Source organism: Gottfriedia luciferensis (assembly GCF_001712755.1).
In the GTDB taxonomy this organism is placed as follows: domain Bacteria; phylum Bacillota; class Bacilli; order Bacillales; family Bacillaceae_G; genus Gottfriedia; species Gottfriedia luciferensis_B.
In genome coordinates this window covers 57,672-115,342 of the sequence record NZ_MDKC01000002.1, presented here as the reverse complement: position 1 = coordinate 115,342, position 57,671 = coordinate 57,672, and the positions used below count along the sequence as shown (strand labels likewise).

Annotated in this window: 59 protein-coding genes and 3 pseudogenes (2 of these 62 cut by a window edge); 17 read left to right on the top strand and 45 right to left on the bottom strand. The window is 31.3% G+C overall.

What is annotated here, in order from left to right; all coding sequences use genetic code 11:
- Both acnA and BED47_RS03105 read right to left on the bottom strand, forming a co-directional pair.
- On the bottom strand, positions 1 to 2,558 hold the 5' portion of the coding sequence (gene acnA, locus BED47_RS03110) for an aconitate hydratase AcnA (protein ID WP_069032369.1). The gene continues 169 nt to the left of window position 1, outside the view; 2,558 of the gene's 2,727 nt are visible here — the first part of the coding sequence; its start codon is at positions 2,556 to 2,558; the stop codon falls past the left edge of the window.
- 492 nt (positions 2,559 to 3,050) lie between these two features.
- A complete protein-coding gene (locus BED47_RS03105) occupies positions 3,051 to 4,154 on the bottom strand; it encodes a spore germination protein (protein ID WP_069032368.1) in 1,104 nt (367 codons plus the stop codon).
- Positions 4,155 to 4,438: 284 nt separating this feature from the next.
- Here BED47_RS03105 and BED47_RS23085 point away from each other — a divergent pair.
- Positions 4,439 to 4,594, top strand: a pseudogene (locus tag BED47_RS23085) (restriction endonuclease); the annotation flags it as partial.
- Positions 4,595 to 4,985: 391 nt separating this feature from the next.
- Here the strand turns inward: BED47_RS23085 and BED47_RS03100 are convergent.
- The 3 genes from BED47_RS03100 to BED47_RS03095 form a co-directional block, all read right to left on the bottom strand.
- Positions 4,986 to 5,624, bottom strand: a complete 639-nt coding sequence (locus BED47_RS03100) for a class I SAM-dependent methyltransferase (protein ID WP_069032367.1) — start codon at positions 5,622 to 5,624, stop codon at positions 4,986 to 4,988.
- A 406-nt stretch (positions 5,625 to 6,030) separates the two neighbouring features.
- Positions 6,031 to 6,165 (bottom strand): hypothetical protein, encoded by a 135-nt coding sequence (locus BED47_RS24310; protein ID WP_286143684.1) that lies wholly within the window; start codon positions 6,163 to 6,165, stop codon positions 6,031 to 6,033.
- Positions 6,166 to 6,337: 172 nt separating this feature from the next.
- On the bottom strand, positions 6,338 to 7,441 hold the full coding sequence (locus BED47_RS03095; RefSeq protein ID WP_069032366.1) for a GerAB/ArcD/ProY family transporter: 1,104 nt from the start codon (positions 7,439 to 7,441) through the stop codon (positions 6,338 to 6,340).
- 600 nt (positions 7,442 to 8,041) lie between these two features.
- Between BED47_RS03095 and BED47_RS03090 the strand changes: the two genes are divergently transcribed.
- A complete protein-coding gene (locus tag BED47_RS03090; RefSeq protein ID WP_069032365.1) occupies positions 8,042 to 9,226 on the top strand; it encodes a Ger(x)C family spore germination protein in 1,185 nt (394 codons plus the stop codon).
- An 84-nt stretch (positions 9,227 to 9,310) separates the two neighbouring features.
- Here BED47_RS03090 and BED47_RS03085 read toward each other — a convergent pair whose 3' ends face one another.
- The 3 genes and pseudogenes from BED47_RS03085 to BED47_RS24305 form a co-directional block, all read right to left on the bottom strand.
- On the bottom strand, positions 9,311 to 10,165 hold the full coding sequence (locus BED47_RS03085; RefSeq protein WP_069032364.1) for an acyltransferase family protein: 855 nt from the start codon (positions 10,163 to 10,165) through the stop codon (positions 9,311 to 9,313).
- 276 nt (positions 10,166 to 10,441) lie between these two features.
- A pseudogene (locus tag BED47_RS24560) lies at positions 10,442 to 10,552 on the bottom strand (peptidoglycan-binding domain-containing protein); the annotation flags it as partial.
- Between the two features lie 108 nt (positions 10,553 to 10,660).
- Positions 10,661 to 11,050 (bottom strand): annotated as a pseudogene (locus BED47_RS24305) (M15 family metallopeptidase); the annotation flags it as partial.
- 446 nt (positions 11,051 to 11,496) lie between these two features.
- Here BED47_RS24305 and sspO point away from each other — a divergent pair.
- The 3 genes from sspO to BED47_RS23080 all read left to right on the top strand — a co-directional run bounded on the left by sspO (position 11,497) and on the right by BED47_RS23080 (position 12,639).
- The gene (gene sspO / locus BED47_RS03075) at positions 11,497 to 11,643 is read left to right on the top strand and encodes a small acid-soluble spore protein O (RefSeq protein WP_069032362.1); all 147 of its coding nucleotides are present in this window, start codon (positions 11,497 to 11,499) and stop codon (positions 11,641 to 11,643) included.
- A gap of 668 nt (positions 11,644 to 12,311) precedes the next feature.
- Positions 12,312 to 12,446, top strand: coding sequence for a small acid-soluble spore protein P (locus tag BED47_RS03065; protein WP_084006741.1), 135 nt, complete (start codon positions 12,312 to 12,314; stop codon positions 12,444 to 12,446).
- A 34-nt stretch (positions 12,447 to 12,480) separates the two neighbouring features.
- Complete coding sequence (locus BED47_RS23080) at positions 12,481 to 12,639, top strand: YfhD family protein (RefSeq protein ID WP_254664537.1); 159 nt, start codon at positions 12,481 to 12,483, stop codon at positions 12,637 to 12,639.
- A 49-nt stretch (positions 12,640 to 12,688) separates the two neighbouring features.
- Here BED47_RS23080 and BED47_RS03060 read toward each other — a convergent pair whose 3' ends face one another.
- Complete coding sequence (locus tag BED47_RS03060) at positions 12,689 to 13,393, bottom strand: DsbA family protein (RefSeq protein ID WP_069032359.1); 705 nt, start codon at positions 13,391 to 13,393, stop codon at positions 12,689 to 12,691.
- Between the two features lie 438 nt (positions 13,394 to 13,831).
- Between BED47_RS03060 and BED47_RS03055 the strand changes: the two genes are divergently transcribed.
- Positions 13,832 to 14,215 (top strand): hypothetical protein, encoded by a 384-nt coding sequence (locus BED47_RS03055; protein ID WP_139116332.1) that lies wholly within the window; start codon positions 13,832 to 13,834, stop codon positions 14,213 to 14,215.
- A gap of 215 nt (positions 14,216 to 14,430) precedes the next feature.
- Here BED47_RS03055 and BED47_RS23580 read toward each other — a convergent pair whose 3' ends face one another.
- Both BED47_RS23580 and BED47_RS03050 read right to left on the bottom strand, forming a co-directional pair.
- Positions 14,431 to 14,580: a hypothetical protein gene (locus BED47_RS23580; protein ID WP_091021567.1), complete on the bottom strand. Its 150-nt coding sequence runs from the start codon at positions 14,578 to 14,580 to the stop codon at positions 14,431 to 14,433.
- Positions 14,581 to 15,575: 995 nt separating this feature from the next.
- Entirely contained in the window at positions 15,576 to 16,046 is a 471-nt protein-coding gene (locus BED47_RS03050) for a hypothetical protein (protein ID WP_069032357.1), read from the bottom strand.
- 186 nt (positions 16,047 to 16,232) lie between these two features.
- Between BED47_RS03050 and BED47_RS03045 the strand changes: the two genes are divergently transcribed.
- Positions 16,233 to 16,664: a DUF2621 family protein gene (locus BED47_RS03045; RefSeq protein WP_069032356.1), complete on the top strand. Its 432-nt coding sequence runs from the start codon at positions 16,233 to 16,235 to the stop codon at positions 16,662 to 16,664.
- 29 nt (positions 16,665 to 16,693) lie between these two features.
- Here BED47_RS03045 and BED47_RS03040 read toward each other — a convergent pair whose 3' ends face one another.
- Entirely contained in the window at positions 16,694 to 17,173 is a 480-nt protein-coding gene (locus tag BED47_RS03040) for a CcdC family protein (protein WP_069032626.1), read from the bottom strand.
- Between the two features lie 208 nt (positions 17,174 to 17,381).
- Positions 17,382 to 18,089: a cytochrome c biogenesis CcdA family protein gene (locus tag BED47_RS03035; protein ID WP_069032355.1), complete on the bottom strand. Its 708-nt coding sequence runs from the start codon at positions 18,087 to 18,089 to the stop codon at positions 17,382 to 17,384.
- Positions 18,090 to 18,712: 623 nt separating this feature from the next.
- Between BED47_RS03035 and BED47_RS03030 the strand changes: the two genes are divergently transcribed.
- Both BED47_RS03030 and BED47_RS03025 read left to right on the top strand, forming a co-directional pair.
- Entirely contained in the window at positions 18,713 to 19,453 is a 741-nt protein-coding gene (locus BED47_RS03030) for an AzlC family ABC transporter permease (protein ID WP_069032354.1), read from the top strand.
- Complete coding sequence (locus tag BED47_RS03025) at positions 19,450 to 19,755, top strand: AzlD domain-containing protein (protein ID WP_069032353.1); 306 nt, start codon at positions 19,450 to 19,452, stop codon at positions 19,753 to 19,755. Before BED47_RS03030 ends, BED47_RS03025 begins: the two co-directional genes overlap by 4 nt.
- An 83-nt stretch (positions 19,756 to 19,838) precedes the next feature.
- Here BED47_RS03025 and BED47_RS03020 read toward each other — a convergent pair whose 3' ends face one another.
- From BED47_RS03020 to BED47_RS03010, 3 genes are all read right to left on the bottom strand, one after another.
- The gene (locus BED47_RS03020; protein ID WP_069032352.1) at positions 19,839 to 21,728 is read right to left on the bottom strand and encodes a S53 family peptidase; all 1,890 of its coding nucleotides are present in this window, start codon (positions 21,726 to 21,728) and stop codon (positions 19,839 to 19,841) included.
- 700 nt (positions 21,729 to 22,428) lie between these two features.
- On the bottom strand, positions 22,429 to 24,213 hold the full coding sequence (locus tag BED47_RS03015) for an ABC transporter ATP-binding protein (RefSeq protein WP_069032351.1): 1,785 nt from the start codon (positions 24,211 to 24,213) through the stop codon (positions 22,429 to 22,431).
- A 1-nt stretch (position 24,214) separates the two neighbouring features.
- Positions 24,215 to 25,966, bottom strand: a complete 1,752-nt coding sequence (locus BED47_RS03010; protein WP_069032350.1) for an ABC transporter transmembrane domain-containing protein — start codon at positions 25,964 to 25,966, stop codon at positions 24,215 to 24,217.
- A gap of 351 nt (positions 25,967 to 26,317) precedes the next feature.
- On the opposite strand from BED47_RS03010, the gene BED47_RS03005 reads away from it, so the two are divergent.
- A complete protein-coding gene (locus BED47_RS03005; protein ID WP_069032349.1) occupies positions 26,318 to 26,515 on the top strand; it encodes a hypothetical protein in 198 nt (65 codons plus the stop codon).
- A gap of 432 nt (positions 26,516 to 26,947) precedes the next feature.
- Here the strand turns inward: BED47_RS03005 and BED47_RS03000 are convergent, their stop codons facing one another.
- The 6 genes from BED47_RS03000 to BED47_RS02975 form a co-directional block, all read right to left on the bottom strand.
- Positions 26,948 to 29,239 (bottom strand): FIMAH domain-containing protein, encoded by a 2,292-nt coding sequence (locus BED47_RS03000; protein WP_069032348.1) that lies wholly within the window; start codon positions 29,237 to 29,239, stop codon positions 26,948 to 26,950.
- 917 nt (positions 29,240 to 30,156) lie between these two features.
- A complete protein-coding gene (locus BED47_RS02995; RefSeq protein WP_056476721.1) occupies positions 30,157 to 30,369 on the bottom strand; it encodes a YneF family protein in 213 nt (70 codons plus the stop codon).
- 85 nt (positions 30,370 to 30,454) lie between these two features.
- Positions 30,455 to 30,892, bottom strand: coding sequence for a sporulation inhibitor of replication protein SirA (gene sirA, locus BED47_RS02990; protein WP_069032347.1), 438 nt, complete (start codon positions 30,890 to 30,892; stop codon positions 30,455 to 30,457).
- Between the two features lie 192 nt (positions 30,893 to 31,084).
- Positions 31,085 to 33,088, bottom strand: a complete 2,004-nt coding sequence (gene tkt / locus BED47_RS02985; protein WP_069032346.1) for a transketolase — start codon at positions 33,086 to 33,088, stop codon at positions 31,085 to 31,087.
- Positions 33,089 to 33,274: 186 nt separating this feature from the next.
- Positions 33,275 to 33,514 carry a DUF896 domain-containing protein gene (locus BED47_RS02980; protein ID WP_069032345.1) on the bottom strand — a complete coding sequence of 80 codons (240 nt, stop codon included), beginning with the start codon at positions 33,512 to 33,514 and terminating at the stop codon, positions 33,275 to 33,277.
- 227 nt (positions 33,515 to 33,741) lie between these two features.
- Complete coding sequence (locus tag BED47_RS02975) at positions 33,742 to 34,398, bottom strand: YneB family resolvase-like protein (protein WP_069032344.1); 657 nt, start codon at positions 34,396 to 34,398, stop codon at positions 33,742 to 33,744.
- 140 nt (positions 34,399 to 34,538) lie between these two features.
- Here BED47_RS02975 and lexA point away from each other — a divergent pair, with 140 nt between their 5' ends.
- Together lexA and BED47_RS02965 are read left to right on the top strand one after the other, a co-directional pair.
- The gene (gene lexA, locus BED47_RS02970) at positions 34,539 to 35,186 is read left to right on the top strand and encodes a transcriptional repressor LexA (RefSeq protein ID WP_069032343.1); all 648 of its coding nucleotides are present in this window, start codon (positions 34,539 to 34,541) and stop codon (positions 35,184 to 35,186) included.
- Between the two features lie 104 nt (positions 35,187 to 35,290).
- On the top strand, positions 35,291 to 35,917 hold the full coding sequence (locus tag BED47_RS02965) for a GyrI-like domain-containing protein (protein WP_069032342.1): 627 nt from the start codon (positions 35,291 to 35,293) through the stop codon (positions 35,915 to 35,917).
- 69 nt (positions 35,918 to 35,986) lie between these two features.
- On the opposite strand, the gene BED47_RS02960 is transcribed toward BED47_RS02965, so the two are convergent.
- The 3 genes from BED47_RS02960 to BED47_RS02950 all read right to left on the bottom strand — a co-directional run bounded on the left by BED47_RS02960 (position 35,987) and on the right by BED47_RS02950 (position 37,980).
- The gene (locus BED47_RS02960; RefSeq protein WP_069032341.1) at positions 35,987 to 36,427 is read right to left on the bottom strand and encodes a hypothetical protein; all 441 of its coding nucleotides are present in this window, start codon (positions 36,425 to 36,427) and stop codon (positions 35,987 to 35,989) included.
- Positions 36,428 to 36,789: 362 nt separating this feature from the next.
- A complete protein-coding gene (locus BED47_RS02955; RefSeq protein ID WP_254664536.1) occupies positions 36,790 to 37,206 on the bottom strand; it encodes a GNAT family N-acetyltransferase in 417 nt (138 codons plus the stop codon).
- Between the two features lie 132 nt (positions 37,207 to 37,338).
- The gene (locus BED47_RS02950; protein ID WP_069032340.1) at positions 37,339 to 37,980 is read right to left on the bottom strand and encodes a glucosaminidase domain-containing protein; all 642 of its coding nucleotides are present in this window, start codon (positions 37,978 to 37,980) and stop codon (positions 37,339 to 37,341) included.
- Between the two features lie 198 nt (positions 37,981 to 38,178).
- On the opposite strand from BED47_RS02950, the gene BED47_RS02945 reads away from it, so the two are divergent.
- The gene (locus BED47_RS02945) at positions 38,179 to 38,514 is read left to right on the top strand and encodes a L,D-transpeptidase (RefSeq protein ID WP_069032339.1); all 336 of its coding nucleotides are present in this window, start codon (positions 38,179 to 38,181) and stop codon (positions 38,512 to 38,514) included.
- 645 nt (positions 38,515 to 39,159) lie between these two features.
- Here BED47_RS02945 and BED47_RS02940 read toward each other — a convergent pair.
- Positions 39,160 to 40,389, bottom strand: coding sequence for a sensor histidine kinase (locus tag BED47_RS02940; protein WP_175403439.1), 1,230 nt, complete (start codon positions 40,387 to 40,389; stop codon positions 39,160 to 39,162).
- Between the two features lie 152 nt (positions 40,390 to 40,541).
- Complete coding sequence (locus BED47_RS02935; protein ID WP_069032337.1) at positions 40,542 to 41,186, bottom strand: response regulator transcription factor; 645 nt, start codon at positions 41,184 to 41,186, stop codon at positions 40,542 to 40,544.
- A 173-nt stretch (positions 41,187 to 41,359) separates the two neighbouring features.
- Between BED47_RS02935 and BED47_RS02930 the strand changes: the two genes are divergently transcribed.
- Positions 41,360 to 42,229 (top strand): metallophosphoesterase, encoded by an 870-nt coding sequence (locus BED47_RS02930; RefSeq protein WP_069032336.1) that lies wholly within the window; start codon positions 41,360 to 41,362, stop codon positions 42,227 to 42,229.
- 109 nt (positions 42,230 to 42,338) lie between these two features.
- On the opposite strand, the gene BED47_RS02925 is transcribed toward BED47_RS02930, so the two are convergent.
- Positions 42,339 to 42,650: a hypothetical protein gene (locus tag BED47_RS02925; protein ID WP_069032335.1), complete on the bottom strand. Its 312-nt coding sequence runs from the start codon at positions 42,648 to 42,650 to the stop codon at positions 42,339 to 42,341.
- A 153-nt stretch (positions 42,651 to 42,803) separates the two neighbouring features.
- Here BED47_RS02925 and BED47_RS02920 point away from each other — a divergent pair, with 153 nt between their 5' ends.
- Positions 42,804 to 43,295, top strand: coding sequence for an FUSC family protein (locus tag BED47_RS02920; protein WP_069032334.1), 492 nt, complete (start codon positions 42,804 to 42,806; stop codon positions 43,293 to 43,295).
- Between the two features lie 108 nt (positions 43,296 to 43,403).
- Here BED47_RS02920 and BED47_RS02915 read toward each other — a convergent pair whose 3' ends face one another.
- The 4 genes from BED47_RS02915 to BED47_RS02900 form a co-directional block, all read right to left on the bottom strand.
- On the bottom strand, positions 43,404 to 43,787 hold the full coding sequence (locus tag BED47_RS02915; RefSeq protein ID WP_069032333.1) for a glyoxalase superfamily protein: 384 nt from the start codon (positions 43,785 to 43,787) through the stop codon (positions 43,404 to 43,406).
- A 51-nt stretch (positions 43,788 to 43,838) separates the two neighbouring features.
- On the bottom strand, positions 43,839 to 44,369 hold the full coding sequence (locus tag BED47_RS02910) for a nucleotidyltransferase domain-containing protein (protein ID WP_254664545.1): 531 nt from the start codon (positions 44,367 to 44,369) through the stop codon (positions 43,839 to 43,841).
- Between the two features lie 92 nt (positions 44,370 to 44,461).
- Positions 44,462 to 44,743 carry a PspC domain-containing protein gene (locus tag BED47_RS02905; protein ID WP_069032331.1) on the bottom strand — a complete coding sequence of 94 codons (282 nt, stop codon included), beginning with the start codon at positions 44,741 to 44,743 and terminating at the stop codon, positions 44,462 to 44,464.
- Between the two features lie 27 nt (positions 44,744 to 44,770).
- Positions 44,771 to 44,950 (bottom strand): hypothetical protein, encoded by a 180-nt coding sequence (locus BED47_RS02900; RefSeq protein WP_069032330.1) that lies wholly within the window; start codon positions 44,948 to 44,950, stop codon positions 44,771 to 44,773.
- 285 nt (positions 44,951 to 45,235) lie between these two features.
- Here BED47_RS02900 and BED47_RS02895 point away from each other — a divergent pair, with 285 nt between their 5' ends.
- Positions 45,236 to 46,003, top strand: a complete 768-nt coding sequence (locus BED47_RS02895) for a divergent polysaccharide deacetylase family protein (RefSeq protein ID WP_069032329.1) — start codon at positions 45,236 to 45,238, stop codon at positions 46,001 to 46,003.
- Between the two features lie 29 nt (positions 46,004 to 46,032).
- On the opposite strand, the gene BED47_RS02890 is transcribed toward BED47_RS02895, so the two are convergent.
- The 7 genes from BED47_RS02890 to BED47_RS02860 all read right to left on the bottom strand — a co-directional run bounded on the left by BED47_RS02890 (position 46,033) and on the right by BED47_RS02860 (position 50,541).
- Positions 46,033 to 46,584, bottom strand: a complete 552-nt coding sequence (locus BED47_RS02890) for an AAA family ATPase (protein WP_069032328.1) — start codon at positions 46,582 to 46,584, stop codon at positions 46,033 to 46,035.
- Between the two features lie 680 nt (positions 46,585 to 47,264).
- Positions 47,265 to 47,636, bottom strand: coding sequence for an iron chaperone (locus tag BED47_RS02885; RefSeq protein ID WP_069032327.1), 372 nt, complete (start codon positions 47,634 to 47,636; stop codon positions 47,265 to 47,267).
- 138 nt (positions 47,637 to 47,774) lie between these two features.
- A complete protein-coding gene (locus BED47_RS02880; RefSeq protein WP_254664535.1) occupies positions 47,775 to 48,050 on the bottom strand; it encodes a DUF4190 domain-containing protein in 276 nt (91 codons plus the stop codon).
- A gap of 168 nt (positions 48,051 to 48,218) precedes the next feature.
- Positions 48,219 to 48,455 carry a hypothetical protein gene (locus tag BED47_RS02875; protein WP_069032325.1) on the bottom strand — a complete coding sequence of 79 codons (237 nt, stop codon included), beginning with the start codon at positions 48,453 to 48,455 and terminating at the stop codon, positions 48,219 to 48,221.
- 52 nt (positions 48,456 to 48,507) lie between these two features.
- A complete protein-coding gene (locus tag BED47_RS02870; protein WP_069032324.1) occupies positions 48,508 to 48,921 on the bottom strand; it encodes a hypothetical protein in 414 nt (137 codons plus the stop codon).
- Positions 48,922 to 49,008: 87 nt separating this feature from the next.
- Positions 49,009 to 49,695: a diphthine--ammonia ligase gene (locus BED47_RS02865; protein WP_069032323.1), complete on the bottom strand. Its 687-nt coding sequence runs from the start codon at positions 49,693 to 49,695 to the stop codon at positions 49,009 to 49,011.
- A gap of 318 nt (positions 49,696 to 50,013) precedes the next feature.
- The gene (locus BED47_RS02860) at positions 50,014 to 50,541 is read right to left on the bottom strand and encodes a dihydrofolate reductase family protein (RefSeq protein WP_069032322.1); all 528 of its coding nucleotides are present in this window, start codon (positions 50,539 to 50,541) and stop codon (positions 50,014 to 50,016) included.
- A gap of 271 nt (positions 50,542 to 50,812) precedes the next feature.
- Between BED47_RS02860 and BED47_RS02855 the strand changes: the two genes are divergently transcribed.
- Positions 50,813 to 51,709: a DMT family transporter gene (locus BED47_RS02855; protein ID WP_069032321.1), complete on the top strand. Its 897-nt coding sequence runs from the start codon at positions 50,813 to 50,815 to the stop codon at positions 51,707 to 51,709.
- Between the two features lie 49 nt (positions 51,710 to 51,758).
- Here the strand turns inward: BED47_RS02855 and BED47_RS02850 are convergent, their stop codons facing one another.
- The 6 genes from BED47_RS02850 to BED47_RS02825 form a co-directional block, all read right to left on the bottom strand.
- Positions 51,759 to 52,478, bottom strand: coding sequence for a metallophosphoesterase family protein (locus BED47_RS02850; protein WP_069032320.1), 720 nt, complete (start codon positions 52,476 to 52,478; stop codon positions 51,759 to 51,761).
- Between the two features lie 266 nt (positions 52,479 to 52,744).
- Entirely contained in the window at positions 52,745 to 53,920 is a 1,176-nt protein-coding gene (locus BED47_RS02845) for a M48 family metallopeptidase (RefSeq protein ID WP_069032319.1), read from the bottom strand.
- A gap of 313 nt (positions 53,921 to 54,233) precedes the next feature.
- Positions 54,234 to 54,536, bottom strand: coding sequence for a hypothetical protein (locus BED47_RS02840; RefSeq protein WP_069032318.1), 303 nt, complete (start codon positions 54,534 to 54,536; stop codon positions 54,234 to 54,236).
- Positions 54,537 to 54,715: 179 nt separating this feature from the next.
- Positions 54,716 to 55,408 (bottom strand): DUF975 family protein, encoded by a 693-nt coding sequence (locus BED47_RS02835; protein ID WP_069032317.1) that lies wholly within the window; start codon positions 55,406 to 55,408, stop codon positions 54,716 to 54,718.
- Positions 55,409 to 55,668: 260 nt separating this feature from the next.
- On the bottom strand, positions 55,669 to 56,508 hold the full coding sequence (locus BED47_RS02830) for an alkaline phosphatase family protein (RefSeq protein WP_084006739.1): 840 nt from the start codon (positions 56,506 to 56,508) through the stop codon (positions 55,669 to 55,671).
- Positions 56,509 to 56,740: 232 nt separating this feature from the next.
- Positions 56,741 to 57,671, bottom strand: the 3' portion of a protein-coding gene (locus BED47_RS02825) for an alkaline phosphatase (protein ID WP_069032315.1). The gene runs 326 nt beyond the window's last position; only the last 931 of its 1,257 coding nucleotides appear in the window; its start codon lies off the right edge, out of view; it ends in the stop codon at positions 56,741 to 56,743.

Sequence of the window (57,671 nt, the reverse complement as noted above, 5' to 3'; positions counted from 1 at the left end):
TTAACATTCTCATCTACATTAACAGCAAATACTTCTTTACCGTTTAATCCAAATGTTTCAGCATTTTCGCCATCTTTAAATTGAAGTGGTAAAACACCCATTAATACTAAGTTACTTCTGTGGATACGCTCGAAGCTTTCAGCAAGAACTGTTTTGATTCCTAAAAGGTTTGTTCCTTTAGCAGCCCAGTCACGAGAACTTCCCATACCGTAGTCATTTCCAGCTAAGATCATTAATCCAGTACCATCTTCTTTATAACGCATTGCTGCATCATAAATTGACATAACTTCGCCAGTTGGCCAGTAAGTAGTGTATCCACCTTCTGTACCTGGAGCGATTTGGTTACGGATACGGATATTAGCGAATGTACCACGCATCATTACATCGTGGTTACCACGACGAGAACCGTATGAGTTAAAGTCTACAGGTTTAACACCTTTACTTTGTAGGTAAAGTCCTGCAGGAGTTGTTTTACCAATAGAACCAGCTGGTGAAATGTGGTCAGTTGTTACTGAATCACCGAATTTACCAACGATTTTTAAACCAGCTAATGGTTTAACTACACCTGGCTCTTTTGATAATCCTTCAAAGAATGGAGGATTTGCGATATAAGTTGATTCGCTATCCCATTTGTATAAAGAATCATCAGTTGTTTGAATTTCGTTCCAACGTTTGTTATCTTCAAATACTCTTTCATATTCTTTTTTGAATAATTCAGGAGTAACTGTAGATGCAACTACTTCTTGAACTTCTGCAGATGTTGGCCAGATATCTTTTAAGAACACATCGTTTCCATCTTTATCTTGACCGATTGGCTCAACTGAGAAGTCGATATTTACATTACCTGCTAACGCGTAAGCAACTACTAATGGTGGTGATGCTAAGTAGTTACCTTTAACTTGAGGATGAATACGTCCTTCGAAGTTACGGTTACCAGAAAGTACAGATGTTACTAACATATCATTGTCAGCAATAGCTGCTTCCATTTCAGGAGCTAATGGACCTGAGTTACCGATACATGTAGTACATCCATAACCAACAATGTTAAAGCCTAATTGATTTAAGAAAGGAATTAATCCAGCTTCTTGTAAATATCCACTAACAACTTTAGATCCAGGAGCTAATGAAGTTTTTACATAAGCAGGTACTGTTAATCCTTTTTCAACAGCTTTTTTAGCTACTAAACCAGCACCTAACATAACGTATGGGTTTGAAGTATTTGTACAACTTGTGATTGCTGCGATTGCTACTGCACCTGTTTTAAATGTTGTTTCAGTACCATTTTCAAATTTAACGTTTACTTCTTTATTTAATGCTTCGTCAGTTAAACCGAATCCTGCATTACCCATTGGAGCAGAAACTGCTGCTTGGAATGCTTTTTTCATTTCAGATAATGGGATTAAATCTTGTGGACGTTTTGGACCAGAAAGATTTGATTCAATTTCTGAAAGATTGATTTCTACTAAATCAGTAAATGTAGGATCTTCTAAGTCAGCTGTATAGAATAAATCATTTGCTTTGCAGTAAGCTTCAACTAATTGAATTTGCTCTTCAGAACGACCTGTTAAACGTAAGTAGTTAAGTGCCTCAGCATCAACTGGGAAGAATCCACATGTTGCACCGTATTCAGGAGCCATGTTTGCAATTGTAGCACGGTCTGCTAAAGGCATACTTTGTAAACCTGGTCCAAAGAACTCAACAAATTTATTTACTACACCTTTTTTACGTAAAACTTCAGTAACTTTTAACGCAACATCAGTTGCAGTAGTTCCACTTGGTAAAGCACCGATTAATTTAACACCGATAACTTCTGGAACTGGGAAATATGATGGTTGACCAAGCATACCTGCTTCAGCTTCAATACCACCTACACCCCAACCTAATACACCAATACCATTAATCATAGTAGTATGTGAGTCAGTACCCACTAATGTATCAGGGAATGCAACAACTTCACCATCTTCATTTGCAATTGCATGTACTACATTTGCTAAGTATTCTAAGTTAACTTGGTGTACGATACCAGTTGCTGGTGGAACTGCACGATAGTTATTAAATGCTTTTTGAGCCCAGCTTAAGAATTGGTAACGCTCTTCGTTACGAGAAAATTCTAAATCCATATTGAAATCTAATGCATCCACTGAACCAGCTTTATCAACCATTACAGAGTGGTCAATTACTAGATCTACTGGAATTTCTGGATTAATTACTTCAGGGTCTCCACCCATATCAGCCATAGCTTTACGTAATGAAGCTAAGTCAACTACAGCTGGAACACCTGTGAAGTCTTGTAAAATAACACGAGAAGGTTTAAACGGAACATCTACATCTTGTAGCTCGTTTGTTCCCCATTTTGCTAAATTTTCAACATGATCTTTTGTAATTACTCTTCCATCTACTTGACGAAGAACTGATTCTAGTAACACTTTAATCGAATAAGGTAATTTACCGATTTTAGCTACTCCAGCTTCCTCAATTGCTTTTAAGCGATAATAATGATAAGTTTTATCGTTCGCAGTAAATGTCGAACGAGATTGGAAAACGTCATTTTTCCCCATGTGTTCTTCCCCCTATTAAGCAAAAAATGTCTGAATATATTTTATATCCAAACTTTTCAATACCTTACAATAATATATTATTACAATGTATATCATAAGTAAATAACAAGTAACTTATCATTTGTAATAAGTATTACTTATGACCCTTTAAATCAAAATTTAATTCGTTTGAGTTATTTTTAGTTAGTGAGCATTTTGTGAGCATAATGTATGCATTGAGTGTGTGAGGCACAAAAAACTGTGAACATTTATAAAGACTCCTAAATCTTACTAGGAGTCTTTATTTTTATATAATTATTATATCAATATTACTGCATTTAATCCGAAAACTCTTCTTCCACCTCTTCCCATCTCTCAGTGATGTTGTACCCGATACCACTGTAATAAATACAATCAGATTCAGTATATCTAAACTCACCAGTATTTCTGTAACTGTTTTGAACAGAACCACCATTTACATTACACAGTTAGACTAAAAGAAACCATACTTTGTTATGATATTGCTTTACTCTTCCTCTTTTTCAATTTTAAGACAAGCAGAAGTAGCGGCGGTTGTATACCAAATAAAAAAAACGCAACATTGCCCATTGTATCCCCAAGTTTAAATAGGTCATTCGTATTTTTCAGGGTCATGGAAATGATATAAATAACCGAAAGTAAGCCAAACATAAATGGATGAATGTTTTTTTTAAAGAGTTGGGCAAGCCCCAAAGAAGCAGCATAATGACTCACGTTAAAGCAAGTAAACATTTGCATAATCCACATTACAAGCAACAAAGACTCAAACCGTTCAAATAGCAAACCAGGCATATCAAAACCTCGCATGAGATCAATCGTTGGCCAAGTTTTGGTTACCACACCATCGACGGATAGTGCACCGATGACCATTACGATAGTTATCACGTAAAAGATCAGTGGGATGGAAATTCCAACTAAAACAGCTTTTACTGCTTGGTTTGGCTCTTTCATAAACGCCATTATAATCAACAGGCTTTCAAAACCTATATATGAGAGAGCCGTTGTTTTTATTCCTTTTAGTACGGGCATGATCCCCAACCCCAGTACCGGGCGCAAATTATCCACTTCAAATATTTTAAAACTCATAAAAGCAATCACCAAAAAAACGACGACCGTAATGGGGAGAATAATTTCAAACAGACGTGCCATCGGATTTATGCCGCCCATAATTAAATAGAGACCTATCCACATAAATGGCATCGCGATGGCCCAATATGGGGTACCTTCCAACAAAAATAAACTTGTTACCTCAACTAATGCACGGATATGAAATCCACCCATCATTACAAAATAACATACAAGGATTAGACTTAGTAACTTCCCCATCCATTTCCCTACAATTTCTTGGCTGTATTGATAAAAGGTTTTTCCTGGAAACCGTTGTCCTAATTTGACCATAATAACTCCTGCCACCATCGCAATCAGCCCGCCTAAAATTACAGTTAACCATGTATCTGGTGTATTCACTTTCTCTGTAGCTACCCGTGGCAAGGTCAGAATTCCCGTTCCAAGTATATAATTGCTAATGATAATAACTGCTTGAATTGTTGTAATACGGTCTTTGGGGCTAGTAATCATCGCAGGTCACTTCCTTATTCACAATTCAGGATAAATACTTTCTGATGGCTTATAACTTCTCATTTTTCCAATTTCTTCTTATAAACGGTACAATTTTACATTTCCAAAAAAGAATAAAAATTATGCACGTTGTATTCATGTGAAGTTTACATAATAGCAAGGCTATGAGTATTACTTATTTTATTTACCTTCTTTTTTTGTATAAAAACTTGTATAAAATTAAGAGATTTTAATGCTATGATCAAGAAGCACTTACTATTCAGTTGTAAAATAAGCACTGGAAAGGTAATGTGGGTAGACCTGCTATCCAAAAACTAGAAGGAGCCATGAGTGCTGATCGTGTGAAACGAGGATATTATATTACTTCTTCAGGATTTACTAAGGATGCATTAGAGTATGCTTTTAAAACTAATATCACTCTACATTTAAATAAAATATAAAATAAGAGGTTACACAATTATTCTTCCTCTTTGAACTATATACTTTAATACCAATGAAATTATTAAAATTGCAAAAAAATGAGGCTTGTTCTAGAAGAATTAAAAGGTGGTTTTGCAAAAGAACACAAATCAAATTACCATTAAATAATTAATGTCGCTCACTTCGGTGGGCTATTTTTATTTTAGATATAATAAAGTTTTTTCATTTAAATAATAAAATTTCTACCTCAACTTGTAGATGAATAATTTTAATAGACAATCTATTTATTCTAAATTAAGATTAAGATTTTAGATTAAAATGATTAATGCAAAGGTAAACTCACCACGTATTACACAAAAAGCTCAGACTTTATGGTCTGAGCTTTTCTTATTTATATTTCCTGATAGCGTCCTATAATAATATATCATCAGTATTCACTTTTTTTATAATAATCTTTCTGTACATCCCATCAAACATTATTGGAATATCTACTTTAACAATTAAATGATCTTTATTCTTCTCATACAATTTTTCAAAGTTAACTCCGATGTCAGTACCTAATAATTTTATTAAAGGTCTAATTGCTTTTTTAAATGGCGAAAGTCCTTTGTTTTTTGGTGCAAATTTATCAAAGATGATAATTTCTCCACTTGGTTTCAATACTCTCAACATCTCTTTAAGACACTTATCTGCATCTGGAACAACTGATAATACAAGACTGCCTATAACAACATCGAAATAGGAATCACTCAAACTCATGTCTTGAGCGTCCATTTTTAAAAATTTTATTGATGAGTCTTTAAATTTTTCTTTAGCTTTGTTAAGCATATCATCTGAATAGTCTATAGATGTTATATCTAAATGTTTGTGATTAATCAGTTCCAAATCTGCACCAGTTCCTACTCCAACAAATAGTATCTTTTGATTTTTCAAGAAATTTGTATTACTGAAAACCTCTTTCCTTGCGTGGAGGAATCGCCCAGTGTTAAAAAAATTATCATATAAACGAGACCAAATTTTGTATATCAACTTATTCCACCGATTGTTCATATTACCTCCCATTTATTATTCAATATGCATTCATTATAACAACCAATTAAAGGGACAGAACCTTCTTTAATTCCTAAATATTTTAACATAAATTTCCAATTTTTCCCTTAAAATTTATAATAACTTTGAGTTCTTAGGTATTTAATTAATAATTTTTTTCCAAGCATTGTATTTTACTGATTTTCTTATTTATCATAATGCAGTTCAACTTACATAATTTTCCAAATTATAAGGCATATAACAAGAACTATTGATATTATTTTAATATTACATTTTGTTTTTAATTTTTTTCCAATATCACCTATTTTTTAGAGAAACTTAACTTGTGAGTTTCTCTCTTCTTCCTGTTTATTTCTTGCATCAACTAAAAGTTCACAGTACATGTAAATTTTAATTTCTTTTGGATCTAGATTAGAAATCGATTCATCAATTTGAAATAAAGGTTTTCAGTCATTGCTTTTAATTGTTTTAATGCAGTACAAATCGAAGTACAAAAGGTATTTCCAAATTGATTACTACTAGTTTCACTATAATTACTCATAAGTTTTTCCCTTCTAAAAATAAGACCTTGTTAAATTCAAATATTGATTTTTTAGCAAAAGAAAAAGACCACAAAAATGTGGTCTTAGCTATTTTTCTTTAAACTATTGCAGCATTTAGTCTTAAACTGTGTCTAACATTTGGCGTGCAATTCAAAATACTGGGATTTTCTTTTATAAGGCTGGGTATTTTAGTTTCCTTTTTATTAGCACTATTATTAATAAACAAATTGGGATAATAATTTGTAGAGGTATTTGTAGTAAGAAGGGGACAACATCCCTTGCTTCATTACGTAATGCAACAAAATTCGTAGTCATCCACATTGAACAAACCAACATTATAACGGATGTAGGATAAACTAATTGCTTGCTTTCCTTAATGCCGAATAAATCTGCTGCTCCTGACACCGCACAATGGAAATAGATCGTAATCTTCACGAAATAATTACATACTGAAATCACTATAATAAAGGTATCAACTCTTTGAACAAAATCAGCAATATTAATATAACTAACTGCTGAAAGAAGTGGATAGATGATCCTTTCTATTTCAGAAACACCCAATATGGAAGTATTTAACATTGAAAATAAAGTCAATATAAGCCCAGAAAATAGTAATGATGTTATTCCTACTTGTACTACTTTCTTTTGTTTATTTAAAAATGGCAAAATCATAGTAAATGTAAATATCTCACCAAAAGGATTTGCAATTAATATCGGAGTTGCCTTTAACACTGGTTTCCATCCACTTTCTAATACAGGTCTTAAATTATTAATTTTGATTAAATCAGAAATAATTTCTAATCCAATAATTATAAACATAAGAAACATTATAAATAAAAAAATAAATTCATTCGAACGTGCAAATGTTTCAATTCCTTTATGACATGCATATATGACTATAATCATCATTAATATTCCAATTGAAATACGTGATGAAGCATTGTAAAGAGTAATAACCATTAATTCCTCAAAATTACGCAAAACTCGTGCACCTATATAAATAAAATATAATATATAGATTAGAGCTAACAGTTTTCCAATATATTTCCCTAAAATATATTGTATATATTTTGTAAATGGTACATCAGGAAAAAAAGAATATAACTTTATATATACAGAAAATAATAGACACCCCGCAGTAAGTCCTAATAATAAACTCATCCATGCATCTTGCTTGGCTAAAGAATATATTTCAACTGGTGGGGATGTACCGTTAATAAACATAAAAATCATACATAATAATTGAAAACCACTTACATTTAATTTACGATTCATTATTGCACCATCATTTAATCCTAACTTCCTCTATTTTCTTTTTTATATCATGTTTATTTTTACCATTTAGAATCTAAATTATGATTTATATAACAAAAACTGTATCGGATCAGAAACATTAATGTACAAAGAAAAAAACGCAATGTACCTTATTAAGATACGGAGCGTTATTTTCTATAAAATAGGCATATTTGCGATTCTTACTCTATTCTCAATAACGCTCCATGTACTTCTAATTCCTCAAATTTTCATGATTACCAAAAATGAATTTTCTACATCAGTAGGCTTACTTGTATTTTAATTTTTCTTTTACTATTAATTAATCTTAAGCAGTTTTAACGACAGCAACCTCATATACTTTTTTCAGTCTGCCTAATTAGTTGTTAATTTGTTAACATCTTAGAACCAATTATAGACATTGCAATTGATGCTAAAGGCGATCAACTTGTTAATACTTGTGAGAATAGCCTTAGGATTTTATTGAGGCATTTATATGTAGATAATATCTATTTTGGAAAATGGTACATTAAATTACAAAAAAATAGAAAAATATATTATGAATCAAATAAAACGCTTAAAATCAATATATTGGAGAATAAAATGTTAAAAAAGAAATTTATCGTTTCATTTCTTAGCGTAAGTATACTTTTAAGTAGTTGCTCTAACTATAAAGAATTAAATCAAATATCGATTGTGAATGCAATGGGGATCGATTACTTACCAAAAGAAAAAAAATATCAAGTGATCATTCAAATTATTAATCCTAGTGCAATTGCAACACAAACAGGTTCTCAAGGTATTCCAGTTATTGCATTAGAAGAAAAAGGTAGAACCATATCAGAAGCAGCACGAAATGTGTCAAAGAAAGGATCTCGAACAAATATTTATTCTCATGTAGCACTTGTCATAATAGGAGAAACATTAGCAAAAGAAAAATCATTAAATTTTATTTTCGATGTTTTTGAAAGAGATTCTAAAATTCGTGTAAATATTCCAGTTATTATTGCAAGAGATAAAAACGTAAATAAAGTGATGAATAACATAGCATCACTTGATAAACTATCGGCTAAATCAATTGTAGGAAAAATTAAAAATACATCATCTCTATTAGGTGAAAACCAAGAAACCTTAATGCGTGAGGCAGTTTCTGCAATTTCTAGTAGTGGAAGAGAACCAGTAATAAATGGTGCAAGTTTAGAAAATGAAAGTAAAACATCACAGACACTTGAAAATATGGAAAAAGTCAAATCAAGTTATGATAAGATAAATGGCACTGGTATTTTTAGAGAAGGGAAATTAGTTGGTTGGTTAGATGGGCCACAGGCAAAATCAATACAAATTATTGATAATCTGATCAAGGAAACGAATATACAAATACCATGCAATAAAAAAGAATATGATTCGATGGAGATTACTCGGTTAAAATCAAAGACTGAAATTAAAATGAAGGGTAATATTCCAATAATAAATATAAAAGTTAACTCGATTGGTCATATTGACGAAGTACTTTGTAATGACAATTTTGATAAGGCAATAACGCTCGATAAATATGAAAAATTAGCTGAAAATGTTATAAAACGAACAATCGAAATAGGAATATCTGAAGTAAAAAAACTCGGTGGAGATGCATTTGGATTTGGAGAAAAATTACATATGTCTAATCCTAAAATTTATAAAAAATATGAAGGAAATTGGAATGATACATTTAAAAAGTCAAAAGTGTCAGTGGATGTCGACGTTCAAATTAATAATGTGGGAATGAGAAAGAAACCTTACCCTTATTAGTAGACAAGTTATAAAAGAATCAAAATTAGTAAACGCACTCAACCAATATTGAGTGCTTCAGCAATTATAAGATATATAACTGACTTACGAATAACAACCCTGTATCCCAAAAGGACACAGGGCTTTTTTATTTAAATGATTATGAAAGGTAAAAAACTTTGTTGGAAACTTCATTTTAGACAATAATTTTGCAATCGATAGTGTTGCTATGCTTCCGGAAATGCCAGCTGTATAGAATACAAAAAGGTTATCATAAATCCTGTAGTTCATATCTGCATTGTTGAAATACGTAGCAATTCCGAATATAAGGAGAGATAAAATTGATATAATACCAAATGGTTTTAGTTTATTTAATAATTGATAATACTTAAATTTATTTCCAAAATGCATGAATAAAAGAGCGACCAAAGCGATATCTAATCCCCACGGTAAAAATACAAAACGACTTATCGCATAGCCAACATATCCTAAAATTAAGTAAATACCGATTTGTATGTAAAGGCTAAAACTGCCAATGATTTTTTGAGTATAACAATAAAGTAATTGAGCGCAAAATAAACAAACTAAAAACCATATAGGTGTATTGTATCCTAACCAGCCATTAACCCCATTGCCATAAAAAATGCCAACAAGAGGTTTATACCAAATAAATTCATATTTTAAAGGGTTTACTGCGTTTAAAATTAACCAGTAAAAATAAGATAGAATCCCTGCCGTAAAGTACGGTACTAGTAGAGCATAAAATTTGTTGATCCATAATAGCCGCATATCATTTAAATACCTCTGGCTACTAAAAAGATAACCTGATACAAAAAAAAACAACGGCATTCTAAAGTCTCTTAAAATGTCATTTAACCAGATTGGAATAGCCGTATGTCCCATTACTACCAAAAATATAGTTACCCCCCTTGCGATATCTATTTCGATAAATCGTTTCATCCATATCCCCCTGAAATGCTTCAAGCACCAATAATAAGTTTTTTGTCCATTTATCATCATATTGGAGGATGTAAAATTTTACAATCATATATTATATTAAGCTCTATCCGTTAAAAACCCATTTACTGCCAAGGATTTGATTTGTCAAATATTAAAACAAACCCTGTATAATACTGATACAGGGTTTGAATGTAGTTTTATTTTTACATTTTGAAATTTCGAATGGTAAATTAATTTTAGTTTAAACTAAAAATAGTCATGAGATTTTATTTTTTCTTAGTCAAATAATTTTGCCCAAGTTTTTGGGCCTACTTTTCCATCTACGGTCAGGCCATTTTTCTTTTGAAAATTTCTTACTGCACGATCCGTAATTGGACCGAAAATACCGTCTGCGGTTATTCCTAATTCTTTTTGAACTAATTTAACACTATTTCCTTTTGAACCTGATTTTAATATCGTTCCTGGATATGCAGGTGGTTTAGCTTCCAATACTTTATCAGTACCATATCCTTTGTATTCAAATTGTAAATGTGGCTCATCTACAAAACTACTCCAGTCCCCACCCCATGTGAAGCCAATGGATTTTGCATATTTAATTGCCGATTTAAATGGTTCAGTATCGTAAGAGTTCCACCCTTCTTTACCATTTACAATTGGAACAAAATCTAATGCTTGACCTACAAGATGATATGACTTTCTAGTTTGGGACTTACCATTATCAACTAGTTCTTCTTGACGTTCTTTTGTTCGTGTCGTTTCGTAAATTAAAACATCGATATTGTTTTTTATACAATAATTGTACCATTTTAAAGCTGCTTGCTTTGTATTAGGAGCTAGCTTATTTATATTTGATAAATTTCTTTCGTGATAAGTTGGATTTGTCATTTAATGATTTCTCCTTTTAAATAAATTTAAAAAGCCAATCTACTTAGGAAGACTTATCCCGGTAAATAACATCGCTTGCTTTCATACTTTGAATACTTCTAACTAACCATTTAATTGTTCACATAAGTCAATATATTCACAAAATTGAAATTTCGTTTGAATAAATAGTCCACAAGTTTCCGTTTTTTTCCCAGAAAAGTCTTAATTCCTGTTAATTTTTTGAAACCTAGTTAAATTCCAGTCAATTCCATCAACTACAAACATAAAAAACACCTATTGTAAGATGCAGACATTAAACAATTTAAAAATGACTATCACATTATTTACCAATGATTTTTTAGTGTACTTAAAAAAATATAGGAAAGAATATCGATTATAAAAGGCAGTTTTCAAACCAATTCATTAAAAGTGTTGGCGAAAATGCCCTTATATAAGGAGGTATAATCATGTCTAGACGTAAAAATAATTCTGGTAGCGGAATGTCAGCTTCAATCGAGCAAGGGAAAGCAGCTGGGTTTAATGAAGAAACAGCGCAAGAGCCACTTTCAGCTGATTATAAGTTAAACAATAAAAAGACAAAAAAAAGACAATAAAAAAATAGCAAGCAATTTATAGGAATTGCTTGCTATTTTTTATATTTTTTGATCATTACTCAAAATCGTCTTTCCGCTTTCTTAAAACACCTTTGTTCAGCGTCGATTGAGGCATTAAATAAATAATATCTCCTGTTCTTTTCGTATCTCTATTAACATTACTTTTTCTTCGATTATAGTATAGGAAAAAATTAATCACATTTTTTTGTCTCTTATTATATTGAACTTTCTTGAACAAGAGATAGAGTACGATCACACCCGAATATATAAGACAAACTGTTAGTATTTGCATAATCAGTATCAGTCTCCTCTTTCATTTTGACTATTACTAGTATTGGTCAAATTACTTGTTTCATACATCAAAAGAGTCAGACAAACTAAAAAAATTAACTTTTACTCTATTAATTTCTTAGATTTATTTGTTGTTTGTCGTTTTTTATTATGAAAAATAATTTTCTCAACATTCATTTTTTATAATTTATATAAGATGAATTAGATCATAAGAAATACCTCCCTTTCATTAATTTATTTATATATATGGAAAATGGTTATCGAAAATTATTAGAAAAAAATGATTAAAACGCTTTCAATTATAAATTAGTAAATATTTCATTTTGGCATATTTTTTTGATTACAACTAAAGCTATTTGTAAAGGAAGGTGACAAGAATGACAAACAAATCGTCAAAAAGAAATAGCCCGATTGACCATGAAAGTGGACAACCAAAACCATTAAGTGGTTCTCATAAAGTGAAGAACCAAAATCATACAAGACAGAAAAAACATAGTCACCACGATATGTAAGTTAAATTAATTAGTTATAATGGAGGGGTTTAATTTGAAGAACAAGAAAAGTACTTACAATTCAAATTTTAATAAGAATGTAAAGCCTGATGGACTTGATGTCGAGTATTCAGCGGAACTAGCAGATCATGATGATGTAGAGGCACAAGAACGTTCAGCTCAAGCGGATGCACGAGTAAAGAAAAAAATGTAATTTGCTATACAAAAAAGGTATGCGAATACGTTTCGCATACCTTTTTTAATTATTTATTTATTTCAGCGTCAATAGCTGCTTTGATTGATTCTAAGCTAGGGTTGTCCACTGCTTTACCATTTACAAATATTGTAGGTGTTCCGTTAACACCATAATGGTTAGCAATTGCAACATCGTTAGCAACTTGTTTCATTGCATCTTTTTTGTATAAATCTTTTTTAAATTGTTTTTCGTCTAAATTCGGAATAACAGATTTTGCAATACTTGCTAATTTATCAGGTGTAGCCCAAGTAGTAGTTTCATCTTCTTGTTTTAAATAGATTTGCTCTTGAAACTTCCAAAATGAATCTTTATGAGTTTTATAAACTACTTCTGAAGCAAGTGCAGCTAAATTAGAATCCTTCGAAATAAACGGATAGTTAATAAATGAAAAATTGATTAAGCCATTATCGATATAATCGGCTTTAAGTTGTGGAAAAACTACTTTATTCCATTGAGCACAAATTGGACATTTATAATCACCAAATTCAACTACTTCGACTTTTGCATCTTTATTGCTAAATGTTGGTTGATCCTTTGTGTCAAATCCATCAACTTTCACTTGATTTACTCCAGCAATTGTTGGATATACTTCTTCAGTCTTTTTATCTTGCATTTTAGAAACTAAAAATAATGCTCCAACTAAAACAACTATTCCAACAAATACAGAAATAGCAAACGTTTGATTACTATTAGATTTTTTCTTTTTACTCATTAGTGCTATATTCCCCCTACGATTATGTACTGTATATTATTGTAACATAAACTAAAGTAAGCTAACTATTCATAACCCTCGTAATTGAAAATTATTCTTAATATATAGATCATCTAAAAACTTAAAATTCTTATTTGATTCATAAGTAGCAACTTAAAAATAATTATTTTTTAGTCACACAACATCCATCCACCATAAGAATTATTTCAAAGCTTTTTTCCTTAATGATATGTTAAAAATTTCTAGTCATGTGAAAGCTTGTTCACCTGTATAATGGAAAATGATTTGGAAAATTGGAGGAAAATTATGTTTAAAATCATGCTATCAAGCTTTCAGCCGAGTAAGTACAATGAAGTGCTTCATTCGAAAAAACGAAGTATCATCGGTTACTATTTACTCGCCAGTTTCGTGTTAAGTGCGGGGCTATTTGAACTCTTGATGAATTTCGATATAGCATCGGATACGACATCGTTATGGACGGTATTAGAAAATGGATTCGGAGACAATGCTGAGCTGTTTCTACTGATTGTCATCCCACTTATTGTACTAATCATTCCAGTGATGATGCCAGTCTTGTTTTCACTTGTGTATAAGTATGCTGCACGAAAAAAGGACATTCATTTAACGTACCGCCAGTGGTACAAATTATTTTTCGTTGGTGCGATCTCATTTACGTTCGTTTCATTTATCGTCGAAATCATTGCCTTTTTGTTTGTGAACTTTTCTTTGACATGGATTGAACGCGTTATGACCCTTCTGTATCTTACTTTTATGTACAAAGCGGGAAAAGCAGCGACAAATAAAAAAGAAACAGCCCATTAAAAGAAAAATTCCTGTTGGAGTTTACTGGAGTACCCAACACAACTAGTCTATTGAACTTCAATTGAAATTTTTGTGAGGAAATGGCTATCTGAGGACGAGTTTCTTGTCACCGAATCTAAAATTTATAGAATTAATAAACTATATCATAATTGAAAAAAGTACTTCGAAAAAGAAAAACATAGGAAGATTTTAGTCTTCCTATGCTTTCATCCAAATTATTTATCTGTTTGTTTTTGCTTATTTTTCAAATACTCCGCACGCATTTTTTCAAGTTGCTGCTTTTTATCAAATTTGGCAGGCGTCTGTTTTTCATGAAACTTTGACACAGCCATCTGACCTTTTGTATCTAATTGATATTTTCCCACTTTATTCACCTACTTTTCTGTCTTTAAAGAGAATCTATTCAACAAAATATAATATACATTATTTTACTGTAGAAAACCTTATTATAATGCTTAACCTTGCAGATATCACTAAAAACATTAAAAACTTATAAAATAATTCATCATTAAATGGTATTCATTTCATTTCAATATTTAGTTTAAAATACCTACCACTCTGCAAAAAACTTATTAATTCCATTTAATTATAGTGTTAGTGGTATCAATGAGTCATATACTTAAATATTTTGTGATTGAAGTAATCTATAGGTACACCATCTTTCTCAAGTTCTAGTTCATATGGTACGTACCAGTCATTATTATTTGAGTCATCATTAGTTCTATTGCAACTACCGAACAAATCTCCTTCTTCAACCTAATGGAACAATCCTACTTTGGGCATTTTACTTATCACCCTTTCTAAGACATTAAGAATGAAATTGAACTTAGCAATGCTTTAGTTGAATATCACTTTTCCAAAAATAATCCCAATAATAAAAATAGATGTAATTCCAGAAAACATTGTTAACAAGATTTTTATTCGTTGCGTTCTAAATTTGAAACGACTATATAATTTAATAATTAGAATAATGAATGGTACCTGTAAAATTCCAAAATATATCCGATCAAAAGTAAATGGAGTGCTGTGATACTTTTCAATATAAAAATTTATGCTCATAATGCAACTAATCAATTTGAACTGAAAAATAACAAAATTTAATATATTTCATTTTGTATTTTCCTTTATTATCTATATTATTTTTAAATAAAAGATTAATTTTATAAATCCGTTACAATTTTCATTTCCTCTTGCATAATGCCTATTCTTGTACAATTTTATCAAATCTGAATACCTTGGTATATTATTTTTCACACATTTCTTTTCCAACCAACCTGGAATCAGATTTCACTAAATAAAGACTTCAATTTTCTAAAAAAAAAAGCCAAGTCTACAATTAAATAAACTTGGCTTTCATTTATTAGTTATTTTTATTGACTAAAATAATCAATTCTTCATCAAATATAATGTCAGTGTTTAAAATTAACAGTTCTCTTATAAAAGCTTTTGGATTTTCGAGGGTTAAAATAATTGGTTGTACTGACTCGTTAATATGAATTAATAAAGTTATTATTTCTTTATTTTTTCCATAAACTTCGACTAGTTGCTTTATTTCTGTAATATCATTGACCTTAAGTTTAACTGTTAAAATGCCTTTATGAATAATAATTTCATCCTGGATTAAAACAATATCGCTTCTTATTAGGCGGAAAGCTGTAATACTTAAAACAATTACGACTACAGCGATTTGCAGATAGGTTTTTAAATCATTTCCGTTTCCTACAAGCATTGATATTAACTTGTACAGAATGACCAGGAATATTGAACTGGCTGCCATATAAAATAAAATACTTAGAAAAGTAAAGTGAGAAGAGAATTTAGTTTGTTTCACATTCTTTCGCCTCCTCTACGACTTTTTTCTTTATTTTTTCTACTATATGATTCAAATACTTAAAATGAAACTAGTACTTAAAAATAAATGGTCATTTTTTGACAAAAAACATATGTACTTGCTTGATACTTGTCATATTTTCTTACTATAATAGTGGTATGTTTACCTAATACAAGGAGGATACATATGTTTTCGTTCTTTTCTCAAATTATGATTGTCTTATGGACAATTTTCTTGTTAGGAATGATGTCAATCGGCGGATACTTTATGTTCAGAAAGTTTTTGAAAAGATTACCTAAAGAGGATGGGAAATCGATTTTAGATTGGCAGGAAGAATATTTACAAAAAACAAGACATTTGTGGTCAACTGAACAGAAAGAATTGCTTGAAGAATTAGTAAAACCTGTTCCATCATTATTTAGAGATATAGCTCGAGATAAAATAGCTGGAAAAATTGGTGAATTGGCGTTATTAAATAACGCTTCGCAAATTACACAAGGCTTAATTATTGAAGGATATATTAAAGCAACCCCTAAGCGAGATCATGCATTTTTAGTTAAAACACTAAAGAAAAAAGAAATCGATTTTGCCGATTTTAAGCATTTACTTGCAAAATAAAACGTGTACCCGAAAAGGTACACGTTTTTTCATGTGATAATTGTATTTGAAGGAAGCTGTCTTCTCATTTTTTGATATGATTTGTACATTGCTAAGCGCCAAGGCACAATCATTGAAAATGCTAATAAGAAGAACATACCACTTAATTGGCCTACATCGATCGATGAACTTAAATATAACTTCATCACAATTCGAACGACTAATAAACCAAGTAAGATAAAAACAAACGCTTTTGATCTTTTTAAATAAATTTCATTTTCTACAATTTCAAATTTAGATGTTTTAATTAAAAATAACGAAAAAAATACTCCCAAACAAACAGCTTCTAATACTTCAGATCCCGTCAATCTAAACTCTGGTACTAAGTACATTAAAGCTCCACTACTCATAAAAAATGGAGGTAAAATTATTTTTTTAAGGTTTGTCGGCTTTTTAGCAGCCTTTAGTCTAACGACAATTACACCTAAAGCCATACAAGTTGCTAATACTGTGCTAAAAATTATACTCATATCTTTACTCATTTTTTTCACTACCTTTTTTCTCAATCTTAAAGAATAACAATTTCTTATATGCATTTAAAAACTGATAACGACAGTTTTTGTGAATACAAAGCTCACTTTTTATCATATAAACTGATTATATAATACTGCTTCTACCACATCGATGCAAATCCAATAACTTCAAATCCTGCAATTTTTTACATTGGAAAAATAATGTTTAAAACCCAGTAAATCCGCCAAAAAATCTTGTAAAATAAATTGTAATTTTAGTCAACCAATCAAAATATAACATGATTCCCATAATGATCATGATATATCCTCCAAAAACGACGATTTTATGTGAATACTTTTTAATCCAACTTAGTGATCCTAAATAAAACGACAATACAAAAAATGGAATAGAAAATCCAAGTGTATATGCTAACATATAAAATAGACTTGAACCTGGGTTACTTACAGCAAGTGCAAATACTGAAGTTAAAATTGGTCCAGTACAAGGGGTCCACCCTGCTGCAAATGCTAATCCAATTAAAGTAGAACCTAAAAATCCTGAAGGACGTTTTGAAAATTGAAACCTACGATCATTCATTAAAAACTTCGGTTGAAAAATACCCGTTACGACTAAGCCTAAAAATACGATTAAAATCGCACCAACTTGACGAATAAAATCTTGGTAACGCATAAAAAAGGAACCAACTATGGAAGTGCTAAAACCTAAAACAACAAAAATAATTGTAAAACCAAGTAAAAAGAACAAAGTATGTAATAAAATTTTACTTTTATGTATTCTTTTTTCATTTTGTAAATCACTTAAAGATACCCCTGTAATATACGATAAAAACGCTGGATAAATCGGTAGACAACATGGAGAAATAAAGGAGAGAAATCCCGCTCCAAATGCAATACCAATATTTAAATCCCCCATTAACTTACATCCCTTCCCATCTTCATTCTAGATAATATTATAACAGAATTGCTTTTTATTTAGTATTAAAAGTAGTTAATAGACCGCATCATACACATATTTTAAGAATCTCTAATCACTCATTCATTACCAAAAAAATGAAGAAAAGTGATTAAATTGGAATATTTTCACTAAAATTTCGGCACACTTCTTAATAAACTAATTTATTATTAAGGTGGAAACATGTTTAAAAAAATATGGCCAAGTTTTTTATTATTATTAATCCTTATCATATACTATTGGAAAATATTACCTATAATTTATAAATTTCATGAATAAGACAAAAATTATTTATGGCATTTCCAAAAACCCCACTTTTATCTTCAAATGCTTTTTAATTTCAATACTGATCCCAAATAGTAGATAAATTAAATTTTTAGTATTATGAAAATTCTCTTAATTATATAGTATAATCATATGATAATCTTTTATGTCCAATCGTTTTCCAAACTCTAAACAAGTATGAATTCGAAAATATAAAGTGTCTAAAAACATTTTAGATAACTGCCATTTTAATTTTAGATCACATGATTGTTCTAATCTTACTAAAGGTTACTTTAATTGAAGGGAGTTTATAACTTAATATGTCTACTGTTTTGCAACAATCAAAAACTACACACACTAAAGCGAATCGTAGTAAGGAAATGAAGGAAGGATTTTTAGCGTCTGTCCCTTTAATTATTGGCTATTTGCCTGTTGCTTTTACATTTGGATTAATTGCAAAGCAAGCTGACATTGATGTGCTAAATACTCTCTCATTTAGTGCGCTAGTTTATGCAGGTGCTAGTCAGTTTATGGGTTTATCAATGTATTTGGCTGGAGTGAGTTTTTTACAAATCTATATCGCTACATTTATTTTAAATTTTAGAAACTTCGTTATGAGTCTATCATTTAATCATCAATTTAAAACTCTTCCATTTTGGCATAGAGTCTACTTATCAATAACGCTTACTGATGAAAATTTTGCTGTAACTACTTTAGGTAAAAAAAGCAGTTCAGCAAGTTATTCGTCTATTTATTTGATTACATTACATACAATTGCTTATTGTACTTGGATAAGCGGTACTATTTTAGGAGTAGTTTTTTCCAAACTTATTCCAAAGATAATTAGCGAAAGCATGGGAATATCTTTATACGCTATGTTTATCGGGTTATTAACACCAGCCATTCGTACAAATTGGCGAGCATGTTTAATCGTAGTAGTGAGTATGCTATTAAATTTCATCCTTTCATCTTTTTTAAGTCAAGGCTGGTCATTAATTTTGTCTTCCATTTTTGCTAGTTTACTTGCAATTGGATTAATGAAAGGAGATCACAAAGAATGATTGTCTTTTTACTTGTTTTTGGTATGTGCCTAGTGACAATGATTCCCCGAATAATTCCTGTATTTATTGTTGATCGGATTCAATTTCCAAATTGGGTATCCTCTTGGTTAAAAGGTGTTCCATATGCTGCACTGGGTGCATTAATTTTCCCAGGGATATTAAGTGTTCAAAAAGGAAATATGAGTGTTGGACTGATTGGTGGATTAGTTGCCATTATCCTAGCATTACTTAGATTACATATTATTTTCGTTGTTTTTGGAGCAATCGGAACGGTTTTAGTGATGAAGCTTTATTTTATTTAGTAATTTTTCTATATTCATAGGCAAGTTTCATCAATCAAGTATAAAAAAAGTCGCATAAAGATGCGACTTTTTCTAATTGAACTTTATTTTTCTGTAGTACTGAAATTATCAGCTAATTTTGCTACATCAGGTATTCCAAGTCCTGTAGCTTGGTTATAAAGCGTACCTGGTGTACCAGAATAGAATAGATTATCGTTTTGAGCGCCTGCTTTATTTAATGGTGTGAAAGGCGAAGAACTTTGTTGTGCAAAACGGTAAATTTGTGGATTCCAGAAACCTACTTGAGTATGATCTGCACTATTAATTAATGCGGATAAACCATTCAATTGAGGTGAAACGAAGCTAGTTCCACCAAATATAGCATATCCTGAATTTGTACCTGGTTTACCTGGTTCACTTAAATAAACATAATATCCAGTGTATGGATCTGCAGCCATTGATAAATCCGGAAGGTTACGGCCTGTACCTTGTCCTGAAATAACAGTTGGTTGTTTGTATGTTACATTTGATAAATCTGGTGAAATAGTAAACTCATCTACTGCAGAAAACTGGTTAACTCCGCTAACACCTTTTTGATAATCTGGCGTATCAAAATGAGTACTAAAACCTCCACCACCACCATTAATTAAGTTAGTATCTGGTAGTTTTCTAGCTTTGTAATATTCATTTAAATAATCCCAACCCCAAGCACGTTCTTCCCCTACTTTGACATCGACGCCTGTTGAATTAGAGTGGAATTGGAAAGGTAATGTCGTTCCACCCGCTACTGTAATGTACGGACTTGCTGCTGGGAAATCAGCTGTGAGTTTAAATACTTTATCTGAACCTCTAGTTTCATCATAAGCACCTGCATCACCAGCTGCAGCAAACATTGAAATTCCTTGTGCTGCTGCCTGCATGAATAATTGATTAAATGTATCTTCATACTCTGGTGCTTCCATTTGCTGCTGTACGTATGAATCAATACTTAATTCGCTTGATCCCCAACTTACTGAAATTTGTTTAGCTACATTATTATTAATTGCATTTGAAAATGCATCTACAAATCCAGTATCCGAGTTCGGACCTACATATACATTAATATTTGCATCAGGAGCAATTGCACCCGCTTGCTGAACATCTAAAGTAGTTTCTTCATAGCCATCCCACCCAGAACCGCCATCTACCTCATTTACTTTAATACGATTAGGCTTTGTTTTTATTCCAACATTATCCCAGAATTTATATGCATCATCTGTATTAAATTCTGCTAAAGTAACAATACCGATTGTTTGACCAGCACCAGTTGCTCCCTTTTTATAAAGTGGATTAACATTGTAATGGCTTTGTAAATCTTGCGGTGTTAAACTAAGAGGACCAGTTGGTACGTCCTGCTTATCAATTATTGCTGGTTGTTTAACAGCTCTTGATTCTAAATTCGAATAATTATTTAAACCTATAATACATAAAATATTATCTGAAATTACTTTTGGTAAAGTTGGGTTCTTTTTTGTAGCATGAATGCTTTTCCCTTTAAAACTAGCATATTTTAAATCGACACTTAAGGCTTTATTTAATTGAGCAACTGTTCCTGTTGCTGTAATCGTTAAATTATTTGCATGAACATCAGTTTTAATACCATATGATTGCAGGTAAGACGTAACAGAATGGATATAAGCTGGATTTGGTGCATATTTAGCTTTGAATTCATCTACACTTAAATATTTTCGATAATGAGGAGAGTATGGTGTAACTGTTTCCTTAATATATTTTTCTAAATCATCTTTGTTTTGAAGTTTCAAAACAAAATCGATTGATAAAGTAGTTGTAGGATCCATGTCTCCAAAATAATTTGTTCCATCCAGTACAGCAGCCCCTGTACCTTGGGCTACTTCCTTATTTACTTGAGCGGCTACTTTAAATGTTGGTGCATTAACTAATAATAAAGAACTTGCCGCTGCTACTGTCATTAATGGTTTTTTCCAGTTTTTCAAAGCATATTCCTCCTTGTTGAGTACGAAAACTCCTAAATAAAAATATTAGTATGGTAGAATAATAAATTTAATACACTTTTATTTTTATTTTTAATTTCAAATATATTAAATTTATTCTCTGATATCGATTATAATTCTCGAAATAGTCTAACAAAAGAAATAATATTCGATATAAAACACTAAAAATCTCCACTTTTCGAACAATTACAACAAATTCCTTATATTTTTTAGTAATATTTTCCTTATTTAAATAATGCATAAATAACCTTAATTAAAAAAAATTAATTAAGGTTTTACGTAAAATTATTTAATCTAACAAAAAATTAACTATTATAAAATAATAAACATTTAGTATTTTAAGCAGATTCTAGTAAAAATCGGTGCTTTCACACTAACATATTTTATTTCGCTCTACCTTTCTAATCTTCAAGACACCCTATATTTGAACTATTATTAAGTTCTTTTTCCTATCCGTTTTGGTACTATTCTACTATTTGTAAATTTATTAGTTCTATGATCAACTAAAAAACTTATGTATTGTATTATTTACTAGGATAATTTATCACTTTAAACTGTTAACTACTGATTTGATTAATTTATCTCCACTTTATGAAAATATTAATAATGCATTAATTTTTATTAATATCCCTCTGAATATGGTTCTATAAAAAAAGCAGCTAGAAAATCTAGCTACTTTTCATTACTCGGCCAATAATAAAGACCCTTTATTTTGTAATAGATACATATTATAGTACAATCCTTGTTTGGCAAGAAGCTGTTGATGGTTGCCTTCTTCTACGATTTTCCCTTTGTGCAATACATATATGCAATCAACATCCTGAATTGTTGATAGTCGATGTGCAATGATAACAGTAGTTCTACCTTTTCTCATCTCAGTTAAAGCTTCTTGAATTGCTTCTTCTGTTTCACTATCAATATTTGCTGTTGCTTCATCTAAAATAAGAATAGTAGGTTTAGCTGCAATCGTTCTTGCAAATGTGATTAATTGGCGCTGTCCACTTGATAAAGTTGAACCTCTTTCAACAACTGCCTCATCATACCCATTTGGTAATTTTTCAATAAATTCATTCGCTCTAACTAATTCGGATGCTTCTTTAATTTCTCTTTCAGTTATTTTGCTATTATACATAGAGATATTTCCTTTTATATCTCCAACAAATAAGTATGGATCTTGTAAAACTAAACCAATATTAGAACGTAATTCACTTTCTTCAAATGTTGAAAGTTTTTGATTATCAATCTGAATTTCCCCGTCTTTCACATCGTAAAAACGTAATAGTAAATTCATGATTGTTGACTTACCACTTCCTGTATGACCAACAAAAGCAACTGATTGACCAGGTTTAACGGAGAATGAAATATCATGTATTACATTGTGTACTCCGTCATATGCGAATGATACATTTTTAAAATCAATACTTCCTTCTTTTACTTTTGGTAAATCAGTTCCAACTTTAGTAGGAGCTTTTTGTTCTTCATCCATTAAGTCAAATACTCTAGATGATGATACGACAGCTTGCTGTAATAAAGATAATTTCATCATCATTTGCGTAATCGGTTCAAAAAATCTTTCTAAGTAACTTACAAATGCATAAACTGTACCAATCTCAACTGGATTACTAAAGGAAGTAATGCCAAAGAAGCTAAGAACAAACATGATTCCAATTGTATAAATTAAATCTGTTGCCGGTCTTAAAAACAGAGAATCTAATCGTATTGTTTTTACACCTGCATTATAGTGAGACCTATTTACTCCCTCAAACTCATTTTGTAATCTTTTTTGTTGGTTAAATGCTTGTATGATTGACATACCTTGTAAGTGTTCGTTTAATTTAGCATTTAAATTACTTAACTGCCCTCTAGTTTCCATAAAAAATGGAAAACTCTTTTTACGATAGGTTAGTATAATAAAATAAACAATTACCACTAACCCAACACAAATCGTTGCTAATTTAACGTCTAATGAGTACATCGCAATAATAATTCCCACTAAAAAGACAATTTGCTGGATAAAAGTTGCCAGTACACTAACGTAAAAATCTTTTATAGCTTCTGTATCATTTGTAATTCTTGATACAATACTTCCAATCGGCGTTTTATCAAAAAATGAAAAAGCTAATGAATGTACATGCTCATAAACTTTCATTCTTATATCTTGAACAACTTTAAAAGCAATTTGTTGAAACATTAAAAGCTGTAAATATGATAATACAATTTTGCCGATTGTAATTGAAACATATATAGAAAATAACGTTATGATTGTATCTTTTGGAAAATACCTTTTCATTAAATGATCATCTAGAAATCTTTTAACTAAAATTGGACCATACATTTCACATGCTGTTGCAAGGAATAAGAAAATAAATGCAAAAGTCAGTAAAACTTTATATTTTTTTAGAAATGAAAGAAGACGAATTAAATCTTTTTTCTGCCTTTTTGCATCGATTTCAATCTCTTGATTCATTTTATCTCCCCCCTTGCTCTACTAGTTCTTCTAGTTGCTGTCTTTCAAACATTTCTTTGTACCAACCATCAATTTGAACTAAATCTTCATGTTTACCTCTTTGAATAATTTTTCCTTCGTCTAAAACGATGATTAAATCACTATGCATGACAGCACTCATACGATGAGAAGTAATAAATGTTGTTTTCCCACTTCTTTCATCCTTTAAAGAGCGTAATATTTTTTCCTCTGTTTTTGCATCTACCGCGGATAAACAGTCGTCTAATATTAAAATATTAGGGTTTTTAATTAAAGATCTAGCGATTGAAATTCTTTGTTTCTGGCCACCAGATAATGATACCCCTCTTTCTCCTACAATCGTGTCGTAGCCTAATGGGAACTCTAAAATATCTGCATGAATATTAGCAATCTCGGCAGCTTTGTGTACTGTTTCGATTGAAGAATCAATTTGACTAAACGCAATATTTTCCTTAACCGATGAAGAAAATAAGAAATGTTCTTGAGGTACATAACCAATATGTGATCTAAGAGCTAATAAAGTTGTCTCTTTAATATCTAAATCACCAACCGAAATACTCCCGTTTACTACTTCATATTCTCTCAATAAAAGTTTTAAAAGCGTTGTTTTTCCTTGACCAGTCTTACCAACTATTCCAATTGTTTGACCTTCTTGCACATTAAAATAGATATCCTTTAATTCAAAATTTGACTCTTCATTAAACTTAAATGAATCAATTGAATAAGCTATTTCAGCCATTGGAAGTTTTTCTAATGCATTTTTTGTATTTTTAATTTCAGGTTCAACACTTAATAAAGAACGGATTCGATCATAAGAAGCACGCCCTCTTTCAACAATATTGAATAACCATCCAATTGCAAGCATTGGCCAAATTAATATGCCTAAATAAGTAACAAATGTAATTAATTGTCCAACAGTAATATCATCTGCTATAACTAATCTAGAACCATAAACAACCGCAATAATATAGCAAATCGAAACAACTAACATAATTGTTGGATCAAAAAGTGCATCAATCCTAGCAACTCTCATATTGTATTTCACTACTAAATCTGCTTGATTTTTAAAAGCAGCTACATCTTCTTTTGTTTGCCCTAAACTTCTAATAACCTTTAAACCACTCATACTTTCTTGAACTTTATTATTTAATTCTGAAAATGATTCTTGCGCTAAATGAAAACGTTGATGCAATAATTTACCATAATATTGAGTCAAAATGGCCATAACTGGTAATGGTAATAGACTAATAAGCGTTAACTTCCAACTTATTGACACTGCCATCATTATTAGTACCGATCCACCTAAAATAATCGAATCAACAAAAGTTAAGATCCCAGCACCAGCTGTCTCGCGTACTGCTTGAACATCATTTGTTGCGTGAGCCATTAAATCTCCTATTCTATTTTTTTGATAAAAAGACGGAGACATTTTTGTAAAATGATTATATAAATCATCTCTAAGCTGTCTGGCTAACTTTAAAGAAGAACCAAAAATTAATCTCCTCCACCAATATCGAAATGCATAAAGAAGTAACCCATTAATAAATATTAAACCTACCCAAAAAAGTAAGTTTTTACTATTAAGTGAGTTTTTTACCATTTCATCAATTACATAACCAATAACCTTCGGAGGTAGTAGCTCTAAAATTGCAACGATTACTAAAAGAGATATTCCCCATACATAGCTTCTTTTTTCTTGTTTAAAAAACCAAAACAAATCTTTAAAAACTGACATTCCTTCACCCCCGCAATGCTATCAAACTTAATTTTACAATATTTAGAAAACTCAAAACACAGTGTACATTATAACATAAAAATTAAATAATTTTTAATAATCTGCTTATTTAAAATGGTTGTTAATTTTCGGTAAAACTAAAGATATTTATCGTTATAAAAATTAAATACATAGACAAAAAACCGAATTTACTTAGCATAAAAACCACTCACGAATATGGTAAAATTTAAGTACGGAGGTGAATTATGGAAAATATTCGAGAATAGAGGAATCAGAATGGAGGACAGTGTTATAGATAATAAAATGTAAGTTTGATAGAATTATAATATTAGTTTGAAAAGGAGTGGAAAAATGCCTAATAATTCAGTATCAACTAATACAAATTTAGCGGAGAATGTAAATCGACAAGGTAGAGTTAAGTCTCCATTCTTACAGGAAACGACTACAAGAACAACCCCACGTACATCTCCATCTCTTTTCACAAGTAAATTATTTAAAAGAAGTGACGAAGCCTTAAACCGTTTAAAAGAAAATCGTATCAACGAATAAAACTCTACTTTTTACTTTAACCTTTCATAGTTTGACCATACAAATAATATATTTGAATAAAGCTCTGTATGGGAGATGATGGAATGAGAGACAAAAAGCAAAAAAGCCCCTTTTTAACGAACAAGCCCTCAGGTACTTTACCAAAACGTACTAAAGATAATAGTTTATTACTAAACTTGAATAAAAAATAAAAGATGAAATAGATAAATTTTAAAAAAATAATTAGTTAAGTGTTGAATTCCTCTCAACTGGTACTTTATTAGGGCACCGATATTTAACCAGAGACCTTTTAATTTTGTTTTTTACAAATTTAATTTATACCAAAAAACCACTTTAAATTGGTTCGTTTCCCAATAGAAAGTGGTTTAGTTTGCTGCTACCCTTACTAGTTTATCCCCGTCACAGGTAATCTATCCTGAACAGTCAATCTACCTATTTCCAAACCTCAATCATTCCGTCAGCGTACGCTTTTAAACTATTGTACGCTTTTGCAGAAACCTTTTTCGAAGCATTTTCATTATCTAAAAATCCTTTAAAATCATTAATATGTTTGACAACTTTATCCGCAGAACCTTTCTTTTCAAATTGCTCTACAGACCTCAAATGTGCCTTCAACGCTTGCGCTGAACCTGCTTTGAAAGCTCCTACATTGTCGAAGCTGTCGATTAGAGAACTTACACCAGCTGCATTCAGATCGCTTAGCAAAAGATTGCTATCAGTAGCGCTTTGGTTTGTGTCTGTTTCTGAAGTTGCCGTAAAGTTAATGTTTGCTGGAGCTGTCATACCTTTAGGAATTTTCACATACACAGGTACATCAACACTTTTCCCCGGTTCCACTGCAACAATATTATTATCAAGTTGAACCGTCCAATCTTCACCTGCTGAAGCGTTAACTCGAATAAGATCCTTTGCTTCGCCGGTATTTGTAACATTAAAATGGTAAACTGCCACTTTCCCCGCAATGGCCGGTTGTATTGTGCCTGCACTTACATTAACGCCGCGTTTATAGGTACCTGATCCTTCCGTGTTACGAACTGCAACCTGATAATGAAGTACGCCGTCATTACCTTTGTATTTGCCTAAAATATAGAACTGAAGATGATTGTAAGGATCGATGTACTCACTAACTACATCATCTTTGCCAATAGACCCATCGAATTTTCCGTTAACCAAACTAGCTCCATTCCCTGCATGGAATAAAGAATCCAAGGTTTGCCTTGGGTCACCTTTTGTAACCGAAACTGTTGTACCGTCGGGCTTTGTAAAGTCCTTCAATGCGATATCTTCAGGATGTGAATCAATTGGCCAGATAAACGGTGCAGTCTCCGCATTTTTCGTTTTAGAAATCAATACACCTGAATCGGCAGCAAAGGAATCCGCTCCAACTCGATCTACAACTTCAAGGGTGTAGTTATTGTACTTAGCGTTATTTACGTTACCGATCATATCGTTACGCCAGTCTCCGCTTAGGTAATTACTTGGAGTTAAATCAGTCATACTGATGTTAATCCCATGGAGTCCGTTTCTGCCGAATTTACTGCCGATTGGTACTTCGCGCGCGATAATATCCGCAAACGCCGGACCAGACACTTTTAATTCATCACGATTAAGTTGCAGGACTTCATCATTAGATAAAAACCCTTGTTTCATCTTATTTCGAAGCGTATGTGGTGCCGGTAAGGAAGAACCTAGGGTAGCTGGAATCATCCAGCGAGTGTGCGTTCCACCTGGACCATTAAAAGACCCACGACTCATCGTTTCCCAATACCCTGCATAGGTTCGAGGATCTAAAGCTGCATTATTATAGTTATCCCCTAGTCCTTTAAGGTGACCAAATTCGTGAGCAAATGTGGACATCCCATCACTTTCTCCTTGAATAGAAACACGAATCGATTTGCCGTTTAATGTGGCACTAGATGCAGCAGACCAAATCGATTTAGCTGCAAACCAAGAAGTCCAAGGTACATAACGGGTTTTTGCCCAAGTTGGCATATTTTCAAATCCTGTTAAATTTGGAGGACCAAATGCAGCAGGTACCGAGTTCTGATTCATAAACTTCATTTCACCAAGTTCTTGCCAAACAGTTGATTCATCATAGCCTGCATGTACAATAAACGCAAAGTCATAGTTTTTTCCAGATGCTACAATATCAGCTGTTGCCGCATTTATGCCGTCTTGGAAGAGGTTTCCGGTTTTATAATTACTTGGCAGAAAACCAGAATTAAAACTATCTAGCCCATACTGAAATTCGTATTTATCCAAGCGGTAAGGACCATAAGAATCAAGTGTTACGCCCCATTTTCCATAAGAGTTCTCTTTCCAAAAGCCATCGATTGTCTGATAATGATTTAACTCACTCGGTACATTTAAGTAATTCGTCCAAAACTCCCCAAGCTTTTCTCGGGGAACAGCATCGACTTGTGGATTACCGATAAGATCTTTACCTTTAGGCAAAGTCAAGATAAAATCCTGACCTGGAAAGTCAACCAAAATCAATGCTCCTTTAAGGTTTGTTTCCGGTTGAATACTCTTATCGGTACTCCAGTTAATACCCGGGACTGGTTTATAATCATTCCATGTCATATCTTCTGGATTCACCCAAGACTGTGGATCTACTGGTCCCGGCATTTTATCTAGCCCTGGTTCAGCAGCAAATGCGGCTGTTGAATACATCGAAATCAAAAAAGTAGTTGATAATACAGCAATCTTAAATCTACGCTTCAAATAGATTCTCCTCTCACTTGTAAAATAACCTATAATTTATGTAGCTTTCGTTTTCGAATTTGCCGTGTCGATTATGTGATGTCATCATTTCTTTTTTGCTCTTTAACGTCACCTTCTGGTTATGCTAAGTACTTAATCCCCCCTTATAATTTACTCCTCCTTCTTGAAATCTACTATTTAGAAAAAGCCTAACATTATACTAATTAATAGACTTCATTGATAGTTTTCTAGATGTACTAATATGATGAAGCATAATAAATTATTTAATAGTTTATTAATAATTCTAATCTTTTAATAATGAATATTTTGACAAATATCGGAACCACCTTTAGCATTTTTATCGACTTTCTTCTTCATGGAACTTGTTAAATAATTAGAAATCGACGTATTAAACAATTAAATTTCTAAATTATTGTCAACTGTTTGTGGGTTTTGGCGTGTTCTGTATAAAAATATTTGTTCTAAAATAATTTACTGATGTACTAAACGATTAAAGAATTTACATTTCTTAACCAAGTTGTAATGGAGTGTTGCATTAATTTCGAATTCTTCTAAATTCAAAATGAAAAAAGATTAAAAAACACCAACTTTTCGCTGAAGTGCGCCTCAAATGTTAGATGGTGTAAATTTGGGGTGCACTTCACGTGAAGTCGGTGTTTTAAACTTTTTAATTTCTTCTCTAGTTTAGGGCTAATTTCTTTTGTATTATTAAAATTTTCCTCTAAAAACATAAAAACCACTTTCCTATTGGTTAATTCCAACAGAATAAGTGGTTTCAGATTAGTAAAATGATTCATGATTTAAATAATTACAAATTCTTGATGAAGGATTCAGTATTAAAAGAGCTGTTTCCTAAAGAAAGTGTTCAATATTTATTTCGTAACAAGCTATAAAGCCTTATATGTTAAAAGGATTTATTATTTTGTTTGGTTGTTCATTGCCTTCATCATTTGGTTAATTTTCTTTTGTGAAGGTTTTTGTCCCATTTGAGCCATCATTACTTTTAACATTTGTTCATTAATTGGTGGATTTTTCTTTAGGTAGTTCATTGTATATTGACGAGCTATGAAAAATCCAATCGCTACACCTGCAATTAATGCTAAGATGCCGACTAGAAAGTATACCCACATTTTATTGCTTCCTCCTTAAAATCATCTAGAAACAATTTTACTAAAACTAACCAGTTTATACAAGAGCAAACTGCAATTTAATCGTTTAAATATACTTTTGATAGGCGATAGGTCGTAGCCAGCCAAATCGCTGATCCTTCACATCAATTGCAATGAATGTTGAACGAAATTTTCTTAATAGCTCAAAGAATATTGTTTCTGCCTCTAATGATCCTTCTGCATATAAAATTAGTTCGTGAGGATATAGTTTTAGCTGAGCCTTTGCCCCATCATCAAGTTCGAGAAGATACTCTCCAGTTTCCTCATAAAAGTAAATCTGTTGAGAATCAAATTTGCGAATAAATGTATGTAGCTCGAATAATGGTATTGGTTCTGTTATATATTCTAATTGTTTTTCGATTATTTTCCTTAGTTCAATAGATGAGTAATAATACTCATATACTAGTTGATATATTTTATGCTCTTTCCCATAAAATTCTATAGACAGTGGTTCTCGAATTAAAAAAATTTTATATTCCCTCATATCTTGTCCACTCCCAACAACTATCTGTAAGGAAAATTATATAAAATTCCATTCAAAATATTTGTCATTTTTAAGGAGTGAAAATCAACTAGTTTTGTCGAAAAATCTTTAATAAAGCATTATATTGAAAAAAGGTTTAGGAAATAGGAAAAGAATTTCAAATTCTTTCCCTACTTTTCCCAACTTTACCTTTTATTGTAATACTTTTTTTGCTGCTGAAACGACATGATCAACAGTAAATCCGAATTTCTCCATTAATAGGTTTCCTGGAGCAGAAGCGCCAAATGTATCGATTGAAATGACTTCTCCATCTAATCCTACATATTTATGCCAGCCGAATGAAGAACCCATTTCTACTGCTACTCGTTTCGTAACTTCTTTAGGTAGTACTGATTGTTTATATTCATTAGATTGCTTTTCAAATAAGTCCATTGAAGGCATCGAAACAACCGATGCAGAAATTCCTTCTGCCGCTAATTTTTCTTGTGCTCCTACTGCTAATTGTACTTCACTACCTGCTGCGATTAATACAACATCAATTTTATCTTGTTTAGCAGGAGAAATAACGTAAGCACCTTTAGACACTTTATTATAAATATCAGTAGTAGTCCCCTCTAAAGTTGGTAAATCTTGACGAGACAATACTAACATTGTAGGTGCGTCTTTGGCTTCTACTGCCACTTTCCATGCTGCTGAGCTTTCATTTCCGTCTGCTGGTCGAATTACATTCAGATTAGGCATTGATCTGAATGCTGCTAGTTGCTCAACTGGTTCATGAGTAGGTCCATCTTCACCAACTGCGATACTATCATGTGTAAATACATAAGTAACTGGTAAATTCATTAAAGCTGCTAAGCGAATTGCTGGTTTTAAGTAATCAGAGAAAACAAAGAATGTCGCGCCAAACGCATGAACGCCACCATGTAGAGCCATACCATTTAAGGCTGCACCCATTGCAAATTCACGTACACCGAACCAAATATTACGTCCGTAATAGCTTTCTCTCGTAAAGTCACCTTTACCATTCATATACGTTTTGTTAGACCCAGCTAAGTCAGCAGATCCACCAAAGAAACTAGGTAATACGTTTGCAATAGCGTTAATTGCTTCACCTGAAGATGAACGAGTCGCAATTTTTTTACCTACTTCATACTTAGGTAGTGCTGTTTCTAAATCTACAGTAATATTACCTTCAATCGCATTCTTTAATTGAGCTGCTAATTCAGGATATTTTTCTTCGTATTTTGCAAATGTAGCATCCCATTCTGCTTCTTTCTTTGCACCAGCTTCAACGATTACTTTATTAAAATGTGCATACACTTCTTCTGGAACATGGAATGCATTTTCATAACCCCAAGCATACGCTTGTTTCGTTAAAATCGTTTCTTCTTTTCCTAGTGGCTCACCGTGAGATTTTGATTTACCAGATTTATTTGGAGAACCGTAACCGATTGTTGTTTTCACTTCAATTAAAGTTGGTTTTGATAATTCTTCTTGAGCTTTTTGGATCGCTGAGGTAATTTCATCTAAGTTATTACCATCTTCTACGCGGATAACTTGCCATCCATAAGCTTTAAAGCGATCTTCTACACTTTCAGAGAATGAACGATTTAATTCTCCGTCTAATGAAATATCATTTGAATCATATAGAACTACTAGGCGTCCTAATTGTAAATGTCCTGCTAATGAAGCCGCCTCAGCAGAAACACCTTCCATTAAATCTCCATCACCACAAATTGAGTATGTAAAGTGGTCAACTACATTTAAGTCTTCTTTATTATATGTACCTGCTAAATGACGCTCTGCTAAAGCCATACCAACAGCCATTGCAATACCTTGTCCTAATGGACCTGTTGTAGCTTCAACACCATGTGTATGTCCAAATTCAGGATGTCCTGGTGTTTTGCTTCCCCATTGACGGAAGTTTTTAATATCTTCAATTGAAACTTCGTAGCCTGATAAATGTAACATGCTATAAAGTAACATTGAACCATGGCCTGCTGATAACACAAATCGGTCTCTGTTAAACCATTTTGAATTTTTTGGGTTATGATTCATAAATTTTGCAAATAATGCATATGCCATCGGTGCAGCACCCATTGGCATTCCTGGGTGACCAGAATTAGATTTCTCAATTGCATCAATTGATAATGTACGAATCGTATTAATTGCTAATTGTTCAATATTATTAGACATAAATTTCGCTCCTTTAGCTTATTCATAGATATTATCATATAATTTACCATGATTTATTACAATAACTAACACTTAGTTTTGACATTTTTAACAAATTCTTTCCAAGAAATAGAAAAAAGCAGAATTTTCTTCTGCTTTTTTCTGTTATTTTTAACAAAATATGAACTTTTATATTGATAAAACTTTTTAATGTAAGTTATTTTTACGCTTTGCTTTTTCATATTTTAACTTTGCAGGTGTAATGTCATTCCCTTTTTCGTCAACAATTTTAATTGAAGTTAGTTCATCGACCATACGAGAACGGAAATCTGCTAAATATTCTTTTCTTAATTGATCTTGTTCTACTTTCTCTTCAGGACTTAACCCTACTTCTTTTGACTTTTTTGATAATTCATTTATTCTATCTAAAGTTTTTTTAGTAACCATTAGTAACCTCTCCTTTATTTGTAACTTATCTATTCATTGTTAGTTCCATCACTTTGATAATTAGACGATTAATTGTATGTTCTTTCTTTGCGAGAAAGTCTAAAGTCGTGCTGTTTTACCATTGGTGTAAAAGAGCACCGCATTTAGCAGGCTATGCAAAGAAGAAAGCGATCGTTAGTCAGAGTTTGATATTCTATTCAATGTATCTCATCTTACAATAAATTGCATTAGCTTTCAATATTGGAGATTTCTTTCATATGTTCAATATACCTTCTATTAACAGTTGCCTTTGAAACGTTATATCCAAATCCTTTTAAGGTAGCTGCAATTTCCTCAAATGTTAGATCGTTTTGACGTAATCTTACAATTTCGGAAATCGGTAATTCCAACTTATCTCTACCACCTGCGTTTAAACTACCTTCTAAGTTTTTTTGAGGCTTATACCCGTTTTCAACCGCCTTTTTCATACCTCTTTTTATTTTCATATTATGAATTTTCCGTTGATATTCCTCTACAATACTTAAAATTTCTAAAACCATTTCATCACTTTCACTTAATTGAAATTGTCCATTTTGAGAAGAGGTAAATAATCTTATTCCTTCCCTTTTTAAAAAATGTAATAAAGCAATTCTTGCATGACCTCTTCCTAATCTTGTTTCATCTTGTATTAACAAAGCATCAACTTGATGCTCTTTTATAATTTGGAATAGCTGGAATAGCCCTTCTCGTTCTACTTCATACCCACTTGCCTGTTCGCCTATTGTTTCTAGAATACACATTCCCATCCGCTCACCTAGTTCGGTTAGTTCACTTATTTGTCTATGTAATGATGTTTCTTGTGAATCCTTTGCTGTACTTACTCTCGCGTAAATTATTGCATTCATTAACTGTTCCCTCCATACGAACACGAAAACTACTTTAATAAAAAATAGAACTAACGTTTGTATATCATATCCTATCATGATATAATGAAAAAAATAAAGAGGAACGTATTATCTATTTTATAGGCAAGGGGGAAATTCGAATGAACAAACTATCGAAAAGGCAAGCAGAAATTTTAGCTTATATTAAAGACGAAGTAAAAATTAAAGGTTATCCACCTTCAGTTCGAGAGATTGCTGAGGCTGTTGGTTTAGCTTCAAGCTCTACAGTACATGGTCATCTAGAGAGACTAGAACAAAAAGGCTATATTCGAAGAGACCCTACGAAACCGCGTGCAATCGAGATTCTTGGCGATACAGCTGCGGTTGTAAATGAAGTACAAGCATCATACAGTGAAATCTATAACGATATTATTAACATTCCCGTAATCGGTAAAGTAACTGCAGGTATTCCAATTACAGCAGTCGAAAACGTAGAAGAATATTTCCCTTTACCGACATCTGTCGCTCCATCTAACGAACAAGTTTTTATGCTTCGAGTAGAAGGAGATAGTATGATCAATGCTGGTATTTTGAATGGCGATCTTGTAATTGTTAAAAAACAATTCACTGCTGAAAATGGCGAAATTGTTGTTGCCATGACTGAAGATAGTGAAGCTACTGTAAAGCGCTTTTATAAAGAAAGCGACCATTTTAGACTTCAACCTGAAAATGATGCCCTGTTTCCTATTTTATTAAAACAAGTATCAATTTTAGGAAAAGTAATAGGAGTCTATCGTACATATCATTAAACTTTTTAAAAGCAATGACATATTTATGTGATTGCTTTTTGTTTTTAACAAGCATAGTTATAACAAAATAAACCAACTGACTTATTATTAAGGGAGATTTTTTAGTGAGTAAACTCGAGTGGAGAAAAAGTTTAAAAGAAATTTATTTACCAAAAAGTAAGACTAGTAAAATTAAAATACCAACCTTTAAATATATAACGATTGAAGGCAAAGGCAATCCCAATAATGATTTATTTAAAGAAAATGTCGAAGCACTTTATTCTTTAGCCTATGCCATTAAAATGTTGCCCAAAAAAGACATTGTTCCAGAAGGATACTATGAATACACAGTCTTCCCTCTTGAAGGTGTTTGGGATTTAGATAAAGAAGGTCGAAAACTAGACTATATAAATAAAGAACATCTTTTATATAAATTAATGATTAGACAACCCGACTTTGTTACAGAAGATTTAACATATATCATTTTAGATCAACTTAAACAGAAAAAGAAAAGTCCACTGCTAGCAAACGTAAAACTCGAATTGATCACTGAAGGCTTATGTGTTCAAACCATGCACATCGGAAGCTATGATGACGAGCCAAGAACTTTTAAATTAATGGAAGAGTTCTGTTTAGAGAATAACCTAGAAAGAGTGCAAAAAACACATAAAGAAATCTATATTTCTGATGCAAGAAAAACACAACCTGATAAATTGAAAACTGTTTTAAGATTTCAAGTCGAAGAACGATAGCCAAAATAAAAGAGCTTGGAAGTTCCAAGCTCTAGACATACGATCAGTCCCCTAGAAGATATCACTTTGTCATTCACTATAGCTTTCAAAATTCTTCTCTAAATCATCTCTAAACGCAATGGCTAAATAATTATCGATTATATTTCTAGTAATAGGTGATTGAAAGACTTGACTCTTATATGCCCCACCATCATATTCAATTATATCAATCTTATTTTCAACCTGTTCATTTTGTACCTCATCAAAATATTTAATACTAACTACTACCCCAGCGTCATCAATCGTAATTAATAACTCTCTTTGATTTAATAAGACCTCAATCACACTATCTTTATCAATCATAATATCAAACTCACCATTCGAAACTTCAATTTCCTTTTTTAAAGACTCCTTTAAATCAATAAAATATGATTCGAATTTCTCACACATCTTACTGTATGCCATATTTTCTGTAACAGTTTCTTTATATATTGCTTTTGTTTTTAAGATGAATTCCCTTTTAAAATCCATATTTCCACTCCTTGTAGTGATATAATTGGAGCATTTATATATTATTACTATTCATCATGCACTGATAAATAGAATAACAGGAAGAATGTATTTAAAATTTTTTTATACTGATTAGCCTAAAGTAACAAATCGTTTAATCCATCAGGACTTTTTACACGCTTTTCGTAACTATTGTGAATAATAGTAAACTTTTCAATGCAACTATGAAATGATAGGATTATTTCAATCTAAGTTTGAGAACTTGTTGAGAATAAATTTATATAGTATTGACGATGGGTATTTGAAAGTGGCTAATGAAAATTGGGGTAATAATAATATTTTTATTATTCATCTTCAAAAAATAAATTATCGATAATATCGTTTTAATCTATTAATTTAACATAAATAATTTCAGGATCTCCTTCATCCAAATTCTCGATCAATCCACTTTCAATATATCCTAGTGATTGAAAGACTTTTTGCATTTGGCTATTTGATTTGTTAGTAGATGAGAATAATTTCTTTTCTGAAAAAACTTCAACATATTTCATGAGATTTTTTGCTATACCAAGCCTCCTCGTATTTGGTGAAACAATTATTAAATCGATAAATAAATGGCCAAAGAAAAATTTATGATAAATCATAAAACCTACTATCCTTTTATTCAATTCACATACAATGCATCGATTTTCTTCAATTGATCGTTTAATTTGATTTTCCCTAATTCGACTTTCAATAATTTGAGAATCCAGAATTACGATTGATTCACAATCACTCATTTCCGCATTTCTAATTTCCACTTTCGTTCTCCTATTCTTAAATGTTTATAGTTAACTTTTCTATAAAATTCTTTCAAACCCTCTTATGTAGTAGGTTAAAATTAAAAAACCTGTATTTAGAATCATACAGGTCATTTTAAATGATTACATAACTTATAGATTTGTTGGATTGAAAAGTTTGCCCCATGTTTCTACACCAACAATTCCATCAACTACTAAATCATTTTTTCTTTGAAATTCTTTCACTGCTTTTTCGGTTAAAATTCCGAAAATCCCATCCACTTTGACGCCAATTTTTTCTTGAATTTTCTTTACTTGCACTCCCCTTGATCCTTTTTTTAAGATTCCCTTATAAGGATGTAATTCAATTTGAATAATCCTTTTATATAATCCATTTTTAATATTTGCATTATTAACCGAGATGAGCACATCTGCATAATTAGGATCTGCTGCCCATCCTGCATCAGCAATCGCTTTAAATTGTTCATTAGCAGTTTTGTATGTTTTAACTTTACTGTACCGCGGATTATTTAAAATAAAATCAACATAGCCCTGAATTGGATCATTATATTTTATATAATACCCACCTTCATTTTTAGGTCTAGCTGTTCCTCTACTACTAAGAGGTAAGCCTGGATACCACGTTTGACCTGCGATATTGTTATTTTTCTTAAAATTTTTAGACGTAAAATGTGCTGTTTCTACTTGCCATTGAGTATAAATTACTTCGGTTAACCAGCCAATTTTTTTTGAAACTTCTTGGGCATCTTGAAAATATTTAATTGTATTAGACACTATAGACTAATCCTCTCCTTAAAGTGCTTGTCCTATAAAGTATTCATTTACTCCTTTCTTCGTACTAAGGAAATAGTAGAAAAGTAATGAAAACTTCTACAATTTTTTCTATTTAAGTTTCATGAATCTATTACTCCTCTTGTGTTTAACAACTATTAAACATTTTTCATACTATAGTTAAAAACTGGAGCTGATAAAATGACTAATTGGATCTACATTTCTACATCTAACCGCCAGCTAAAACTTTTCGACGGCAACAATCTGCTTAAAACTTACCCAATCGGTGTTGGAAAAATGCTTACTCCTACTCCTACAGGTACCTATACAATTATTAATAAACATCCAAATCCAGGTGGACCTTTTGGAGTACTTTGGATGGGACTATCAGCTCCACATTACGGTATTCATGGAACTGACAATCCTGCGACTATTGGTCACTTTGTTTCACATGGTTGTATTCGAATGTACAATAAGGATGTTCTTGAGTTATCTTCAATGGTTACAATTGGTACAGGTGTCGTTATTCACCAATAAGTCTAAAACCCACAAAATCGATTTTCATAGACTAATAGGTACTTCTGTGTAAATAAATTTACAATTCCATAATGCTGCTTTATGGCTTGAATATTAAACCTAAGAAGAAAATTTAAAAACCCTTACTTTACTGTAAGGGTTTTTAGAGTGTTGAAATATAAAATGGCCAATGGGGAAAATGTACTTTAAGTGAACAGTTATTAGTCATAAAATTATCATTTTTTGATGATTAATTCTTGATTTTAAATGTGAATACTTTTGAGAATTTTTTTTATTCCAACAACACTAGTAATGTTTAACTTATAGAAAAATATCTACATTTGATTTGTTTTTAAATTAATGTTTTTATTAATTGACCTACAAATTGTTTAATAAACAACTGTTATGTTACTCTAAGTAAAGGCTTTTTGATTAGATTTTTATCGTAAACTTTTTTTGATGAATTAGTTGATTGGAATGGAGGGATGCTCGACTCCTATTGGATAAGCGGGAAGGCTGAGACCCCGCAGGCTTTGCCGAGGAGGCTAAAGAATCTCGCCCCATGGAAAGCGAGATCCTGTAATGGAAATCAACATCACTTTACTCCTTTTACGAAAATTTGATAAATTGACAAGGTTGTTTTCCAACAACGTGAAAACCCATACTCTACTGTAAGGGTTTTGGAAAATGAATTGAAAATTGAATATTACCATCAATTAATTCCACATCATGTTTTAAATGATGACGATATAAAATCGATTTTACAATCGCTAGACCTAAGCCTGTGCCTGTTAAATGTTTATTTCGAGAAGCCTCCATAACATAAAACGGTTCCCACATTTGCTTAATTTGAGTAGAATTTTTAAGATTTGTTTCATTTTTAATCTTGAATAAAATTTCCTCATTTTCCTCGTAAATCTTAATCTTAATTTCTGGGTATTTTGTATATTTAATTGCATTACTAATTAAATTATTAAATACTTTCTCAAATTGGTCACGATCTACTTCAATATTTAGTTGGTTCGTACCAATATATTCTTTTGTTAAAGTGATATTATTTTGATTCAATTCGATTTCAAAGTTTTCCAAACTAGATTCAAAAAGCTTAATTAAGTCAAATTGTTCGACATGTAATATTTCTCGTTCAATTCTTGATAACTCTAATAATTTATCGATTAAACGGTTTATTTGATCTGTTTGTCTAATGATTGTATCAACATAGGTCCCATCATCTATTCCGTCTTTTATGCCTGCAGAATAAGCTTTGATTAAAGCCAGTGGTGTTTTAAGTTCATGAGAAATATCTGATATGAACGTTTTTAAATTTGCGTTCCGTTGATTTAAATCATCATGGGCAATCCTCAATTTATCGCTCATTTCGTTAATACTTTGAGCAAGTTCTTCGATTTCATCATTAGTTGAAATTTTTGCCTTTTTAAATTCTAATTGGGCGATTTCTATTGAAATATCTTTTAACTCTTTTAACGGATCAGTTATTTTTTTTGACCAAATCCAAACCATTAAAATCAACATTAAGATCAAGAAAATCATAATATAAATTGTAAACTTATTTACGATTTGAACCGCATCACTTAAATATACAATAGAGACACCCACTACAATAAATACATTATCCTTTTGAATAAAATCGACTAAAAAACTAGATTTCAACTTACCTTGATTGTAAATTTTACTTATTCTTTTGCCACTCTTAACTTGGTTTATTGTATCTTCTGTAACCCAAAATTTATTTAAGGTTACTCTTTTTTGATATAAATTATCTCTTAATATTCCATTAAAATGGTCTAAATTTGTTTGAATTGGTTCATAAGCGATTGTTACATTATTTTCTTGTTCCAATTGATTTATGGACTGTTTAAACTCAGCCATTGGCATCTTGTTTATCTCTGTTGAAAGGTCATGCACTCTATTTTTCATCTGAAATAAATAATATTTAGGTAATAAATAAGAATTAATCATTAGATAAAAAATAAAAACAAAAAGAATACATAATGTAATTGTTATCGATATTTTTCTTCCTAATCGATTCATTTTTCTTTTATAAGACTGTATCCTAAACCTCGATGTGTTTGAATAAGATCTTCTCCTATTTTTTCTCTTAATCTTCTTATATGGGTATCCACCGTTCGATCATCTCCATCGTAATCAATCCCCCAAACATTCACTAATAAATCCTCACGTGACAAAATATTTCCGCGATTACGAACAAAACAGCTTAATAAATCAATTTCCTTTTTCGTTAAATTTAAATTTTCCTCGTTTTTAAATGCTATTTTACCTTTAAAATCTACTTTTATATTACCAATTACAATAAGATGTTCCTCTTTTAGTAATTTTTTAGCTCTAGTAATCAGGACACCAGGATGGAATGGCTTTCTTACATAATCGTCAGCTCCTTGTTTAAGAGCTAGTAATTCGTCTTCATCTTCACTTTTAGCTGTTAGCATTAAGACTTTTGTTTCCCCATTTTTCTTTATTTCTTTACACACATTCATTCCACTATTAAAAGGCATCATCCAATCTAAAATAGCTAAATCAATTTTTTCGCTATAAAAGATTTCGATAGCTTGTTCTCCGTCTTCTGCTAGGAAAACGGTATATCCTTCCTTTTTGAAATATGCCTGTAAGATCTTTAACATATCTTTTTCATCATCAGCAATTAGAATATTGATTTTTAATCCCTCCGTTCATTATGATATTTTGTCACGTTCATGTAACAAAAGGAGCTTAAACTGTTCTAGGAGGAGTGAAAACATGAGGATAATTGAAATTTTAGTCAGTGCTCTATTTATTTTATTTACAATCTTAATTGTATCAATTCATTCATAAAAGGCAGGTTATAGACATGAAATATACCATATTTCGAAGGATCGTTAGAAGATTAATAGTTTTTACGTTGATATTGTTAATTTTCCCTATTATTTTATATAGTTATTCAAAAAGTATTGAACCAAAAATGTTAGATGTAAATCAAATAACAATCACATCAAATTCCGTTTCAAAGCAAATGGAAGGATTTAAAATTGTTCAGTTTAGTGATAGCCATCTTGGTGCTCATTATACATTAAAGCAATTAAATAATGTTGTCGACCAAATTAATAACCAAAACCCTGATTTAATTGTATTTACTGGTGATTTAATTGATAACAGCGCTATATACAATAAGATAGATCAAATCCCTGCTGTACTTCAACAATTAAAAGCAAAATATGGTAAATATGCTATTTACGGTAATCATGACGTTGGAGGAGCAGGAAAGAAAATCTCAGCATCAGTTTTCATAAAATCGGGATTTACAGTTTTAGAAAATGAACAGAAAGAAATCGTCTTAAAAGATCACAGTAAACTTAATATTATTGGTTTGGATGACTATCTTTTAGGAAGACCAAATCCAGCAAAAGCATTTAAAAGTATACGAAAAAACGCCTTTAATCTCTTATTAGTACATGAACCCGATGTAGCAGAACGAATTAAAGAGTTTCCAGTTGACTTACAACTCTCTGGCCATAGTCATGGTGGACAAGTTAAACTTCCATTTCACGAAGCAATTTATACTCCGCCATTAGCAACTATTTATACTGAAGGATTATATAAAATAAATCATCATATAAAACCTTTGAACTTATACGTTAATCGGGGTATAGGAACAACTAGGCTTCCGTTTCGATTCTTTAGTGTACCAGAAATTTCAGTTTTTACTTTAACGAATAAATGATACAACCCGCAAGGAAATATGAATTCCTTGCGGGTATATAAAAATTATCTTTTATGCCAAGTTCACAAAATTTTCGTGAAGTATAAGAAATCACTTTTCAAAGAAGATGTTAGGACATTGGACTAAAATCCTTCCAGATTGTTACTGATAATAGTTCATGGGTAATGTCATTACTAAACCAAGTTTCATTCCATTCAACCTGACTTCTTTCAAATCTAGTTCGTTCTTCATATTCTTCTATACTTCTATATTTAATAAATAAATTGATGTAATAATTTTGCTCATCTTCTCTTTGCATAAAATTCATTCCAATATTTGAAGGCTCGGAATTAAATTTTGGATCTGCTGATTTTTTTAATCTTGATTTAAAATCCTCTAAAAATTTCTTTTCAAACTTATACTCAAATAAGACTGTGATCATTGTTTCATCTCTTTTCAATTATTAGTTGTCTAATAGTTAAACACTATTATAAGTATTCAATTTTATATTTATTCTTAATAACAAAACATACATAATGGATTTAATTTGAGTGGATAATAAAAGAAAAATGGAAAAGTTCTACAAGAGGTGCTTATGGAAGAAACACAATCACTGAACTCATCTGAAAATATAACTAGTCTGATTTGGAAATTATCAATTGGTTCTACATTGGCATGGGAAATCTCAAAATTTTTTGGTTCCTCACATCCCTACCTAGGTCCAGTTTCTCTTATTCTTACAATTCAATCGACAATGGACAAAACCATTAGTTTATCAATCAAGCGAGTAATTGGCACAATGATAGGAATTGTAGTTACAGTAATAATTGCAAGTTATCTAAAAGTCAACGGATGGACCTTAGGACTTTTAATTCTAATTGGTACATATATTGCTAAATATTTAAAATTTGACAAAAAAGTATTTCACCAGGTAGCTCTCACAATTCTATTTGTCTTTGCATTTGAGCATCAATCAAAGGATTATGCGATGGATCGAATGAGGGATACGCTTGTAGGCGTCTTGACTGCAGGATTAATACAGTTCGTTTGGTCTTCACTAATATCTAGAAAAAAAGGATTGAAATAGTAAAAAACATTGGCTGATTTAATCATTTTTTCAATTTTTAAGAGGATTAATTAGAATACTCCTTAAGTAATTCCTCTAATTGTTCTTCACATTATTGAAATAATTCTTTTAGTCTTTCATGTTCTCATAAAAGACGATTCTATTACCAAATGGATCACCAACCCGAACCTCTCGTGTTTTCCAAGGAGTTTCTTCGATGCCAGGGCGAGCATATTTATATTTCTTTGAAAGTAGCTTTGAATGAAGTAAGTCTAAATTTTCTACCTCAATTCGAATAGCTGCACCTGGACTACAATCTCCATGGTGCTCAGAAAGATGAATTATACAGTTGTTATAAGAAATTTGCATATATAAAGGAAAATCTTCTTCAAATCGGTGCTCCCAATCAATCTCAAATTCTAAAAATGTTATGTAAAATTCTTTTGCCTTATCTTCATCGAACATACGAAGTATAGGTGTTGGACTTTTCATAGTAATTTTTGTGGTGCTCATTTCTTTTCTCTCCTTTTCTTATTAAACTACTATCTATTACGTTCAGTTCAATTAGCTTATTTCATCAATCATTCCTTGAATTATTTTCATACTCTCAATGTCCTTTGGACGCAGCTTGCGTCCAGTACCTTTTTCATATACCTTTTTTTCTTCAAGTAACTGGTATGGATTTAGGACATTTATTGAAATACCTTTTAAATCATATTGTTGAATTGGCAAAGCATCTTTTCTCCATTCCCAGGCAGGAAAACCATTCGCTATGATTTTACCTTCTTCTGTTATCCTAACAAACACAAAACTCACTTCAACCTGATCTTTAATGAAATCCGTTTGAAGCATACTGACTGGGATTTTATTAAAACCAGCATTAACCATTGCCCATTCTAATTTTTCCCGATATTGAATGTAAGTGACTAAATCAATATCCGAGTGTTCTCGGGTCACTTTACCAAGAAGAAAATCAATTGCCCACCCTCCACGTAGCCAGAGTTGAATTGTTAGATTTAAACAAATTGTGTTTATTTCATTGAGTATACTTAATTGTTTCTCTACTAAAATGGTTTCGTTGTTGTCCAATTTCACCACACCTGTTCACTTATTATGATAGGTATCTATCTCAAACGTTTTTGGACCTTCTACAACTTATCTGTTATTTAATTAGTTGAGGTCGCCTACTAAAGACCCAAGTTTGATAAAATTACCATTACGATTACAGCAAAAACAAAAGCAAGTACCAGTGTTTTAAGCCTACTCTTCTTCTTTCCATCTTCAACGTAATAAAAATCATCATTTCCCATCAGTGCTCCCAAAACTAGATAGACTAAAAGAGATACTGGCAAAAATACAAATACCAATCTTACAAGAATTGATGCGATTGATAAAGCTTCTGCAATCCCTCCACATACACCTAAAAATACATAATCTGTATTTGATTTATATAACCTATTTCTATTCATATTATCTTCCTCTTTTTATTTATGTGTCTATCTGTCCATTTTCAACTTATTTATCAACTTCTTCACATTCACATTTGGACTCCAGCAATTAAACTTATAGTTCGTCATTGTTTCAAATCCCAATCTACTACAATAATATTTCATACCTTTTACTTGTTTCTCAGCTTTAAAATGCTGACACGTTGCGCAGCAATGGAAATCTTTCATATATCCTCCTAAGATGAAACAAAACTTTAACTTAATTACATTCTCCAACAGAATTAAAGTTCCTTTTTAGAAAGTAAAATTGGAATTAAAATAAAAAAATGAACTGCAATACACTACTCATAATATCTTCAACTTTATATTTTAATTGAATTTTTATTTTTAAAATTGAGCACAAAATCATATTTACGTGTTGTATTTTAGTTTCTTTTCAATTTTTACGGTTATTTTCTTTATAATCACAGAAAATAGTAGAGCATAGTAATTAATGGAAAAGGAGATTTACCGATGAAGCTTTGGATTACTTCTATTTTCTCTATATTAGTAGCTCTATCTACTACCTGCTCTACAGTATTTGCTGAGCCTAATCATAAGCTTGCGATAGTGATTGATGATTTTGGTAACAACATGAAAGGAACGGACCAAATGCTTTCGCTACCGATCCCATTGACAGTTGCAGTAATGCCTTTTTTACCTTCAACTAAAAAGGATGCAACTGTTGCTCATTCTAAAGGCTATGAAGTAATTGTTCATTTGCCAATGGAACCGAGAAAAGGAAAAGCAAGTTGGTTAGGTCCAAATGCGATTAAGACCAACTTAAGTGATGACGAAATTCGAAGAAGAGTTCTAGCCGCTATTGATGACGTCCCATATGCAATAGGAATAAATAATCATATGGGTTCAAAAGCAACTTCCGATGAAAGAGTAATGCGCATAGTTTTAACTGCTTGTAAAGAAAGGGGCCTATTTTTTTTCGATAGTAAGACGAATTATCGGAGCGTAGTTACTAAAATTGCAGATGAGATAGGCGTGCCGGTCATCGAAAACAAGTTATTCTTCGATGATTTATACACTTATAAACATATAGAAAAGCAAACACGATTACTATTAGAAAAAGTAAAAGTAGAACCAACTATGATAGCGATTGGACATGTTGGAGAACCAGGCGAAATTACCTCAAATGTCATAAAGGAATATATACCTAAAATTAAAGAAGAAGCACATTTTGTATTTTTATCAGAATTAGTAGAAAACCTGCCAATCCCATTGCATTAAGATGGCTGCAATAAAAATATTAGGAACCGCTATTTCGCGATTCCTATATTTTTTGATCTATTTTCGTTAAAATAATCTTCAACCTCATTTATATGATTAACAACCAATATTTTATCATTGTAATCTTTAAACTTTGAAAAAAATGTTGGTTTCCCCACTTCTTCAAAATACTTATTCCATTTAAACATCTTGAAGAATATTTTAAGTGTCGGTTGATAATTTGACTTCTCTAATTTAAGTTTTTGTAAGAAATATCTTTTAATTATTCGGTAGGTTCTAACAGAATAGCTTGTATCTAAAAAAATAATTAACTCTGCATTTTGAAAACTATTACTTACCCATTCTTCACTATGAACACCTTCAATAATCCATGTATCCGAGCGAATGAGTGTATCTAAATGGCATTCTCTTTCTTGTTCGGAACGCCTGATATCTTTATGGCCCTTTTGCCTTATCCATACAACATTATCTAACTCATAATAAGGTATATTTAGCTTTTTAGACATTTGTCTTGCTAATGTCGTCTTACCACTTCCAACTGAACCAATGATATGGATTTTCTTTGGTACTTTATCTTTCACTTAAATCACCACTTATCTTAAAACATTGATACTATCTTATTCGATTTAGTACTTTAAATGACCTTGTTACGATTTAAATCTTTCTAAATAAAAAATATCCTTGTCGATTAAATGACCAAATTTTCGTAAAAGGAGTAGAGTGATGTTGATTTCCATTACAGGATGCTCGCTTTCCATGGGGCGAGATTCTTTAGCCTCCTCGGCAAGCCTGCGGAGTCTTTAGCCTTCCCGCTAATCCCATAGGAGTCGAGCACCCCTCCATTCCAATCAACTTTTTCATCAAAAAAAGTATGCAATAAATCCTAATCAAATAGCCTTTACTTAGAGTAATCCAGCAGTTTTTATTAATCAGTTTGTAGTTCTATTAATATCGAATATTAAACTAAATTAATCAAATGAATTTGTTTTTCTATGAATAAGCTCATAATTTTTAACTTCTGAAAAAAACATGTCTAGTGTTATTGGAATCATGAAATTGCTCAAAATATTAACATTTAAAACAATTAATAAATCATCCAAAAATGATAATTTCATTATAAATAAGTTCAATTTAATGTCCGTTTTCCCTATTGACCATTTTATATTTCAACACTCTGGAATAAAAAATAGGAACTGATCTAATCAGCTCCTATTTTTTATTTAATCGTTTTGTTACCAACTAGTTTATGTAATAAGTAACATTATTTACGCCAAAATGACGTATATTCTGCTTTATCTTGAATATTGAATTCAATCATTTTCTCAAGTAATTCATAATTAACTGGGACTTTCCAAGGAATACGAAACAAACCTTTTGTAGCACTATACCCAGCCTTTGCTATTTCATCAGCAAATTGAACAATACCTTTTTCTTCAGGTGATACGCTCATATGTTGCTTCGCGGTCGAAATGCCAATGATGAATGTGCCATGATTGGAAAACATCGGCGTATTCCACTTAATTTGTGGCTCTATGCTAGGAAATTTATTCGAAATCCAATCCAAAATTTCAGCAGTTCGCTCACGGTGGTCTGGATGATCAATCCCTGCTAAATAATCTGCAAAAACTTCCATGTCCGTCCCTCCTCAATCAAAAATTATGTAGATAGATAAGACTTTAATATAAACTATATACATTTAAATCCAAACAGTCAAAGTAACTTCAAAGTATGATCATTTTCATTCGAAAACTTTTGTTCAATTATGTTTTCATTAAAAAGTCATATTATCATTCATTGAAAAAAAAGTAATAATTCCTAAAACTAAAATGATAATCAAAATTGACTGTATGCATATTCCAACAATACTGCAAACCCTTCCGGAAATTGCTAAACCTTTCCCTTTTTCATTCGTACGATTTATTTCGGCAATACTTTTTCGAGATATAAATAGACCTATTATTCCGAGTATAAAACCGATATAAGGAATAATGATCGATAAAACCCCTAAAGTTAATGAAGATATAGATTTACTATTTGTTGTTACCAATACTATTTCCCCCATGAAAGTATAATTACAATTTTATATATAATTCTATTATAATATTACACTAACAACGCTTATTTGTAATTTGGGTTAATTTCAGCATTTTATTATAAAATGTAAGAACCATTTAAATAGTATACAACAAAAAAAGGATCGAAATAATTTCCATCCTCAAATGTTTATATCTTTTTCTCTTAAATAATTTTCATAAGCTTCTTTTACCTTATCAGATTTCGGTACAATTGGGGCTACTTTTGAAAGTCTATTGCTTAAATCGTTTAAAAGATATACTCCTCTAAACAAAGTACCAGCTAAAATTCCAAAGCCTATAATTATACCAACTTCTCCTAACATCATAAGAACTATGCCTAAAATGGTTGCTAATACGATTGAAACTAACAATTTCATAGATTTGTCCCTTCCCTTGTTTTTTTCTGCCGATTTTTTTAAAACCTAAGTTCTATTTTCTTCTAATTCCCTTTTGCTTAAGAATCTTAAAAGGAATAATAAAAGTTAGATCCAAAAATGATAATATTCCCAAAGTGGCAACTAGTAAGCCGATTATAACTTTAATAACCTTTATTGACTTAAAACCTACTGAGATTAAGAGTTGAAATAAAATGTGATATACAATTACAATTAATAGACAAATAATAATTCCTTTAATACTTTCCTTCCAATTTACCTTTTTTGATTCAAAGTAATAGATAATGCTCTTACCGATTTGATAAAGTACAAGATAAATCAACACCTCTTTAATATTCATATCAAATCCACTTACGATTAAAACGGCAAATAATATTGCAATCCAAACGATAGGTTTTAATCCGATTTTCATAAATCGCTGTTTTTCTTTTTGAAAAAAAGAATACATAGGAAATTCTCCCTGGAAGATTTTTGTTATCTAAATTTCACCATAATTAATTTAATATTTTATATTTATTCTTAATTCCTATTTCAATTATGTAAGTTTCAAAGGCAAATAAGCATACTCTCCGTCCCTAATAATCTCGCACTCTTTAACAAAAATCGGATAATTAAAAATCGGTCCATCTATCACGGTAGTATGGAACTCACCACTTTCTCCGCATGGATCAATCCCTCGAGTTTCAAGTTCCTTCACAAATTCATGAGTTAACATTCTTCCTAAATCTTTTTCTTTCATTCCTAACGATAAGTTGACTGTTACCACAATCGTTTGAAAACCTCTATTTATAAACTCATCGACAGCTTCACGGTGATTCAATTCCCATAATGGCATACCGAGCTTTATTCCAACATTCTTTGTAACCTTATCATGCCAACAATCTTGAGCAGGCATATCTATGTCACCCGTTACTAATACATCTGCTCCTTGATTTTTTGCATTGTCTAATAGTTGGGTAAACACTTTTTCATATTCCTGCCAACTTGCCACCCCTGTATACACAGGTAAACCGATTGATTCAGCTTGAGCGTGTATTATTTCGGGAGGCATTCCGTGCGATCTAGAACGTTTCCCTTCCTCCTCTAGCATAACGATTAATCCAACCGCTTTCCCTACTTTCATAGCTTTATATAAAGCTAGTACACTATCTTTTCCTCCGCTAAAAGAAGTTATAAATTTACGTCCAATCGCATTATTTTTCCAGTTTACTGTTTCTACCATTCATAACTTACTCCTTTATATTAAAGTCACTAAAATTATAGGAACAATTTAATCTTAAAATTTTTCTAATGTTCTTGCAATACTACATACATTCGTTGGAAAAACCGTATGTTAATAGTAGATGATGATTGGAGCGAAACTTTTGAAGATCCAAGCTTAGAAGATTATGGTTTATTTATGTATTAGATAGTTTTGATCAAATTAACCTGCATTCGGTTAGACTATTTACTTAGTAGCAAGAAAAGACCCTATTATCAGATTAAAGGAATTGTAAAAAGAGCATTGATTTATTTCAATGCTCTTTTCTGTGTGAATTTACTATTTTTTTACATAATGAAGCATAGCAAGTTGACCTAACTTTTCTACTTTCGTTAAAGTGTATTTTTGGGTAATGTCATGACCAGTGTAAAGAGAAATTCCTTTCCCCAAAACGATTGGTGCTATCGCAAGTTGAAATTCATCAATCAAATTTTCTTTAAAAAATTCTCGAGCTAGATTCCCTCCACCAACTAACCAAATATCTTTACCAGGTTGTTGCTTTAAATCTTGTATAAAAGTTTTAATATCTTCATCTATAAAAGTAGCATATTCATCTGATCCTGTTGCAGATTTTGAAAACACATAGTTTTTATATGTACTATAAGGATACTCCATATCAAATCCACGAACGACATCATATGTTGCTTTTCCCATCATAATAGTGTCAATTCTTTCTAAAAGTGTATGATAGCCAGAGTCTCCTTCTACTTCTGTTGTTTCTAACCATTCTAACGTACCATCATTATTAGCTATATATCCATCAATTGAAGTACCAATGTATAAAATAATTTTACGTTGTTTTTCCATATTATATCTCCTATCTTTATTTTTATAAATGTTTTGTACATTACATAATCATTCATCTAGTATAATTGATTGTAACACTAATATGCTTTTGAAATAGGGGGAATCGAAATGCCTTTATCTTCTATTAAATTATATATTTGGAAACCATTTTCAACTTCACCGCCACCACCCTTTACTCCTGCTGTTTTAGTAAAACTAAATGAGCTTATATTAAAAACAGATTAAGAATCTGCGAAATATAAGCTGTTTCGTAGATTCGAAGGAGTAGACGATGAAATCTAAAATTCAATTCCTACTATCAATGGTGATCTTTGGTACGATTGGCGTATTTATAAGGTACATTGATTTAGCTTCGAGTGAAATAGCTTTATTGCGTGGTTTAATTGGTAGTTTATTTTTAATAACATACATGCTTATCGGTAAGAAAAAAATATCATGGGCATCAATAAAAAATAACATTTATATATTTTTACTTTCTAGTATTACATTGGGTGGAAATTGGATTTTTCTTTTTCAAGCTTATAAATATACGACTGTTTCTAACGCGGCACTAAGTTATTATTTTGCACCAGTCATAGTCCTGATTTTATCCCCATTAGTTCTGAAAGAAATATTATCAACTAAGAAATTAATTTGTATAGTCATAGCCATATTCGGTATGTTATTAGTAGTTGCTAGTGGTGGGCTCGGCACGGCTAGATTAGAGGATTTTATTGGGATTGGCTATGGATTATTAGCTGCTGTGTTTTATGCTTCTCTAATGTTACTCAATAAGTTTATTAAAAACATGGGTGACTTAGAAATTACACTTATCCAACTTGGAACAGCCTCATTACTTCTCATACCATATGTATTCATTACTGAAGGATTCGGGATTTTGGACGTCTCAGTTTCTTCAATTCCATTTATAATAATCCTAGGAATCGTACACACGGGCATTGGATTCTTATTATTCTTTTCAGGTATGCAAAAATTAAATGGGCAAAGTATAGCAGCATTAAGTTATGTTGATCCAATCACCTCTTTATTAATTTCAACTGTTTTCTTACATGAGAAAATGACAATTGTTCAAATGATTGGTGGGGCATTGCTATTAAGTTCCACATTTGTAAGTGAAAATCATTCATGGAGACTATCAAAACCATTTTTGAAAAAACCAGTTAAATAATAAAATAAACAGTGGAAAGCTACGGTTTCCCACTGTTTTTTATTTTAGATTATGAATTTCTGTACTTAGCGAACATTATTTCGTCATGATATTTATCTAGATCCGGCAATTTTAACTCATCGGCAATCATAAGTTCAGCTTCTCGATCATATTCCACCCTTACAAATTGGATTGAATTAGTTGAATAAGAACCATCAAGAATCGCATACGACGCTGAAGTTAAATCAAGAGAATTTCCCACACTTCCTACATTGCATAAAATTCCGTTTTTGAAAGTTTCCAAAAAGGTTGTATGTATATCTCCATAAAAGATGATATCAGGAGTCTTTTCGTTTTTATTTGAATTTGTTATCTCGCTATTTTCAAACATACTTAACCGTTTTTCAATTGGATGAAAAGGTAGAATCCTCTCAAATTCACTCCTTGGTGAAGCATGAAAAAACCTGATTAATTGTCCATTTAATTCTAGATCAATATGAAAAGGTAATGAAGCTAGAAATTGATAGTCTTTTTCTGTTAGTCGGTCTCTAAACCATTGTATAAAATCATTTTCTGCAGGTGACTGAATAAATACATCCCAATTGCCACGGACCACTTTTTCGCAATTTTTTTGAACGAGCTCTATACACGCTGATCCTTGAGGCCCCTTACCAATTAAATCACCTAAGCAAAAAATCCTCTCAATTTCTCTAGAGCGAATATCTTTTAAAACTGCTTCTAATGCAGTTTTATTTCCGTGGATATCTGAAATAATTGCTATTTTTGTCATGATGCTTCCTCCTGTTCTCAAACATTTGCATTTAACATCAAAGACCTAATCTAACTATGCCTTATAACTAGCAAACATTTATTATTATTTAAAATTGTTAAAATGAACTTATCATATTTGTTAACCATTAAAATATTCAATGTAAAAGAATATTAATCCTTCCTATTATGTTACCATAAAAGAAAAAAGGAGCTAATTTTAGCTCCTAATTTTTACGAGTTTTTCCATTAAATTTTTAATATCTATTTTAGATGAGCTATCAATCATCAGAAATGAATAGCATTGTCATTTAGATAATAATTATAATACTTTGTCATACTTACCTCTATATAATCAAACGAATTGATTAAATCTAATGCTTCTTCATTATTATCATATATTGAATCAACATTCGGTAAATTTACTATCCTATTTTTCAATGTAGGATGTGTTGCGTATTCTACTTCATGATCTCTTAAAGCCTTACCTAATGACTCCTCTATTTGCTTTTTGTAAGTTTCAACATGTTCGCGGTAAAAACTAAAGTAATTTTCAAATTGAAAACCATGAACAATTTTCTCAGTCATTTGTTCATCGATTAATCGATTAAAAACATTACCATGACTTATTAACTTGGACAATGCCTCTTTAAAATTTTCTTTTCCACACATTTTTGATGCAATATAATCAGCTCTGTACTCCATTTCTCTAGAAATTTTCATATTATATTTGTGGAAAATTTTAAGATAATACTCCATAAGTACTTTTGGTAATATCATTGGAATCGATATAAATATCGGACGACGACGACCATTGTGATTAAATAATGATGTAATATACTCTAAATACTTATTTGCACCTTTATATACAGGAAAAACGAACCTATGGAAAACTAAATCTCTTCCCGTAAAATGTGACAGTTCATGGGCAATAATCGCACGTAGTTCATTTACCGTTAATACATGAAGTAAAGGATAACTAATTGCAAGTATTCTACCTTTTGCAGTTCCATTAAAGACATTAATTTTGCCTTCGGACACAAAAAATTTTGATTTTACATGCAAAATGATCGCGTCTGGCATTTGTGAATCCATTTTTACAGAAAGTTCAGAAATTAAATCGCGAAGTTTCGGATGATCATGTGGATTAATTAATATAGCCGGCTCAAATTGTTTATTTTTAAAAAACATAGAAATAATTGCAATAAAACAACTTACCACTCCAAATATCATTCCAAAAAAAGGTAGAGCATCGAGTAAAATTAATCCAAAATATGCAAATCCTAATTCACCTAAAAATTTACCTACAAAATAATGAATGATAAAGATTAACCCACTTCCAACAAATACGATTAATCCAGTTGTAAATAAAACCATCAGATAAAAGCCTGGAACAAATAATAGTGATACAAAGATTTTCTTTTTTGATACATTTGGTTCCCTTTTAATACAATTTTCTGACAACAGATCACTTCCTTTTTATCAATAGTTCATAAATACTCCCTATCTTTAAATACATACCTTTTAAATACTAGATTTATTTAGTTTATCTACTTCTCTGTTATGCTGAATGATTCCCCAAAATAATACAATCGAAATAATAAAATCTTCTAGTTGCAAAGAATGAAACAAAAAAATGACAAGATGAAGTACTATTGCCGTTATTAATATGTATTTAATTTTAATTTTTCTAGGGTATATTTCAGCGGATTTTTTAATAATTATTCCTCCTACTTAGTTATTAGGTTCCACTCAATATAAATATTAGGGATCCTTTCTATTTATCTATAAAAAGTATATAAGCAATGATCAAAGTAGTCGGAATAATACTGATCCATTTTGGTATGTTGACATTAAATTCATTTAAATTTTTTCTTAATAAGCCATCCAAGAGAGAATAGAGATTTATAGATAAAAACACAACTAATAAAGCAATAATAAAAGAATAATTCTTAAGAAGGAATTTTGTTCCCCAAAAAAGAGAAGGTAAAAAAATTATCTCCAGGATGAATTCAGCTAGATCATTCCTTCTATTATCAAATTTGAAAAGCCATTTCCCATATCTCTTTAATAACGACATTGTCCGAACACCTCTTATGATAGATATTCCCTATTAAGTTTACACTTTCCTTTTAAGACATTAATTAAACTATATCTACTCAAGGTAAAGTAAAAAAATGGCTGTCCTTTATCATTTGAAATAGGACAGCCGTTTTTTTATAAAAAAACTCTTCAACTAATTAATATCTTTCTAATAACTTATACTAAAACTTTAGCGTCAGTATCATTTTTTGAATTTCCTTTTAATTCATGATAAAAATGCGCCTCACTTGCACTCATATAAGGAAACAACCATAAAAACCCAATCCCAATCGATAAAATGCATAAAAGAATCCAACCAATAAAAGAAATGTCTAAACAAAACAATTTCCACTTATATCCATCCATCATTTTTCTACTCTTTGTAATGGCATCATTTGGAGTCAAATGTGGTTCTTCAATAAATATGTATGGGGCCATTCGATATGAATATGATTTTATAATGCCAGGAACAATCAAAAGCAATGTCCAAAGCGTAGAATATAAATAAGTTAAGAAATTTAGTAAAAATGCATTTAAATATAAGTTTAAGTTAGTAAAATAATAAAATATTATTTGTAAGGAATAAGGTTGCTCATCTTCCTTTGTCGCAAATGTAAATAACCGTGTACTCCCAATCGTAATGATTGCCGAAATAAATAGACTATATATAAACGTTACGTAGTCATCCCAGCTAATAAAAAAAGATATGTATTTCGTCAATTCATTTTTTATGGGATTTGGGAAGTATATAGAAAGTCTATTTTCAACTAATGTAGTTAATAGATTCACTATGATCGTATATCCAATAAATTTTTTCCAATTCCCTCTCAAGGTATCCCTTGCTCTTGAGCGTATTTCATCTAGGTACATGAAAACACCTCCTCTCTGATTATGAATATAAAATTCTGCATTTTTCTACAAATCCCTTTTTTAAAACTTTGTCAACTTTTTTACAATTAATTTATCCGCTCAATTTTTCAGCTCAAAAAAACATTCCATAAAAAATGGAATGTTTCTTAAAATCACCGCTTGTTGTCCAGTCAATCCTGATTAGATTGCTACTGTTTGCCAAAAAATCACCTTGCTAGACTCATCTTTATTGACTACATCATCCATTATTAAGCCACTAATTATTTCCATATATTTTTAATCGTTTTAACAGATTTATTTGTTCCTGCATGTTTTAATCCGTAAATATCCTCTATTGTATGTAAAAGATTAAAATGGTTTAAATTTTCGTTATATTGTCCTTTTTTTATCATAGGTCCGACAAAAACAGTAGGAATTTTGTTATTATGTGAAAAGTCATCTTCATCCCACGTTACAATTAACAAACTATTATTCGTTTTTGCCCATTTGACATAAGCACCAATTTGTTTTTTTAACCACAGGTCTCCTTGTTTAATAGTTCCATCGTGCATGTCGTTTTGGAGATTAGGGATTATAAACGAAACAGTTGGAAGTTTACTAAAATTTGTTGGAAATTTTTCTAATGGTTGATTTGCTTTCTTTGAGACATTTGTAAAATTAGCCCATGGATTGTGTTTGCGTGCATAATCTTTGTTGGATTCTCCGTTAAAACCAACTGAAGGCAAATCTTCAGAATAACCGGCAAATGTTAGTTTTTTTTCATTAAGCTCACTTGCTAAATTATCTGCTGAAAATTTTGTTTTTGGTAAAGCATCGTCAGTGACACCTTGATTTGATCCAGAGAACAAGTCCAAATAATTCGGCTGACTAGGGTGTTCAATTGCATGATAGTTAGTTAAGTTGGCACCTTGCTTCATTAGTTTATTAATATAAGGTGCAGAATGGTTTCCCATAATCTGCTGTTTCGCATGATTTTCCTCAATTACGATTACAATGTGATCTATTTTTGGAATGTCCGATTCTGTTTTCGATTTAAAAAGTATACAAGCAATTAAAACAAAACAGATTAAAAAAAGTACTATTACCCGTTTTCTCAACATAACACTACCTTTATTTAGTTATTTTTATTATTTCAATGTAATTAAAGTATCTTTAGCATAATTTCTTCCGTTTTTTCCTTAAAACATTAATTCTCTTTGTCTATGTGATTCCCCTTCTTGGACTTTTCTCTTTCATTTAGTAAATAACGCTGTTTTTCTTTTTGTTATAACGCTTGCCGATGTCTCAATAAAAAAACATCCCATTAGATAAATGGAATGTTTTTCAACAAAATTATTTTTTCAAACCCATTGCTTGTTTAATAGCCTCATAGATATAAGTGTTTTCATATGTTCCTGATAATAGCTCCGCTCCAGCACCAATTGCTGTTAAAGGAACAGATACGCCACCGTGACCACTTGTTGTCCAGTCAATCATGAATTGATTGCTACTGTTTGCCACATTAAATGGTCCGTCTTCTTTAGATATTCCATCGCCAGACTCATCTTTGCTGTCTACATCTTCAATTGATAAGCCGCCACATTCATGGTCTGCTACAACTAGAACAAGAGTGTCAGGGTGGTTCTTTGCGTATTCTTTAGCTACAGTTACTGATTTATCTAGTTCTTGACCAGCTTTGATCACTTTTTCAGCATTGTTCTCATGTGACATTTCGTCTGTGCCTTCTTCTTCTACCATTAAGAAGAAACCTTTTTTATTATCCGATAAAGTATCGATTGCTTTTTTTGTCATGTCAGGAAGAGATACTACTGGATCATAAAGATCACCTTTTCCCTCTTCTCTTTGTTCGAACATTTCTTCATTTGCAAAAAGACCTAACAACTTACCATTTTTCGCTTTTTGAAACTCATTTGCATTCGTTACATAATTGTAACCAAGCTTTTTCGCTTCTTCAACAAGATTTCCTTGTGTTCCTTTACTTTGTTCAGAAGGGTCCTTTGCAGGGTGGTCTTCGTAGCTTCCAGCATTTCCTGCAGGATACCAAAAGTCCTCTCCTCCACCTAATAGAACATCAACTTTACTGTTTTCAAGATACTGCTTAGCAATATCACTTTGTTTTGAACGATCTGTCACATGGGCACCAAATGCAGCTAGCGTTGCATCCGTAATCTGGCTAGTTGTAACTAAACCAGTTGATTTACCAGCTTCTTTCGCCATTTCCAAGACTGTTTTTACTGAATTCTTGTTTGCATCAACACCAATT

Bases quoted from the DNA above. Each gene is read 5' to 3' on its own strand.
- BED47_RS02830 (WP_084006739.1), bottom strand. From the start codon at position 56,508: ATGTTGAGAAAACGGGTAATAGTACTTTTTTTAATCTGTTTTGTTTTA.
- BED47_RS02905 (WP_069032331.1), bottom strand. From the start codon at position 44,743: ATGAATAGAAATAGGTTATATAAATCAAATACAGATTATGTATTTTTA.
- tkt (WP_069032346.1), bottom strand. From the start codon at position 33,088: ATGTCTAATAATATTGAACAATTAGCAATTAATACGATTCGTACATTA.
- BED47_RS02860 (WP_069032322.1), bottom strand. From the start codon at position 50,541: ATGGAAAAACAACGTAAAATTATTTTATACATTGGTACTTCAATTGAT.
- sspO (WP_069032362.1), top strand. From the start codon at position 11,497: ATGTCTAGACGTAAAAATAATTCTGGTAGCGGAATGTCAGCTTCAATC.
- BED47_RS02865 (WP_069032323.1), bottom strand. From the start codon at position 49,695: ATGGTAGAAACAGTAAACTGGAAAAATAATGCGATTGGACGTAAATTT.
- BED47_RS02930 (WP_069032336.1), top strand. From the start codon at position 41,360: ATGAAATATACCATATTTCGAAGGATCGTTAGAAGATTAATAGTTTTT.
- BED47_RS02980 (WP_069032345.1), bottom strand. From the start codon at position 33,514: ATGGTTACTAAAAAAACTTTAGATAGAATAAATGAATTATCAAAAAAG.
- BED47_RS03025 (WP_069032353.1), top strand. From the start codon at position 19,450: ATGATTGTCTTTTTACTTGTTTTTGGTATGTGCCTAGTGACAATGATT.
- BED47_RS02850 (WP_069032320.1), bottom strand. From the start codon at position 52,478: ATGACAAAAATAGCAATTATTTCAGATATCCACGGAAATAAAACTGCA.
- BED47_RS03065 (WP_084006741.1), top strand. From the start codon at position 12,312: ATGACAAACAAATCGTCAAAAAGAAATAGCCCGATTGACCATGAAAGT.
- BED47_RS02915 (WP_069032333.1), bottom strand. From the start codon at position 43,787: ATGAGCACCACAAAAATTACTATGAAAAGTCCAACACCTATACTTCGT.
- sirA (WP_069032347.1), bottom strand. From the start codon at position 30,892: ATGAGGGAATATAAAATTTTTTTAATTCGAGAACCACTGTCTATAGAA.
- BED47_RS03045 (WP_069032356.1), top strand. From the start codon at position 16,233: ATGTTTTCGTTCTTTTCTCAAATTATGATTGTCTTATGGACAATTTTC.
- BED47_RS02920 (WP_069032334.1), top strand. From the start codon at position 42,804: ATGGAAGAAACACAATCACTGAACTCATCTGAAAATATAACTAGTCTG.
- BED47_RS02895 (WP_069032329.1), top strand. From the start codon at position 45,236: ATGAAGCTTTGGATTACTTCTATTTTCTCTATATTAGTAGCTCTATCT.
- BED47_RS24310 (WP_286143684.1), bottom strand. From the start codon at position 6,165: ATGAGTAATTATAGTGAAACTAGTAGTAATCAATTTGGAAATACCTTT.
- BED47_RS03030 (WP_069032354.1), top strand. From the start codon at position 18,713: ATGTCTACTGTTTTGCAACAATCAAAAACTACACACACTAAAGCGAAT.
- BED47_RS02835 (WP_069032317.1), bottom strand. From the start codon at position 55,408: ATGTACCTAGATGAAATACGCTCAAGAGCAAGGGATACCTTGAGAGGG.
- BED47_RS02875 (WP_069032325.1), bottom strand. From the start codon at position 48,455: ATGAAATTGTTAGTTTCAATCGTATTAGCAACCATTTTAGGCATAGTT.
- BED47_RS03040 (WP_069032626.1), bottom strand. From the start codon at position 17,173: ATGAGTATAATTTTTAGCACAGTATTAGCAACTTGTATGGCTTTAGGT.
- BED47_RS02855 (WP_069032321.1), top strand. From the start codon at position 50,813: ATGAAATCTAAAATTCAATTCCTACTATCAATGGTGATCTTTGGTACG.
- BED47_RS03010 (WP_069032350.1), bottom strand. From the start codon at position 25,966: ATGTCAGTTTTTAAAGATTTGTTTTGGTTTTTTAAACAAGAAAAAAGA.
- BED47_RS03015 (WP_069032351.1), bottom strand. From the start codon at position 24,213: ATGAATCAAGAGATTGAAATCGATGCAAAAAGGCAGAAAAAAGATTTA.
- BED47_RS03005 (WP_069032349.1), top strand. From the start codon at position 26,318: ATGCCTAATAATTCAGTATCAACTAATACAAATTTAGCGGAGAATGTA.
- BED47_RS02960 (WP_069032341.1), bottom strand. From the start codon at position 36,427: ATGGATTTTAAAAGGGAATTCATCTTAAAAACAAAAGCAATATATAAA.
- BED47_RS03095 (WP_069032366.1), bottom strand. From the start codon at position 7,441: ATGAATCGTAAATTAAATGTAAGTGGTTTTCAATTATTATGTATGATT.
- BED47_RS02840 (WP_069032318.1), bottom strand. From the start codon at position 54,536: ATGTCGTTATTAAAGAGATATGGGAAATGGCTTTTCAAATTTGATAAT.
- BED47_RS03035 (WP_069032355.1), bottom strand. From the start codon at position 18,089: ATGGGGGATTTAAATATTGGTATTGCATTTGGAGCGGGATTTCTCTCC.
- BED47_RS02870 (WP_069032324.1), bottom strand. From the start codon at position 48,921: ATGTATTCTTTTTTTCAAAAAGAAAAACAGCGATTTATGAAAATCGGA.
- BED47_RS02900 (WP_069032330.1), bottom strand. From the start codon at position 44,950: ATGAAAGATTTCCATTGCTGCGCAACGTGTCAGCATTTTAAAGCTGAG.
- BED47_RS03100 (WP_069032367.1), bottom strand. From the start codon at position 5,624: ATGAACAATCGGTGGAATAAGTTGATATACAAAATTTGGTCTCGTTTA.
- BED47_RS03090 (WP_069032365.1), top strand. From the start codon at position 8,042: ATGTTAAAAAAGAAATTTATCGTTTCATTTCTTAGCGTAAGTATACTT.
- BED47_RS02995 (WP_056476721.1), bottom strand. From the start codon at position 30,369: ATGTGGGTATACTTTCTAGTCGGCATCTTAGCATTAATTGCAGGTGTA.
- BED47_RS03060 (WP_069032359.1), bottom strand. From the start codon at position 13,393: ATGAGTAAAAAGAAAAAATCTAATAGTAATCAAACGTTTGCTATTTCT.
- BED47_RS03085 (WP_069032364.1), bottom strand. From the start codon at position 10,165: ATGAAACGATTTATCGAAATAGATATCGCAAGGGGGGTAACTATATTT.
- BED47_RS02975 (WP_069032344.1), bottom strand. From the start codon at position 34,398: ATGAATGCAATAATTTACGCGAGAGTAAGTACAGCAAAGGATTCACAA.
- BED47_RS02940 (WP_175403439.1), bottom strand. From the start codon at position 40,389: ATGCCAATGGCTGAGTTTAAACAGTCCATAAATCAATTGGAACAAGAA.
- BED47_RS03105 (WP_069032368.1), bottom strand. From the start codon at position 4,154: ATGATTACTAGCCCCAAAGACCGTATTACAACAATTCAAGCAGTTATT.
- lexA (WP_069032343.1), top strand. From the start codon at position 34,539: ATGAACAAACTATCGAAAAGGCAAGCAGAAATTTTAGCTTATATTAAA.
- BED47_RS02945 (WP_069032339.1), top strand. From the start codon at position 38,179: ATGACTAATTGGATCTACATTTCTACATCTAACCGCCAGCTAAAACTT.
- BED47_RS03055 (WP_139116332.1), top strand. From the start codon at position 13,832: ATGAATTTCGATATAGCATCGGATACGACATCGTTATGGACGGTATTA.
- BED47_RS02885 (WP_069032327.1), bottom strand. From the start codon at position 47,636: ATGGAAGTTTTTGCAGATTATTTAGCAGGGATTGATCATCCAGACCAC.
- BED47_RS02925 (WP_069032335.1), bottom strand. From the start codon at position 42,650: ATGATCACAGTCTTATTTGAGTATAAGTTTGAAAAGAAATTTTTAGAG.